A 57,671-nucleotide genomic window follows, 5' to 3' on the forward strand; every position below is an offset into this window, starting at 1 on the left:
GCTCGAGTACCCCGAAGGGCCTTTCCGCTCGACTTGCATGTGTTAAGCACGCCGCCAGCGTTCGTCCTGAGCCAGGATCAAACTCTCCAAACAATGTCTGAGAAAGTTCACCCCAGCTGAAAGCACCCACCCCTGCCGTTTCCGGCGCCGCAAATGGCGTCGGGAAGTCAGGGCGGATGTATCAACCAAAGGAATCCGTCCCCCACCCAGTGGGTGGGATGGACGGGGTTGTGCATCATGCACTGGCTTTTAACACACTGTTGAGTTCTCAAGAAACGGACGCGTACACCCTTTGCCGGACCCGCGGGCCTGCCATCAGGGGCGTTCGTTTTTGTTTTATTGTATTCTTTCGTTGTGCCCTTATTCTTTCAGACCCGCTTTTTCATGTCAAACCGGCCCATGTTCAACCATTTGACTCGATCTTGCTTGTCTTAGAGAAATTCGGGCCGCCCTGTTTCCAGGACAACCCCTCAAACTTACCAGCCCTTGAGCGGCTCTGCGAACCGATCTTTGAAACCGTTGGTTTGAAAGGATCATCGGCCAACACGACGCAGCCATACTGAAGTCACCGGAGTGAACTAAGTGGTTTGCGCCGGACCTTGCCGACTTCGAAAGATTAGCAGTCCCCCAAGACCGCTCGGGCCGTAACCGCGAAGCTCACGAGGCAACGGAGACACACGACGGACACCCGGCGGACGCGCAGAGGACACAGAGAGACGCAGAGGGACGCAGAGGGACGTGCCCGGAGGATGCGCGGAAGACTCAGAGGGACTCAGAGGGGACCAGGAACCGAGTCCGGCGGGAAACATAGACTCGGCGGGGTGAGCAGCCAGACGCCGCCTACGGCGAAGAAGGTTCCCAGCGAGCGCGTGCACCACGGGGACACCGTGGTCGATGACTACGCGTGGCTGACGGTCAAGGACGATCCGGAGACTGTTGCCTACCTGGAGGCGGAGAACGCCTACACGCAACAGGCGACCGCGCATCTCAAGCCCCTGCAGGAGAAGCTCTTCCAGGAGATCAAGGATCGCACCCTGGAGACGGACCTGTCGGTCCCCACCCGCAAACGCGGCTGGTGGTACTACTCCCGGACCGAGGAGGGCAAGCAGTACGGCATCCAGTGCCGGGTGGCGGCCGATGGAGAGACGCCCCCCGAGCTGAAGGCCGGCGAGGCCCTCCCCGGTGAGGAGATCATGCTCGACGGCAACGAGCTCGCCGGAGACAACGACTTCTTCTCCATCGGCACCAGCTCGATCAGCCCCGACGGCACCCTGCTCGCCTACTCCGTCAATTTCACCGGAGACGAGCGCTTCACCCTGAAGGTGAAGAACCTCACCACCGGTGAGACCCTCTCCGACGAGATCCCCGGCATCTTCTACGGCGGAGCATGGTCGGCCGACGGCACCACGTTCTTCTACACGACGGTCGACGACGCCTGGCGGCCCAACCAGGTCCACCGGCACACGATCGGCACCCCGGCCGAGGACGACGTGCTCGTCCACGAGGAGAGCGACGAGCGGTTCTGGGTCGGCATCGGTCTCAGCCGCAGTGAGCGCTATCTGGTGCTCTCCGCCGGAAGCAAGATCACCAGTGAGATCCGCATCCTTGAGGCGGACGATCCGGCGGGTGAGTTCCGCGTCGTACGGCCTCGGGAGACCGGTGTCGAGTACGGCGTCGACCACGCGGGCGACCACTTCCTGGTCCTGCACAACCAGAACGCGGAGAACTTCGAGCTGGCCACCGCGCCGCTCGACGATCCCGGTAGCTGGACGCCGCTGATCGAGCACCGCGCGGACACCCGTCTGCTCGACATCGACGCCTTCCAGAACCACACCGTGGTGCACTTCCGCCGCGACGGGCTCACCGGCATCCGCATCCTGCCCCGGGACGCCGAGCCCTACGAGATCTCCTTCCCCGAGCCGATCTACGATGTCGCACCTTCGGGCAACCCGGAGTTCGGCACCGGGCGGCTCCGGCTGGGCTACACCAGCATGGTCACCCCGCCCTCGGTCTACGACTACGACCTCCAGGCGCGTGAGCTGGTCCTGCTCAAGCAGAAGGTCGTGCTCGGCGGCTACGACCCGGCCGACTACGAGCAGTTCCGCGAGTGGGCGACCGCCGAGGACGGGACCCGCATCCCCATCTCGATCGTGGTCAGGAAGGGCACGGACCGGCCCGCGCCCACCGTGCTGTACGGCTACGGCAGCTACGAGATGTCGATCGACCCGTCGTTCTCCATCGCGAGGCTCAGCCTGCTCGACAGGGGCTTCGTGTTCGCCATCGCGCACATCAGGGGCGGCGGCGAGATGGGCCGCCACTGGTACGAGGACGGCAAGTTCCAGAAGAAGAAGAACACCTTCACCGACTTCGTCGCCGCCGCCCGGCATCTCAGGGACGAGAGCTGGTCGAGCGCGATCATCGCCAGGGGCGGTTCGGCCGGCGGACTGCTCATGGGAGCGGTCGCCAACCTCGCGCCGGAGGTCTTCGCGGGCGTGGTGGCCCAGGTGCCGTTCGTGGACGCTCTGAACACGATCCTTGACCCGTCGCTGCCGCTGACCGTGATCGAATGGGACGAGTGGGGCGATCCTCTACATAATGCGGACGTGTATGAATATATGAAGTCATACACGCCCTACGAGAACGTGGACGACCGGGTCTATCCGCCGATCCTGGCCATCACCAGCCTCAACGACACCCGGGTCTTCTACCACGAGCCCGCCAAGTGGATCGCGAAGCTCCGCGATGTCGCGAACGGCGGGCCGTTCCTGCTCAAGACGGAGATGGACGCCGGGCACGGCGGCCGAAGCGGCAGGTACGACTCCTGGCGCGAAGAGGCCTTCACCCTCTCCTGGATCCTCGACACAGCCAAGGTGACCCAATGACATATCTCGCAGCCGACGACCGCTACGACGAGCGGCAGCCGTACAACAGGGTTGGCAGAAGCGGGCTCAAGCTGCCCGCGGTCTCCCTGGGGCTCTGGCACAACTTCGGCGACGACAAGCCCTTCGAAATCCAGCGGGACATCCTCAGGAGGGCCTTCGACCTGGGAGTGACCCACTTCGACCTGGCCAACAACTACGGCCCGCCGGCCGGCTCCGCGGAGACCAACTTCGGGCGGCACTTCCGCGAGGACTTCGCCCCGTACCGCGACGAGCTGGTCATCTCCACGAAGGCCGGATACGACATGTGGCCCGGCCCCTACGGCGAGTGGGGGTCGCGGAAGTATCTGCTGTCGAGCCTGGACCAGTCGCTGGAGCGGATGGGACTCGACTACGTCGACATCTTCTACAGCCACCGGTACGACCCGGAGACGCCGCTGGAGGAGACGATGGGAGCGCTGGACCACGCGGTCCGGTCGGGCAAGGCGCTCTACGCCGGCATCTCGTCCTACTCCCCGGAGCACACGGTCGAAGCCGCGCGGATCCTGAGGGAGATGGGCACGCCGCTGCTGATCCACCAGCCCTCCTACTCGATGCTCAACCGGTGGATCGAGGGCGGGCTGCTCGACGTCCTGGAGGAGGAGGGCGTGGGCTGTATCGCGTTCTCCCCGCTGGCGCAGGGAATGCTGACCGATCGCTACCTCGACGGCGTCCCCGAGGGCTCACGGGCCTCCCTGGGGCGCTTCCTCACACCCGAGATGCTCACCGACGAGACGATGCGGCACATCCGCACCCTCAACGGGATCGCGAGCAAGCGGGACCAGTCGCTCGCGCAGATGGCACTGGCCTGGGCGCTGCGCGACAAGCGTGTCACCTCGGTGCTGATCGGCGCGAGCAGCGTCGGGCAGCTGGAGAACAGCCTCGCGGCGGTGGAGAACCTGTCGTTCGCCGCCTATGAGCTGGAGGCGATCGACCGGGACGCGGTCGAGGCGGGCGTCAACATCTGGGCCGCGTCCAGCCAGGCCTGACCCCACCGTCCCCACCCTTCGGAGAAAAACCCCCGCAGGACCCGTGAGGGTCTCGTCAAAGGGCCTCGTGTCGCTGCAGGTAGGTGAACGAGGCCCAGCCGGGGAGCACCGGCAGCCAGAAGGTGAGCAGCCGGAACAGCAGCACGGCCGAGGTGGCGACCTCGTAGGTGAGGCCCGAGAGCGTCAGGCCGAGCGAGAGGGCGCCCTCGACCGCGCCGAGGCCTCCGGGGGTGGGGGCGGCCGAGCCGATGGCGTTGCCCGCGAGGAAGACGATGGCCACGGCGGCGAAGCTCAGGGAGCCGCCGAAGGCGTGGACGCAGGCGTCGAGGCAGACCACAAAGAAGATCGTCAGCAGCAGGGTGCCGGTGAACCCCTGGATGATCTTGCGAGGTGACTGGATCACGTCCAGCAGCCTCGGGATGACGCCGGAGAACAGCGGGCGCAGGCGCGTGATGATCAGGCGGCGCAGCCGGGGGATGCCCATGATGACCACGATGAGCACGGCCGCGGCGAGCAGCGTGATCACCAGCGTGCGCGACGGGGTGAACGACGTGGCGGCGCTGGAGCCGGTGACGTAGGCGAACAGCAGGAGCAGCACGATGTGGAAGGCCAGGCCGATGAGCTGGGAGGCTCCGACACTGGCCACCGCCTGGCCCGGCGGGATGCCGCGCTTCTGCAGGTAGCGGGTGTTGATGGCGACGCCGCTCACCGCCGCGGGGGCGACCAGCTTCACGAACGATCCGGCGAACTGGACGAGCACGGTCCGGCCGAGCGGGAGTCTCTCGGGCACGAAGCCCATCAGCATCAGCGCGGCGGCGACGTAGCTCAGCATCGCGGCGCCCAGCGCCACGCCGGTCCAGCCCCACTTGGCCGACGTGATCATGTTCAGGTTGATCTGGGTCAGGTAGTAGACCAGGAAGTACGCGGCGAAGGCGCTGCCGATGATGGTGATCAGGGTCCGGGGGCGGAAGCGCTCCAGACGGACCCCTTCGACCTCGGCCTCGGCCTTGGGTTCGAGCTCGACGATCCGTTCGCGGATCGCGGTCAGCAGCCCCTTGTTCTTGGACAGCGCGGCCCTGGTCTCGCGGGTGAGCGCGATCCGCTGGAGCAGCGGGAGCGCGCCGGCCAGCGCGCTCGGGCCGGCCGCACGCGCGGCCGCGTCGACCGCGCGCTCGGCGCCGACGCGCAGGCTGAGATAGGTGAGCAGCTGAGCGATGTCGAGGCGGAGCAGCAGGTCTCCTGCGGCGATCTCACCGCTGCGGGCGTCCATGAGAATGACACGGCCGTCGTTGTCGACGTGGATGCTGTCGCCGGTCAGCCTCCGGTGGGCGAGCCTCTGGACCTGCAGGAGCAGGACCTGCTCCCAGATCTGGGCGAGCAGGTTGTCGTCGATCTCCTCGTCGGGGATCTCGTCGAGCGCGCGGGTGTCGGTGTGCTCGTAGGCGAGCAGCGCGGCCTCGGTGCCGATCTCGCTGGTGCCGACGAGCCGGGGTGTGCTCGCCCCGGCGGCCTGCGCGGCGTACGCCATGAGGGCTTCGCGCTCCAGCTCGGGACGGAGCGAGCGGATGGCCCTGCGACGGGTCTCGGTGTTGAGCCGGATACGCCGCCAGAGCCGGTAGAGCAGCCCGGCGACCTGACGGTCGCGGTCGAGCACGGTGACGTCGAGGCGGCTGCCGTCCTTGAGGCCGATGGCGTATCGGCGGCTGCTCTGGTGGTCGTCGTCCAGCCTGCGGGCCTTGACCGGCTTGAAACCCAGCTTGCGGATCGCCGCGACGATCGCGCTGCCCGGCGGCCGGGTGTTGGGGCTGCCGACGCCGTACAGGATCGCGTAGCCGACCGCCAGTCCGAGAAGGATGGAGACGACGATGCCGAGGATGGTGGCGGCCGTCGCGGCGAACAGGGCGACCGCGTTGAGGGCGACCGCGCTCCACAGGGCCGCCCGCCAGGTGGGACGGCGGGATATTCGTACGGCGGTGACGTAGGCGATGACCGGGGTGAGCAGGGTGTTGATCGGCTCGACCTCGCTCCGGCCACCGGTCAGCAGGAGCCGTAGATCCCCCGGGCCCGCGTGGAGGATCCATTCGCCGAGGGCGAAGGAGAGCACCATCCCGGCGATGGCCGCGAAGAGTCCCTCGGCCACCCGCAGGCCGTCGCGGTGGAGAACCCTCTCGATCGCGAAGGCGGCGGGGACGCCCAGCATGGCCGCTCCGCTCAGCACCCCGGCCAGGCCGCTCAGCAGGAACGGCGCCCGGTTCGTGCCGTCCGTGACGTCACCTTCGAGGCCGTTGAGAGTCTTCTGCGCGACGAGCGCGAGCAGCACCACGGCCGTCAGTCCCAGCACGGTGGCCAAAAACCGCAACAGGTCGGAGGCGCGGCGGATCCGCTGCGGGAGCAACGGCTCGACAACGAGCACGACGGAATCATCGCCCGTCGATCGCCCCGCGCCATCGATGGACGTCATCTCGTCCCATTGCTTGATTTCTGTCACCGCCAGCGATTCTGCCCGGTTCGTATTACAAGTGCGTCATCGATCATCATTACAAGTGCGTCACTGATCTTCTTCTCCAGTGTCCACAATTGAAATTATGCGTATCTCAGTGGCCTCCGACAGCCTCGACGGCGTGGCTTCCATCTTGATCTCTGAAATCGAAGAAAGAGGTCACACGGTGATACCCCACGGTGCCGTGACCGATGAACGAACCGACTGGGCATGGTGCTGTTCTCGTGCCGCCGAGGACGTCTCCTCAGGTGTGGCCGATCAGGCGATCGTGTGCTGCTGGACCGGGACCGGGGCGTCGATCGCCGCGAACAAGGTGCCGGGGGTCCGGGCGGCCCTCTGCTCGGACGCGGCGACCGCTGCCGGAGCCCGGCGATGGAACGACGCCAACGTGCTGGCGATCAGCCTCCGGTTGATCTCGGCGCCCCTGTTGGAGGAGATCCTGGATGCCTGGTTCGCCGCGAGTGCCAGCCTCGACGAGAACGATCAGGCGAACATAGCGTACCTGTCCGAGATCGAGAATTGACCCTCCGAACTGCGGCGATGCTGGATCAATGAGGCTAAGGCCTGAAAAGCTGATCATCATGCGCTGTCGTCCGTTCGCCACCGCCTATGCCCCCTGCGGGGTTCCGTCCAACGATCGCGATCGTTCTCGCCGCGTCGCGTCTCATCGTGAGCGCAGGAGGCCGCCCGCCCCGCTCTCGCCAGAGGAGTTCCGTGTGCGCGCCCGCAGAGGGCTGCTGGCCGCGATCACCGCGGCGTCGGTCCTGGCCCTGCCCGTCGTCGTCCCTCTCCCCGCCGTCGCGGAGGCGGCTCTCGGAATGTCCCGGTCCGCCGGGACGCCGGCCGCGGAACCGGACCTCGAAGCGTCCGGCACGGCGGTCGACGTAGCGGCGATCAAGCGTCATCTGGAACAGCTTCAGAAAATCGCCGACGCCAACGGCGGTACCCGCGCCTCGGGCACCCCCGGCCACGAGGCCTCCGTCACCTATGTCGCCGGCGTGTTACGTTCCGCCGGGTATCAGGTCACCCTGCAGGAGTTCGAGTTCCCGTTCTTCCGTGACATCACGGAGCCCACGCTCAAGCGGGTGTCACCCGAGGCCAAGACCTATGTGCGCAAGGTCGACTTCAGGACCATGACCTACTCCGGATCGGGGAACGTCACGGCTCCCGTGCAAGGAGTGGACCTGGTCCTGCCGCCGTCCCCCAGGCCGAGTTCCACCTCCGGCTGCGAGGCGAGCGACTTCGCCGGGTTCATCTCGGGGAACATCGCGTTGATCCAGCGCGGCACCTGTCCTTTCCAGGTCAAGGCCGAGCTCGCCCAGGCGGCCGGCGCCTCGGGCGTGATCCTCTTCAACGAGGGTCAGCCCGACCTGCTCCCCGACGACCGCAGGGGCCTGATGGGTGGCACGCTCGGCGCCCCCACCACGAACATCCCGGTCGTCGCCACCACCTTCGCCGCCGGCGAGGAGCTGGCCGCCGCCGGGACGACCGTGACGCTCGTCACGAACACCGAGGGCGATCCGCACCGCAGGACGCGCAACGTCCTGGCCGATAGCCGCTGGGGCGACCCGAACAAGATCGTCATGCTCGGCGCCCATCTGGACAGCGTCGCGGACGGGCCCGGCGTCAACGACAACGGCTCCGGCACCGCGGGCATTCTGGAGACGGCGCTGACCATGCGCGACACACAGACCAGGAACAGGCTCCGCTTCGCCTTCTGGGGGGCGGAGGAGCTGGGCCTGCTCGGTTCCAAGCACTACGTGGCGGGCCTCCCCGCCGCGGAGAAGGCGAAGATCAAGATGTACCTGAACTTCGACATGATCGCCTCGCCGAACCACATCATCGGGATCTACGACGGTGACAACTCCGACGCGACCGGCGCCCCCGCGGGTCCTCCGGGCTCGGACCAGATCGAGAAGTTCTTCGAGGACCACTTCACGAGGTCCGACCTGCCGTACGTCGGCACCGACTTCACCGGCCGCTCCGACTACGGTCCGTTCATCGGGGTGGGCATCCCCTCGGGGGGCCTGTTCACCGGCGCCGAGGGCCTCAAGACCGCCGCCGAGGCGGCCGCGTTCGGCGGCCAGGCCGGGGTCGCCTACGACGTGTGCTACCACAAGGCGTGCGACACCATCGCCAACATCAACGACAGGGCTCTGGCGGCGAACGCCGGTGCGATCACGGCGGCGGCGCTCGCCTACGCCCGCAGCCGCAAACTGCCCGGCGGTGACGTCGCCGTCGTCTCCGCCCCCGTTCTTCCTGTCCTTCCCGGCCTGGGAGGCGGTGCGGCCGGTCTCGAATCCGACCACGACCACACCGTCGTCTCCAGGTAGCGCCCGCACAGTGACGGATCACCCGTCACCTCGTGGGAAGCGCCTCGTGGGAAGCGCCTCAACCGTCGTCCCCGGTAGCGCCCGTACGGCGACGGGTCACCCGTCGCCGTACGGGAAGCGGCTCGACGCCTTGTGGAAGACGGCTCGTGGAAGGCGGGGAGGGCGCGGAAGCCGTACCCTCTCCTCCTCCCGTTTTGCGCGCGGCTACAGTCGAGGGCATGTCGTTGGGTGAATTGCGAGTGTTGGGGGCATGTCCGCTGGACTGCCCGGACACCTGTTCGTGGGTGGTGACCGTTCAAGACGGCAAGGCCGTCAAGATGCGTGGCAATCCCGACCACCCCTACACCCGCGGCGCGCTCTGCGTGAAGGTCAACCGCTATCTGGAGCACACCCAGGCGCCCGACCGCATCCTCCATCCGATGCGGCGGATCGGGCCCAAGGGATCCGGCAGGTTCGAGCGGATCAGCTGGGACGAGGCCCTGGAGGAGATCTCCGTACGGCTGCGCGGGATCGTCGACGAGCACGGCGGCGCGGCCATCTGGCCGTACGTGGGCACCGGCACGCTCGGCTACGTCCAGGGATCCGAGGGGGTGGCCGGTCGGCGCTTCTGGAACGTGCTCGGAGCCTCCCGGCACTTCCTGAACATCTGCTCGGCGGCCGGAAACACCGGGCTGTCGCGGATCAACGGCACGCCCGGCGGCATGGATCCGGAGACCTTCGCCCTGTCGAAGCTGATCCTGCTCTGGGGCACGAACACGCTGACCAGCGGACACCACCTCTGGAAGTTCATCCAGGACGCCCGCGCGGACGGGGCGCACGTGGTGGCGATCGACCCGATCCGCACCCGGACCGCCGAGCAGGCCGACGAGCACCTGCCGATCCGGCCCGGCACCGACGCCGCCCTCGCGCTCGGGCTGATGAACGTCGTCCTCTCCGAGGGGATGGAAGACCGGGACTACCTGGAGAACCACACGAACGGCTGGGAGAACCTCCGCGCGGAGATCCTGCGGTATCCCCCGGCGCGCGTGGCGGAGATCACCGGGCTGCCCGAGCCGGACATCCGGGCCCTGGGCGTACGGCTGGCGCACACCCGGCCCACCGGCATCCGGGCCACGATGGGCATCCAGCGGCACGCGGGCGGCGGCACCACGATGCGCACGATCGCCGCCATCCCGGGGGTGACCGGCGACTGGCGCCATCCCGGTGGGGGGATCGCGTACTCCACCAGCGGGCACATCCACCTGAACATCGACACCCGCGACGATCTGCTGGCCGAGCCGGTCCGCACGCTCACCATGACCCGGCTGGCCGACGAGCTGGACGAGTCGGTGAAGTGCCTGTGGGTGTACGCGGCCAACCCGATGAGCTCCACCGCCGACCAGAACCGCATCCGCGAGAAGCTGCTGCGCGAGGACCTGTTCACGGTCGTGATGGAGCAGTTCCCGACCGACACCGTGGACTACGCCGACATCGTGCTGCCCGCGACCATGCAGATCGAGCACACCGACCTGCACGCGGGCTACGGGCACATGTATCTGATGTGGAACGAGCCCGCCGTCGAGCCGCCGGGCGAGTGCCTGTCCACCGCGGAGACGTTCCGCCGCCTGGCCCGGCACATGGGCCTCACCGAGCCGTCCCTGTACGACTCCGACCTGGAGCTGGCCGAGCAGCTGCTCTCCTCCGGTCACCCGTCCCTGACGGGCATCACGGTGGACCGGCTACGCAAGGAGGGCTGGGTCCGGCTCAATGTGCCGCAGCCGTTCGTGCCCTTCACCGACGGCTTTCCGACGCCCTCGGGGAGGATGGAGTTCGGCTCGGAGCCCGCGTACGTCCCCTCGCACACGGCCTCGGCCACGCGCGGGGCGTATCCGCTGACGCTGATCACCCCCGCCTCCCACACGTTCCTCAACACCATTTTCGCCAACAACCCCGAGCTGCTGCGGCGCTCGAAGGGGCCTCGGATCCTGGTCAATCCGGCGGACGCCTCGCGACGGGATCTGAGCGACGGGCAGCGGGCCCGGGTGTTCAACGACAACGGCGAGTTCGAGGCCGTGGTGGAGGTCAGCGACAAGGTGCAGCCCGGCGTGGTGGCCTCCACGAAGGGGCACTGGCGCAAGTTGAGCCGGGGTGGCTCGACGGCGAACGCGGTCGTGGACGCACGCGACGCCGACATGGGCCGGGGCGCCGTCTACCACGACAACCTGGTCGAGCTCAGTCCCTGTACTTCTTGATGAAGGCCATGACGGTGTCGAGCACCTTCGATCCCTGATCGCCGGTGAAGAGCTGGCTGGCGTGATCCCTGCTGGGGAGGGTGACCAGCCGGCGGTCGGCCGACTTCACGGCCGCGTCGTGGGCGGCCTGGACCATGTCGAGCGGGGCGAGGCCGTCCTGATCTCCGCCGACCTGGAGGAAGGGCGCCTTGAGCCCGGCGACGTCCTCGGGCTGGACCACCCCGGAGACGCTGACGACCCCGGCCACCGGGAACGTCAGCGCGCCGGCCGCGAGGGCGGAGAGGCGTCCGCCCATCGACCCACCGACCAGGAACACCTTCGTGACGCCCTCCTTGCGCAGCCGCTCGGCCATCGCGACGGTGTCCTCCTCGGGCTCCACCATGTTGTTCCGTTTGAACAGCAGGACCCGATGTCCCGCGTCGACCAGCCGGTCGGCCAGCGGGAGCCAGTCGCAGACCTTGCCCCGGCGCTCGTAGGAGACGACCACTCCCGCGGATCCCTTGCCCATGATCACGCCCAGGGTGGTGTTGCCGTCCCGCGTGTACTCGAAGACCTTTCCTGTCTCCTCGGTGACGCAGCCGTCGATGTTCACCCCGGTGGGACTCGGAACGGCGGTCGGGCCGCGGGTCGATCCGGAGGCCGAAGGCGATGCGGGGCCCGCACCCTGGCTGCCGGCGGTGCCCCCGCAGGCCGCCAGTAACAGGAGCAGACCCATCAGGCCCACCGCTTGTCTTCTCATCGACCTCTCCTCAACTATGTCTAATCTGACATAGTTGAGGAGATCGCATCGACGGTCAAGCCGCATGAGAGGCTGACAGCGATGACCTCAACACTCGGATACGCGATCCTCGCGATACTCGCCCGTCACCCGAGATCGGGATATGAGCTGTCCACGGCCATGAGCCGTCCGCTCGGCTACTTCTGGACGGCGCGGCACAGCCAGATCCACCCGGAGCTGCAACGCCTGGTGGCCGCGCGACAGGTCAGCTTCGAGCAGGTCCCGGGCCCGGGACCGCAGGACAAGAAGATCTACTCCCTCACGGACGAGGGGTTGGCCGCGCTGAGGCAGTGGGTGGTCGAACCGCCGCAGATCCGCCCGGAGCGCGACGAGATGGTGCTCAAAACCTACGCCGCGTGGCTCGCCGACCCCGCCGAACTCATCAGGCTCTTCCGCGACCAGCTTGAGGCACACGAGCGGCGGCTGTCCTCCTACGAGGAGCAGCGGGCGTCGATGCCGGAGGCACCCGCCCACGGCAGCCCGGCGTTCGGCAACTACGCGACCCTGTGGTGCGGGATCAGCTACGAGAACCATCGCATCGCCTGGTGCCGCTGGATGATCGGTCAGCTCGGCACGGACCGCGACCTTCTCGAGAAAAACGATCAGCTCAGCGCGAGCTTGTATCCCTCGTGGGACGCGGTGAAGCCGAGCGAGTCGTAGAACCGGTGGGCGTCCTTGCGGGACTTGTCCGTGGTGAGCTGGACCAGGGCGCAGCCGCGGACCCGCCCGCGGTCGAGGGCCCACTCCATCATCTTCCTGCCCAGTCCCTGTCCGCGCAGATCGGAGGCGACGCGGACCGCCTCGATCTGCATCCGGAGCGCGCCCCGGCGGGAGATGCCGGGGATGTAGGTGAGCTGCATGGTGCCCACGACCTCGCCGTCCAGCTCCGCGACGATCAGCTCGTTGTTGGGGTCGGCGTCGATGACGTCGAAGGCGGCACGGTGCTCGTCGCCGAAGGTTCCCTGGCGGGCCGCGGCGACGACGTCGTCGGCGAGCATGGCCACGATGAGCGGGACGTCTTCGGCACGGGCGATACGGAAGTCCACTGGCATACCGACCAACCTATCCAGCGCGGAAACGGATCCCTTAACCCGGCAGAGCGGCCACAGCCGAAGAGGACTCCGAGACGCGGGCACGGATCCCTTGACCCGGCAGGCCGGCCACGGCCCAAGGGGGCTTCCAGACGCGAGCGCGGAGACCGGGACCGCCTGTCGATTCGACCAACTGCCACGGCCTCGGCTCGTTGGTTTCCGTACAGGTCCCGGATACGACAACCCTGGGAACAATCAGGGTTGCTCCCCGATGTGCACAAGGGACTCGAAAGGGCAACCTGAAGGCATGAAAGACGAACTGACTCGACAGGACGAGATGTCCCTCGCCGGAGCGGCCCTGCGCGGAGCTCCCTGGAAGGCCGCCACGGTGGCCGGTGGCGCGGTCGCGGCCACCAGTTTCGGCCTGGGCGCGATCTCTGGAAGCGCCGATCTGACCTGGGCGATGACGGTCGGCATCGGCCTCTTCGCTCTCATCGCGGCCATCGGCTCGGTCAGCAAGCCCAACGTCGGCGACCGGGTGACCCGGCAGGCCCGGCTCTGGGCGCAGCGCCACCCCTGGAAATTCTCCCTCTACCCCGCGCTCGGCGCCGCGGCGCTCATGTATCCGGTCCAGCTCATCGTCGACGGCGAGGGCGTGTTCGGCGCGGCGCTGGACGCGCTCCAGGGCGGGGTCCTGGTCTACCTGATCACGGCGATCGTGGCTCTGGCCTTCAGGGGACGGGGCCAGTCGTCCCTGCCTCCCGGCCGCTGAACGGCATTGGGACCTGCGCGCGTCAGTCTGATCGCGGCACCCGGCGGCCTCGACGTGTTCGCCCTCGCCGCCGCGCTGCCGCACTCCACCCCGGACGCAGGCCGGGCCCCGCGGCCCGGATCCTTCCGGTAAGGGCCCCCGCGCCCTACCGGCCGAACCCCCTACGACTTCTCGTACGCGGCACGGCAGACACAGAACTCGTTGCCCTCCGGGTCGAGCATGACCACCCAGCCCTTGTCGTCGGGGTCGCGCCGTTCCTCGTGGATCACGGCGCCCAGCCCCACCAGCCGCTCGACCTCCTGATCACGGGTTGTGCCATCGGATCCGGTGACGTCCAGGTGCAGGCGGTTCTTGGCCGACTTCCCCTCGGGAACCCTGATGAACAGCAGATTCGGCTTGCCCTGGAGAAGGACTTCGTCGTCCTCTTTCCCGTCGTCCGGGTGGATCTCCCAGCCGGTCGCCCTGCTCCAGAAGGTCGCCAGCTCGTACGGCTGGGCGCAGTCGAAAGTCACGAAGTGAACGTCAATCATGCGCCCACCCAACTCGACACCACCTAAGCTGTCAAGCAGGTTTTCGACACCGCCCATGCCGTAAAGCAGGTTACGGAATGCACCGCTCGGCATCAGCCGTCTTGACGTCCCGGCCGGCACCCGTTCAGCGCTCTCGCCCGTGCCAGGTCGGCGCCTCCGGCCGGCACTCCGGGGTACGGCGTCCCCGGTGTCAGTGCCCGCCACCGGCGAGGTTGAGACCGACGATGCCGGCGACGATGAGCAGGATCGAGGCGACCTTGAGAAACGACACGTCGTCACCCAGGAAGAGCATTCCGAGTGTGGCGGTGCCGACGGCGCCTATGCCGGTCCAGACGGCGTAGGCCGTACCGATCTCCAGGCTTCTGAGCCCCATCGCGAGCAGGGCGAAGCTGAGAAAGGCGAAGATCAAGAATCCGAAACTCGGCAACGGCACGGAGAATCCGTTGCTCATCTTGAGTGAATACGCCATTGCGACTTCGAACAGACCGGCGATGACGATGACGATCCAGGCCATGACGACTCCTCTATAAAGATCTATAAGGAGCGTCGTCTTTTCAGTCCGGGTACGGCGCGTCTCGTCCGGGAGGCCTCCCCGCTGGGGGCTCTGTTATGGGAACGGGGCAGATCTCACATTGATTCCCACCAGAGGGTGAACCACTGGTCGCGGGGCACCGGCCACATGTCCAATTCGATCACGGTCGCGATCACCTCGTCGGCCCGGTCCCGGCCGAGGCAGAGCCTCCGGCAGGCGCTCTCCGCCAGCTCGTCCAGATCGGCGAAACGGGTCAGCGGCGCCAGGCGCCGCTCGTGGCGGACCTCGTGGCCGAGTGCCTCCGCCGTGGCGATCACGTCGTGGACCGTGGGCCGCGCCGGGCGGGTGATGCCGTGGAAGTGCTGCCAGAGGGGGTTGAGCCAGCTCATCGGGTGCCGTTCGGTGAGCTCCAGGACGACTCGACGGCGAGCGTGGGCGGACAGCTCGGTGAGAAAGCCGGACAGGTCAGGCACGTTGTAGACGACGTGCGCGGCGACCGCGACGTCCGCCACCGGGGTCTCGGCCGCGACGTCGGGCCAGCGTCCGTTGACGATCCGGGTCGGGACGCCCAGCCTGGCCGCCCGGGACGTCAGCTCGGCCAGCATCGCGGCGGAGGGGTCCACCGCGATCAGCTCTCCCAGGTTCGCGGCCAGCGGAAGTGACGCCGCCCCGCTGCCCGCGCCCACGTCCAGCACGCTCCCGCCCCGCGGAAGCGCCTCGGCGACCCGTGTCAGGGTCGGCCCCTCGGGGTCGGCGAGGGCGCGATCGGTCCGCTCGGCGAAGCGCGCCGGTGAGTAGCCCCAGGGATCGACCGGGGCCTTCGCCGCGATCTCCTCCGGAATCCCCCACCCCGCGAGGTCGGCCCGCCACTGTTCGTCCATTCGAAGAGCCTAGAAGAGCCGGCCGGGCCGGTCGATCGACGCCTGGCCGTAGATACGTGGCGGATCGGTCGATCGGCGCCCGGCCGCAGGTGTGGCGAACGCCGCAATTAAACAGTTTTCTATGGGTTACTGGCGGGTAGCATTCCGGGTAAGGTTACTGGTGAGTACGTAAGAGTCCCGGTTCCCCCGGTTTCAAGGAGCAGACCCCATGGGCCACTACAAGAGCAACGTCCGTGACCTGGAGTTCAATCTCTTCGAGGTGCTTGGACGCCGGGACATCCTGGGCACCGGCCGCTACCCCGACCTGGACGAGGACGTCGTGCGGAGCCTCCTCGAAGAGGTCAACCGCCTGTCCACGGGCGTGCTCGCCGACTCCTTCGAGGAGGGCGACCGCAAGCCGCCGGTGTTCGACCCCGCCACCGGTTCGGTGACGATGCCGGAGGGCTTCAAGAAGTCCTTCGCCGCCTACCGCGAGGCCGGCTGGACCAACATCGGCCTTCCCGTCGAGATGGGCGGCCCCGGCCTGCCCAGCAGCGTGAACTGGGCGCTCGCGGAGATGATCCTCGGCTCGAACCCGGCCATCTGGATGTACTCCAGCGGACCGGCCTTCGCCCACGTGCTGCACACGATCGGCACCGAGGCCCAGAAGCGCTACGCCGAGCTGGCCATCGAGAACCAGTGGGGCGCCACCATGGTGCTCACCGAGCCGGACGCCGGTTCGGACGTGGGCGCGGGTCGTGCCAAGGCCGTACGGCAGGACGACGGCACCTGGCACATCGAGGGCGTCAAGCGCTTCATCACCAGCGCCGAGCACGACCTGACCGACAACATCTTCCACCTGGTGCTGGCCCGCCCCGAGGGACACGGCGGCGGCACCAAGGGCCTGTCGATGTTCCTGGTCTCGAAGTACCACGTGGACCTGGAGACCGGCGAGCTCGGCGAGCGCAACGGCGTCTACGTCACCAACGTCGAGAAGAAGATGGGCCTGAAGGTCTCCACGACCTGCGAGCTCACCTTCGGCGACAAGCACCCCGCCGTGGGCACGCTGATCGGCGAGGTTCACGAGGGCATCAAGCAGATGTTCATGATCATCGAGCACGCCCGGATGATGGTGGGCACCAAGGCGATCGCCACGCTCTCCACCGGCTATCTGAACGCGCTCTCCTACGCCAGGGAGCGGGTGCAGGGCGCCGACCTCACCCAGATGACCGACAAGTCGGCTCCCCGCGTGACCATCACCCACCACCCGGACGTGCGTCGTGAGCTGATGCTCCAGAAGTCGTACGTCGAGGGCATGCGGGCGCTGGTCCTGCTCACCGCCACCTACCAGGACGACGTGCTGATCGCCGAGCACGAGGGCCGCAGGGACGAGCACGCCGAGGCGATGAACGACCTGCTACTCCCCCTGGTCAAGGGTGTCGGCTCCGAACGCTCCTACGAGCTGCTGGCCCGCTCCCTGCAGACCCTGGGCGGTTCGGGTTACCTGCAGGAATACCCGATCGAGCAGTACATCAGGGACGCCAAGATCGACTCCCTCTACGAGGGAACCACCGCGATCCAGGGCCTGGACCTGTTCTTCCGCAAGATCCTGCGCAACCAGGGCGCCGCCCTCGGCTCGCTGTACGGCGACATCACGGCCTTCGCCGCCTCCGAGGCGGGCAACGGCCGCCTGAAGGAGGAGCGCAAGCTCCTCGCCGAGGCCGCCAACGAGGTCAAGGCCATGGCCGACGCCATGGCGGGCTGGGCCATCGGCTCGCTGGAGGCCCCGAAGGAGGTCTACAAGGTCGGCCTCAACACCACGAGGTTCCTGCTCGCCCTGGGCGACGTGGTGATCGGCTGGCTGCTCCTGCGCCAGGCCGAGGTGGCCCTGACCGCCCTGAGCTCCTCCGCCATCACACCGGAATCGGGCACGGGCCGGAGCGACAAGGCCTTCTACACCGGCAAGGTCGCGGCGGCCTCGTTCTTCGCCCAGACCGTCCTGCCCCGCATCGCCGCCGAGCGCCGCGTGCTGGACGCCACCAACCAGGACCTGATGGAACTGCCCGAAGAGGCCTTCTGATTTTTCCACCCGACCACCTGCTCCCGCGGCAGGCCGACGAGTGAGGGGCGATCCTGTTCGCAGGACCGCCCCTCACCCGTTTTTCCGGTCTTGTCTCGTGCCACAGTGATCATCTCGCCTTCTTGGTTCAATGGCCTGGTGGATGAGGTCGAGGCACGTGCGAGGTTCGGGGCGGCCAGGGTGGCCCGGCTCGCCACGGTCGACGAGTTCGGCAGGCCCCATCTGGTGCCCGTCACCTTCGCCGTGGACGGCGACACGGTCTCCTTCGCGATCGACCACAAGCCGAAGCGCACTACAAATCTCCGTCGCCTGCGCAACATCGCGGCCGATGACCGGGTGTGCCTTCTGGTGGATCACTACGACGACGACTGGTCACAGCTGTGGTGGGTCCGCGCCGACGGGAGAGCCCGGATCGTCGAGGACGATGACGTCAGCGACGCCCATGAAGCCCGTGAGCGAGCTCTCGCCCGCCTGGCCGAGCGCTACCGGCAGTACCGCGACCGGCCTCCGCAGGGGCCGGTGGTTCTCATCACCGTGGAATCCTGGACGGGATGGTCCTACGCGGGCCTGTAGTCGCCACATGCCTGGGCGCCCTATGCCCGGGCAACTCGGACCGAACTAAGGCGTTGACATTTGAGCGCCGTTATTCTCATACTGAGATTGTCTCAATCTGAGAAGGACATGCGATGGATGAATCCGAGTTCCTGGCCGGCTACGACCCGCGCGCCTACCCTGCGGTCGCGGTGACGGTCGACGTGGTGGCACTGACCATTCGCGGAGGGGCGTTGCACGTGCTGCTGGTCCAGCGGGGCGAGCAGCCCTATGCGGGGCTGTGGGCGTTGCCCGGCGGATTCATCCGGCCCGGGGAGGATCTGCCGGAGGCCGCAGCACGGGAGCTGGACGAGGAGACGGGTCTCACCGGGCGGGTGCACATCGAGCAGCTCGCCAGCTACGGAGCCCCCGAACGGGATCCGCGCATGCGGATCGTGTCGATCTCCTATCTGGCCTTCGCACCCGACCTGCCCGACCCCCGGGCGGGCTCGGACGCGGCGGACGCCGCCTGGCATCGGGTCGACCGGCTGCCGAAGCTCGCGTTCGACCACGAGCGCATCCTCGGACACGGCCTGGAGCGCGCACGCGACAAGCTGGAGTACACACCGCTGGCCACCGCGTTTGCCGGCGAGAGGTTCACGATCTCCGAGCTGCGCGCCGTCTACGAGACGGTCTGGGGCGTGCCGCTGCACGCGGGCAACTTCCACCGCAAGATCCTCTCGGTGCCCGGGTTCGTGGAGAGCACCGGGGAGACCACCGAGAGCGGCGGTGCCAGGGGCGGTCCCCGCGCCAAGCTCTACCGGGCCGGCGACGCCCGGCTTCTCCACCCCGCGCTGCTACGACCCTCGCGAGAGGAGGAGATCAGATGACCACGACCGCCGAGGCGATCGCCCTGGTGGCCGCCGCCCGCACGCCGGAGGACCTGTTCGGCGGCGACTCGCCGAGCCGGCGATATCGGCGGCTGGCACGGCTGCTCCATCCCGACCTCGCGCCGGGGCCGGACGCCGCCGCGGCCTTCGCCAGGCTGGCCGAACTGTGGGCGGCACACGGCCGGAAGACGAGAACCGTCCGAGACGACGGCCAGGGCAGCAAGGCGGGGCCTTTCCGAGACGGCAAGACGGGAAACGGTGAAACGGGAACCGATCAGAGCAACAAGGTGAGGACCGGCCAGGACCGTGAGACGGGGACCCGCCGAGGCGGCGAGACGGTGATCACTACCAGGCGGGGGACCTACCGGATCGGAGCCGTCTTCCGGCGGGGCGCGTCGGCCGTGCTGTACGAGACCGGCACGGACACCTTGCTCAAGCTTCCGCACAGCCACGCGGACAACGACCTCATGCGACGCGAGGCCGACGCGCTCAGGACGATCGCGAGGGACGGCGACCCGCTGTTCCTGCCGTACGTGCCCCGGCTGGTGGAGTCGTTCCGGCACCGCTCGAACGGGGTCGAACGGCAGGCGAACGTGATCAGCCGGGTGCCGGACGGGTTCGTGAGTCTCGCGGAGATCGCGCGCCGGCGGCCGGTGCTCGACCCGAGGGACGCGGCGTGGATCTGGCGGCGGCTGCTGGTGGCGATCGGGCTGGCCCACAGGGCGGGGGTCGTGCATGGTGCGGTGTTCGGACACCACGTGCTGGTCCACCCGGTCGACCACGGCCTGGTGCTCGTCGACTGGGGCCAGTCGGTCCCGCTCGGCACCCCGCTCACCGCCCTCGTGGCCAGACATCGCGACGACTACCCGGCCGAGGCCCTCGCCGGGAAGCCCGCCACCCAGGCCGTCGACATCCACCTCGCCACCCGCTGCGTGGCCGCCCTCATGGGCAACCGCGTCCCGGCTCCTGTCCGCCACTTCGTCCGGGGAAGCCTGGTGAGCCCGCCGGGCGACGCCTGGCGGCTTCTCGGTGAGCTCGACGACCTCCTCGACGACCTGTACGGCCCCAGGAAGCACCGGCCGCTCCACCTCTGACCGGGCCCCCAGGAAACATCGATCTCTCCACCGCCGAACGGCCCCACAGCCGGCGGGCGGCCCCGGAAGCACGGGCACCTCCGTCTCCGGCCGACGATGGCGCCCGCTACGCCCGACAAAAGCCTCAAAAAGTACGAGCCCCCACCCCTGACCTCAGGAGACATCCCCCATGGGAAGCGGAATCTGGTCCACCGACGTCTACTCCGCCGCCGAGAGCTACCGCGCGGCCACGGGCGGCAGCGCCTTCGCCTACAGCGACAGCGGCGCCCGTACCGTTCATGACGATCTCGATCCGCTCGGCGTGGCGATCCGCGAGAGCCGCGACTCCGCCGAGCACCCCAACACGCTGGCCGTCGCCGTCCTCTTCGACGTGACCGGCTCGATGGGCGGGGTGCCCCGCACGCTCCAGACCAAGCTGCCCGACCTGCTCGGCCTGCTGCTCCGCAAGGGCTACGCCACCGATCCGCAGATCCTCTTCGGCGCGATCGGCGACGCCACCTGCGACCGCGCCCCGCTACAGGTCGGGCAGTTCGAGTCCGACAACCGGATGGACGAGCATCTCGGGAAGATCCTGCTTGAGGGCGGGGGCGGCGGTCAGAAGAGCGAGTCGTACGAGCTGGCGATGTACTTCATGGCCAGGCACACCGCGATCGACTGCTTCGAGAAGCGGGGACGCCGGGGCTACCTGTTCATCATCGGCGACGAGCTGCCCTATCCGAAGGTCAAGCGCCGCGAGGTCGGCAAGGTCGTCGGCGACAGGCTCCGGCAGGACATCCCGACCAGGGACCTTGTCGCCGAGCTGACCAGGATCTACGACGTCTACTACATCCTTCCCGCCGGAACGAGCTACGCGGGGGACGATCAGGTGCTGGCCGCCTGGCGCGAGCTGCTCGGCCAGAACGTGCTGGAGCTGGACGACCTGGACGCGGTCTGCGAGATCATCGCGCTCACCGTCGGCCTCGGCGAGGACGCCATCGGCCTGCAGGAGGGGCTGGACGACCTCGACGAGCTCGGCTCGTCCGCCGGGGCGGCCGTGGGCAGGGCCCTCGCCAGGCTCGACCGGGGCACGCTCGTGGTGGCCGACGACCTCGGCCTCGGCGGAGAGAGCGGCGTGATCAGGCTGTGAGCACCGTGAGCGACCCACCCTCGATGCCGAGAGCGACGTGGCCGGACCGCGATCGGCGGACGCCCCCGAGCACCGCCACCCGGCCCGGACCGAGAACGGAGGCGTCGTATGCGTGAGCACGTGATCGTGGCCGACCTCGGGTACGGCGACGCGGGCAAGGGCACCGTCGTGGACTGGCTCTGCGCGCAGGAGCCCGTCCAGGCGGTCGTCAGGTTCAACGGGGGCGGGCAGGCGGCGCACAACGTCGTCCTGCCCGACGGGCGGCACCACACGTTCGCGCAGTTCGGATCGGGGACGCTCAGGGGCGTGCCGACCCACCTGTCCCGGTTCATGGTCGTGGATCCGCCGGCGCTGGCGGCGGAGGCCGCCCACCTGGGTGAGCTGGGGGTTCCGGATCCGTTCGGGCTGCTCACCGTGGACAGGGACGCGCTGCTCGCCACGCCGTATCACGTGGCGGCCGGGCGGGCCCGGGAGCTGGCACGGGCCGCGGACCGGCACGGGTCGTGCGGGATGGGCATCGGCGAGACCATGGCGTATGCCCTGGCCTGGCCCGGTCTCGCCCCGACGGTCGGCGACTGTGAGAACCCCGCCCGGCTCACCCGCAAGCTGCACGCGCTCCGCGAGACGCTGGACGTGACGGGGCCGCCCGTGGAGGACTGCGTCGCGGCCTACCGGGCGTTCGCCGAACGGGTGATCCTCGTGGACTCCTCGTTCATGACCGCGCTGCTGCGCAGGCGGCCGGTGATCTTCGAGGGGGCGCAGGGCGTGCTGCTCGACGAGTGGCACGGCTTCCACCCCCACACCACCTGGAGCACGACGACCTTCGCCAACGCGCTGGCCCTGCTCGACGGGTCGGGTGCCGTACGGCTCGGCGTGCTGCGCACCTACACCCCCCGGCACGGGCCCGGTCCGCTGGTCACCGAGGATCCCACGATCGAGGTGGCCGAGGCCCACAACGGGACCGGCCCCTGGCAGGGTCCGTTCCGCGTGGGTCACTTCGACGCGGTGGCCCACCGCTACGCCCTGGCGGTCGCCGGCGGGGCCGACGCGCTCGCGCTCACCCACCTGGACGCGCCGGTGTCACAGATGTGTGTCTCCTACGACATCGGCGAGCTTCCCGTGGGCGCGGCCGGCGACCTCGACGGGCAGGCCAGGCTGACCGATCGGCTGCGGACGGCCCGGCCCCGCTATGCCGGTGGCGTCGTCGACTGGCCCGCGGCCGTGACCGAGGCCCTGGGAGTCCCGGTGTTCCTGGGCTCCTCGGGACCGACCGCCTCGGACAAGGTCGTATTCAGTAGTGTGATCACGCACGAGAGGGTATGACCATTCTCGTACGCTCCCTTTACCTGATCGCTAACTTTTACCCGGAGGAACCGATGGGTGTCGGGGTCAGCATCTTTTTTCTCACGATTGGCGCCATCCTCCGATTCGCCATCGAACCCGACGTTCTCGGTAGGAACGTGCACATCGACGTCATCGGCCTGATTTTCATGATCGTCGGTGCCATCGGGGTCGTGTTGAGCCTCGTGATGGCGCCCAGGCGCGGACGGGTGTCCGATGACCGCCTGCTGCACCGTGAGAACAACCCGCCGGAAGTCTAGGCCTGGAAGACGAACTGCGCGGCAGCCCGGGATGCCGCGATCGGCTTGATGTGTTCGGCGATCGCGGCCTGGTGCACGGGGTGGTCGCGGTAGACCAGGAAGTCTTCGACGTTGTCGAAGTCCGCGACGATCGCGAACTCCTGGTTGCCGGGGTTCACGCCCGCGTCGGGGCCGAAGGTGAAGGCGCGGATCTCCGGGATGGCCCCCGGGAGCTTGGCGAGTTCGGCCGCGAGCGTGGCCTTCTGCTCGTCGGTGGTCTCTTCGGTCCATGTGAACAGCACGACATGCCTGAACATGATCTTCCCTTCGTTCGGATGCCCGGCCAGCGTACGGCCAGGCAAGGGAAGCATCGACGGCGGGGACCGCCCTCGGGCCGCCTTCCTCAACCGGGTTCCGCGCCGCGCTCGGCGACCTCGACCCCTCCGTCTTCCCCGGGTCCCCCCGGACCCGGCACGGTTTCGCGCCACCCTTGAAGGGCTCGCTTGTGAAGGGCTCGCTTGACGGGCTCGATCCTTCCGTCTCCCCCGGGCTCTCCTCAGACCCGGCGCGGTGTCGCGCCGTTGCGCTTGACGGGCTCGATCCTTATCGAATCGGGCCCCTGAGCGGGACCGAGCACGATCGTGCGCGCCGTTTCGGGGATGAGGCGGAGGTCGTGCGTGATGAGGATGGTCGTGCGGCCGGACATGAGCCGCCTGAGGGGTTCCATGATCCGCGCCGCGGTGGGTGAGTCGAGCCCGGTCATCGGCTCGTCGAGGACGAGCACCGGGGAGTCGCGCAGGATGGCCCGGGCGAAGGCGATTCGCTGGCGCTGGCCGCCGGAGACGAGCCGGCCGCGTTGCCCGAGGGGTGTGTCGTACTGCTGGGGCAGCGTGCCGATGAAGTCGTGCACGTCGGCCGTGACCGCGGCCCGGACGATGTCGTCCATGCCGGCGTCCGGGCGGCCGTAGGCGATGTTGTCGCGCACCGTCCCGGAGAAGAGCAGGCTCTCCTGCTGGAGGATGGTGATGTTCTCGCGGAGCGCCTGGCGTGACATGTCGCGAATATCCACTCCGTCGAGAAGGATCTGCCCGGCGGAGGGATCGTAGAACCGCAGCAGGAGCTTGGCGAGGGTGGACTTGCCCACGCCGCTCGGCCCGGTGCACACGATGAGCTCGCCCGGATCGGCGCTGAAGGACAGGTGCCGCAGCGTGGGCCTGGACCTGTTGGGATAGGTGAAATCGACGTCGACGAACTCGACCCGGCCGTGACTTCGCGTCGCCGGCTGAGCGGTCGCGTCGCGGTCGGTGGCGGCAGGCGCGTCGCGGTCGGTGACGGCAGACCGGATCTGGAGGATCTCCATGACGCGGTCGGAGCCCGCCGCCGCTTCTGAGACGGTGAGCGCGATCTGGCCGAGATTCTGGACCGCCGGGTAGAGATAGGCGACGTAGGCGGCGAAGGCGAGCAGCCCGCCGATGGTCAGACGCCCCTCCACGATCTCCCACGCGCCGACTCCGAGGATGACGAGCAGACAGATGGTCTGGATGACCTGGGCGACCGGTCCGTACAGTGCGGACAGCCGGGCCTGAGTCACGTTGGCCTGCAACCAGGTGCTTCCCTCGTCGTGCAGCCTCTTGGCCTCGGCCTTCTGGCGGTTGTAGGCCTGGACCAGGGACTGGTTGGCCAGGCTCTCCTCGATGACGCTGTTCATCGTGCCGTTGCTGAGCCGCTCGCGTGCGGCGGCGTTCCTGAACTTCGCCGCGAAGTACTTGGAGACCAGCAGGAACGCCGGGACCATCACGAACGTCACCAGCGCCAGATCCCACCGGATGTAGAAGGCCGCCCCGGCGAAGAAGATCACGCTGGCGATCGTCATGAAGAGCCGTACCAGGCCGGAGCCGACCAGTTCCTCGATGGCCTCGACGTCGTCGGTGAGCCTGGCCATCAGGTCGCCCAGTCGGCGATTTTCAAAGAAGTCGGGGGTGAGCGTCTGAATGTGGGCGAACACCTTGTCGCGCAGCCGCAGCAGAAAGCGCTCCCCGCCCACGGCCGTGGCATAGGCGCCGACGAAGGAGGCGATCCCCGCGACAATCGCGAGCCCCAGCCAGGCGAGCGCGGGAACCCAGAACGCCTCCAGTGCCTGACGGCTGAGCACCTCGTCCGTGATGAATCCGAACAGCCCAATTGAGGCGACCTCGCAGACGGCCGCCACGATCGCGAACAGAACGCCGATCACAAAAAATCTGCGAACACCATGGGTATAGGGCCAGAACTGCTGGAAGGCTTTCCGGATGGAAACCGTCGGCGCGACTGGAGGTGGCTGCGCCATTGGCTTTAGTTCCTCCTCGCTTGGTTCTTCCTGATTGACGGGCCTCTCAGCCGGACCTCTCATCTCAATCGGGCCTCTCAGAAGATCGGGCCTTCCAGAAGAGTGAGAGCCGACGGTTTCACCGTCGGCTCTCAGGTGGAGCTGGTTACCACCAACCGCCCCAGCGGCGGCGACGGCATCCACAGCCACCACCACAGCCACCGCGGCGGCGCCAGCCCCAGCCTCCGCCCCAGCCCCAGTCGCGGGTCGGGAAGACCTTGTTGAAAGTCATTGCGTTCTCCCCTCGAACTGATCTTTCGTGCCTTACCAACCATGACATTAGCACTCATACCCGGACAAACAGGCGAATACAGCTCGTATTGAAGATGTTTTAACCACCCATTCCAATAAGCTCCCAATGTTGACCTAGGTAAACTCTCCCAAAATTACAACCCGACATTCCCTCAAAGACTTTACCTAAGAAGTTGAACCTTAAAGAAAGATTCAGGTAAGCCCCAAGGGGCGATTTCCATAATTTGCAGAGACGCCTCCTCGCGTACGGCCTACCGACCTCTCAGAAGGGCTTCTGACTTTCATCACAAGAATTGACGCGCCAGGTCAGTAAATGAACGGCGGCGGAGAGTGGCATATCGAAGTGCCGCCGGAGGAGAGTTCCGAGCGGAGCCCGGAGGGCAGAGGTCTCCGGACGAACCCGGTCATCCGGTACCCGGTGGCATCCACGCGTGACGGGAAGGGTCGCCGGGAAGGCATCCGCGGAGACGCCGAGAGCCCGCCCCCTCGGCGGGGACGGGCTCTCGGTCTCACGTGTCGGCTCCGGACAGGCGGAGCGTCCTATGTGCCTGCCTCGGATCGGCCTCGGACAGGCAGGTCCTCCTGTGTGCCGGAGCACCGGGAGAACGGGACCTGTCGCAGGTCAGCCCCAGGCGAGCATGCGGAGCGGATCCTGGAGCATGGCGCCGATGTCGCGCAGGAAGAGCGAACCGAGCTCGCCGTCCACGACCCGGTGGTCGAAGGAGAGAGCGAGCGTGCAGACCTTGCGCGGCACGATCTGCCCGTCCACCACCCACGGCATGTCCCTGACCTGGCCGAAGGCCAGGATGGCAGACTCGCCCGGGTTGAGGATCGGGGTGCCGGCGTCCACCCCGAACACGCCCACATTGGTGATCGTGATCGTGCCCCCCGCCATCTCCGCGGGCTGGGTACGGCCGGCCCTGGCGGTTTCCGCGAGGGCGCCCAGGGCTCTGGCCAGATCCGGGAGGGACAGGGCGTGAGCGTCCTTGACGTTGGGAACGAGCAGGCCACGCGGGGTGGCGGCGGCGATGCCGAGGTTCACGTAGTGCTTGACCACGATCTCCTGAGCGGCCTCGTCCCACGCCGCGTTGATCATCGGATACCGGCGTGCGGCGACGAGCACCGCCTTGGCCACCAGGAGCAACGGCGAGACCTTGACCTCGGCGAAGTCGGGCAGCTGCCGTAGCCGCCTGACCGCGTCCATGGTCTCGGTCACGTCCACCTGGAGGAACTCGGTGACGTGTGGCGCGGTGAACGCGGAGGTCACCATCGCCTGCGCGGTCGCCTTCCGCACCCCCTTGACCGGGATCCGCTCCTCGTCCGCACCGGCCCGTACGGCTCGCGCCGTCGCCGGGGCGGGCGGGGCGTCGATCGCCGAGTGGACGTCGTCCCGCGTGATCGAGCCCTGCGGGCCTGTCCCGGTGAGTGCGGTCAGGTCGACCCCGAGGTCCCTGGCCAGCTTCCGCACCGGAGGCTTGGCCAGGATCGCGCCCCGGCCCGGCGACGCGATCGTCTCCACGGCGGCCTCGGTCCCGGTGAGGACCGGCTCGCTCTTCCAGGCCGATGACCGGGTCGGCGGCTCGGCGGACGGGCGGGCGACCGGCTCGGCGGACGGGCGGGCGACCGGCTCGGCATATGAGCGGGCGGACGGCTCGCCGGACGGTTCGGTGGACGGGCGGGCGGGCGGTTCGGCGGAACCCGTGGGGGACGGCTTGCGGGGACGGCGTTTGGCCGTGCCCATCTTGACGCCGTATCCCACCAGGACCGGCTGACGCTCCTCCTTGGGAAGCGACGGCACCATGTCGTCGTTCAGAGCCGCTCCGCGTTCGGAGTCGGAACCGGATACACCGGAGACGGGGCCGGGACCGGCGTCCGTGCCGTCGTCCACGGAGATGATCGGCCTGCCGACGTCCACGGTCTCGCCCTCGTCGGCCATCAGCGCGGCCACCACACCCTCGAACGGGCAGGGCAGCTCGACGACGGCCTTGGCGGTCTCTATCTCCACGATGATCTGGTTGACCTTGACCAGGTCTCCGACCTTCACATGCCAGCGGACGATCTCAGCCTCGGTCAGGCCCTCACCCACGTCGGGGAGCTTGAACTCCTTCATCGTCACCCCCTTCTCAGAACGCGAACACGCGGTCGACGGCGTGCAGGACCCGGTCCAGGTCAGGCAGGTAGTGATCCTCCAGCCTGGAAGGCGGGTAAGGCGTGGACGGCCCGCCCACGCGCAGTACCGGGGCCTCCAGGTTGTAGAAGCACTCCTCGGTGATCCGGGCGGCGAGCTCGGCTCCGAAGCCGTTGAAGACCGCGGCCTCGTGCACCACGACGCACCGTCCGGTCTTCCGTACCGACTCTACGACCAGCTCGACGTCCAGGGGGTTGAGTGAGCGCAGGTCCACGACCTCCAGTGACCGGCCGTCGTCCTCGGCCGCCTTCGCGGCCTCCAGGCAGGTCTTCACCATCGGCCCGTAGGCGAGCATGGTGACATCCGTGCCCGGCCGTACCACCTTGCCCTGGTCGAAGGGCAGCCACGCGGCGGAGCCGGCCGAGGAGGTGGGGATGTCCACCTCCGCCTTCTCCCAGTAGCGCCGCTTGGGCTCGAAGAAGACGACGGGGTCGTCACACCGGATCGCCTGCTGGATCATCTCGTAGGCGTCGGAGGGGTTGGAGCAGGCGACGACGCGCAGGCCCGCGGTGTGGGTGAAGTAGGCCTCGGGCGACTCGCTGTGGTGCTCGACGGCGCCGATGCCGCCGCCGCAGGGGATCCGGACCACGACGGGCAGCTTCAGCTTGCCCAGCGATCGCAGCGGCATCTTGGCCAGCTGCGTGATGATCTGGTCGGCCGCGGGGAAGACGAACCCGTCGAACTGGATCTCGCAGACCGGGCGGTATCCGCGCAGCGCGAGACCGATGGCCGTCCCGATGATGCCCGACTCCGCCAGCGGGGTGTCGATGACCCGCTGCTCGCCGAAGTCCTTCTGCAGTCCGTCGGTCACCCGGAAGACTCCGCCGAGCTTGCCCACGTCCTCGCCCATGACGAGGACCTTGGGGTCGTCCTCCATCGCCTTGCGCATGCCCTCGTTGAGCGCCTTGGCCAGCGTCAGGATGGTCATCCCTCGAACCCCTCCAGGTAGGCGCCGAACTGGGCGCGCTCTTCGTCCATCAGCCTGTGCGGCTCCGCGTAGACGTGATCGAAGATGGCGAGCGGTTCGGGGTCGGGCAGCGCCAGACAGCGTTTGCGCACGTCACGTCCCAGGTCGTCGGCCTCGGCGTCGATCGCGTCGAAGAACTCCTGGTCGGCGATCTGGTTTTTGAACATGTAGGACCGGACCCGCTCGATCGGGTCCTTGAGCTTCCACGCCTCCAGCTCGGCGGCCACCCGGTAGCGGGTCGGGTCGTCGGAGGTGGTGTGGGCGCCCATCCGGTAGGTGAAGGCCTCGATGAGCATCGGGCCCTGTCCGGACCTGGCATCGGCCAGCGCCTTGCGGGTCACGGCGAGGCAGGCGAAGACGTCGTTGCCGTCGACCCGGACGCCCGGGAAACCGAACCCGCTCGCCCGGCGGTACAGCGGGATGCGGGACTGCTTCTCCAGGGGCTCGGAGATGGCCCACTGGTTGTTCTGGCAGAAGAACACCACCGGCGCGTTGAACACCGAGGCCCAGATGAACGACTCGTTCACGTCGCCCTGGGAGGTCGCGCCGTCACCGAAGTAGACGATCGTGGCGGCGTCGGCGCCGTCGCGCTGGATGCCCATGGCGTAACCGACCGCGTGCAGGGTCTGGCTGCCGATCACGATCGTGTACAGGTGGAAGTTGTGCTCCGCGGGGTCCCAGCCACCGTGGTTGACGCCGCGGAACAGGCCGAGCAGGTTCACCGGGTCCACCCCCCGGCACCAGGCCACGCCGTGCTCCCGGTAGGTCGGGAAGGCCATGTCCGCTTCGGTCAGCGCCCGGCCCGAACCGATCTGCGCGGCTTCCTGGCCGAGCAGGGAGGCCCAGATGCCCAGCTCGCCCTGGCGCTGCAGGGCGACGGCCTCCAGGTCGACGCGGCGGACCAGGACCAGGTCCCGGTACAGGCCGCGGATCTCCTCCGGCGTCAGATCGATGTCGTAGTCGGGATGCTGGACCCGTTCTCCTTCGGGGGTCAGCAACTGAACGAACTCTGGGGGTGCTTCTCCGTGAGAGGCGTCGGCTGTCACGTGCCGCTCCTGTGTGCTCGGGGCCGTCTGGATGGGTTCGCCACCCCTGTCCGGCCGATCAGCGTCGCATTCGACCCGTTTGGTGGTGGTTCGTCCGCGTCTGAGGACATCGTGGCAGAGGTCACATACCTATGCGCAAGACCCATCTCGACGTCCATGAGATCCCCGTTCCCCTCGTACTTCCTTTCACCCTCGCACGATAGGACTCTGGGCCCTGCGTCGAAGTGCCGGGCAGGCCCGTTACTCTTGAGACGCCGGACCGGCTCCGCTACAACCAGGAGGAACACCGTGGCGCGCGTCATCGTCGACGTCATGCTGAAGCCCGAGATTCTCGACGCGCAGGGGCAGGCCATCGCGCGAGCGCTGCCGCGGCTCGGCTTCTCCGGTGTCTCAGCGGTACGGCAGGGCAAGCGGTTCGAGGTGGAGCTCGACGGGCCCGCCGACGAGGCCGCACTTGCGGACGTCCGAAAGATGGCGGAGACCCTGCTCGCCAACACGGTGATCGAGGACTACACGGTCACCCTCGACGCGTAGGCCGTCACATATCACACATCAGATTTCCTCGAATCCGGTTAAATCCCACTTCGGGTGCCACAGAATCCCACGGCTTGACCACCACTAAATAACATTAAGGTTATTTTGCGGTTAGCCCGGATTCTGTAGGGAAGCCTTCACTGGGTGACATCACACCCGGGAGGGAAACCGGTGAACATGGAGTTCTCGCTGGCTTTACCGAGAGAGGCCATCGGCATTCCGATGGTCCGCCGGGCGCTGGGTGACTCCCTGCGTTCGCTCGGCGTCACCGAGGATTGCATCGCCGACATCCTCCTCGCGGTGACCGAGGCCTGTGCCAATGCCGTACGCCACGGCGGCCCGGCCAACCGCTACGAGGTGGAGACGGCGATCGGCTACGGCCGCTGCGACGTCCGCATCATCGACAGGGGCCAGGGGCTCATCCGGGTGCCGGAGCGCTACCCGGCGACGGACGTCGAGAACGGCAGGGGCATCCTCATCATGCAGGCCGTGGTGGACGAGATCTCCTTCGACATCGCGCCCGGCAGGGGCACCATCGTGCATCTGCGCAAGCACCTCGACTGGGACGAGGACGCCATGTTCCTCAACGATCGCGTGCTCGCCGCCGTCTGAGCCGTCCGAACAGTTCGAACCGTCTGCGTCATCCGGGTCACCCGAGCCGCCTGAGTCGCCTGAGCTGTTGGGACCCTTCGAGATCGCCCGAACCGTACAGCGGTGCACACCGCCGTACGCGCCGGTGCTCGCCGTACGATCCTCCGTCTCCCGAGCCGATCCCGGCGCGATGAGCTGTGCGATCGGACACGTCCGCGCGTGACCTCCCCTCGGGAGCGGATAGCCTGGGAGCACCGCCGCAGACCGACGTCCGATGTGTGAGACGTCGGCGCGGTGCTCGTTTGTGGAGGGGAACGCTGCCATGAGTGCTGCCCGCGTGGGCGTCGTCACTTTTCCCGGAACTCTTGACGATCAGGACGCGGCTCGCGCCGTACGTCACGCGGGCGGCGAAGCCGTCCCGTTGTGGCACGCGGACCCCGATCTCAAGGGTGTGGACGCGGTCTTCCTGCCGGGTGGGTTCTCCTACGGGGACTACCTGCGCTGCGGGGCGATCTCCAGGTTCGCACCGTTGATGGGAGAGCTGATCCCCGCCGCCAAGGCCGGTCTGCCGGTTCTGGGCACCTGCAACGGCTTCCAGATCCTCTGTGAGGCCCACCTGCTGCCCGGTGCGCTGATGCGCAACGCCGGGTTGCACTACGTCTGCCGCGACCAAGGCATCCGGGTGGAGAGCAACACCACCCCCTGGACCTCGGACTTCACCGAGGGCCAGGAGATCGTCCTGCCGATCAAGCACGGTGAGGGCCGCTACGTCGCCGACGAGGCGACCCTGAGCGCCCTGGAGGCGGGCGACCAGGTCGTCTTCCGCTACACGGGGGGCAACCCCAACGGCTCCCTCAACGACATCGCGGGCATCCGCAACGAGGCGGGAAACATCGTCGGGCTCATGCCGCACCCCGAGCACGCCGTCGAGGACCTCACCGGCGCCCCGAGCACCGACGGACGCGGATTCTTCTCCTCCATCCTGAAGAGCTGGGTGAACGCATGAGTCTCGACACCGTCAAACGGGCCGAGGACACCCCCGACGAGCCGCAGCCGTACGCCGCGCTGGGCATGAAGATCGACGAGTACGAGCGGGTCCGCGCGATCCTCGGCCGTCGGCCCACGGGCTCCGAGCTGGCCATCTACAGCGTCATGTGGAGCGAGCACTGCTCCTACAAGTCCTCCAAGGTGCACCTGCGCCAGTTCGCCACCAAGGCCCCGAAGTCGGAGGCCCTGCTCGTCGGCATGGGTGAGAACGCCGGCGTCGTGGACATCGGTGACGGCTGGGCCGCCACCTTCAAGATCGAGTCACACAACCACCCCTCCTACGTCGAGCCGCACCAGGGCGCGGCGACCGGCGTCGGCGGCATCGTCCGCGACATCATGTCGATGGGCGCACGGCCGATCGCGGTGATGGACGCGCTGCGCTTCGGCGCGGCGGACGCCCCCGACACCAGGCGGGTGCTGCCCGGCGTGGTCGAGGGCATCAGCCACTACGGCAACTGCCTCGGCCTGCCCAACATCGGCGGCGAGGTCGTCTTCGACCCCTGTTACATCGGCAACCCCCTCGTCAACGCGCTCTGCGTGGGTCTGCTCCGCAAGGACCAGATCAAGCTGGCCGTCGCCCCGGGGCCGGGTAACAAGGTCGTCCTGTTCGGGGCGCTGACCGGCCCCGACGGCATCGGCGGCGCGTCCGTGCTGGCCTCGGCCACGTTCGAGGACGAGTCGCAGGCCAAGCGCCCCAGCGTCCAGGTGGGCGACCCGTTCATGGAGAAGCTCCTGATCGAGTGCTGCCTGGAGCTCTACCAGGCGGACATCGTCGTCGGCATCCAGGACCTCGGCGCCGCGGGCGTCTCCTGCGCGACGACCGAGCTCGCGGCCAAGGGCACCGGAGGCATGGACGTCAGGCTGGACCTCGTCCCCCTGCGCGACCCGTCGCTGCGGCCAGAAGAGATCCTGATGAGCGAGTCTCAGGAACGCATGATGGCGATCGTCACTCCCGACAACATCGATGCCTTCATGGCGATCTGCGCGAAGTGGGACATCCCATCGACCGTGATCGGGGAGGTCACCGACGGGGGCCGCCTGGTGATGACCTGGCACGGCGAGACCATCGTGGACATCCCGCCGGGCACCGCGGTCGACGAGGGCCCGGTCTACGAGCGCCCGTTCCACGAGCCCGCCGGTCAGGTCGCGCTGAACGGCGACGACCCGAACCTCCTCGGCCGCTCCTCCGACCTGCGCGCGACGCTGCTGGAGCTGCTCGGCTCGCCCAACCTCGCCTCGAAGGAGTGGGTGACCTCCCAGTACGACCGGTACGTCCGGGGCAACACCGTGCTGGCTCAGCCCGCCGACGCCGGAGTGCTGCGGATCAGCGAGGTCATGCCGGGCGCCGAGGAGACGACCAGGGGCATCGCGCTGGCCACCGACGGCAACGGCCGCTACGCCCGCCTCGACCCCTACGCCGGGGCCCAGCTCGCGCTCTCCGAGGCGTACCGGAACGTGGCCGTGACCGGCTCCACGCCGCTCGCCGTGACCAACTGCCTCAACTTCGGCTCCCCCGAGGACCCCGAGGTCATGTGGCAGTTCTCCGAGGCCGTACGCGGCCTGGCCGACGCCTGCAAGATCCTCGGCGTCCCGGTGACCGGCGGCAACGTGTCGTTCTACAACCAGACCGGATCGACCCCGATCCACCCGACCCCGGTGGTGGGCGTGCTGGGCGTGATCGACAACGTGGCCACGCGGGTGCGGACGGGCTTCACCGGCGACGGCGACAAGGTCATCCTGCTCGGCGACACCGACGAGGAGTTCGGCGGCTCCGAGTGGGCTCACGTGACCCACGGCCACCTCGGCGGCCTGCCTCCCCAGGCCAAGCTGGAGTCCGAGCGCGACCTGGCGCTCGTCCTGACCGAGGCCGCTTCGCGGGGTCTGCTGACCGGCTCCCACGATCTGTCCGACGGCGGTCTGGCGATCGCCCTGGCCGAGGCCTGCCTCGCCCAGGGCATCGGCTGCACGGTCTCCCTGACGGGCGACGACGCGTTCGTGGACCTGTTCAGCGAGTCGTCGGCCCGCGCGCTGGTGACCGTGAGGCCGGAGTCGTTCGACGCCTTCGCGGAGCTCTGCGCCACCCACGAGGTGCCCTGCTACGGCCTGGGCGCCACCGGCGGCACCACGCTGACGATCGAGAACGTTCTGGAGGTTCCGATCACCGAACTCCGGGAGACCCACACTGCCACCCTGCCGGGCATCTTCGGCTGATCCACCACACCTACGACGGGGGTACGGCTCACGCGAGCCGTACCCCCGTCGTCGATCAGAAGCCGAATGCGGCGTCCGGTGCGCAGTAGGCGTGGACGCCTGGCGGCTACTCCTCCGGGCTGTAGAAGACGAGAGACATGTGGACGGGTACGCCGTCCTCGTCGTCGCTTCCGTCGAAGTACTCAGCGATCAAGGCGGCGAGGCGGCCGCGCAGCTGCATGGCCCGCTGGGGAGATAGCCGAGCTCCGACCACCGCACTGATCGGGTCGCGGTACGGCGCTTCAGGGGACGCCTGCTGATCGAGGCGGACCCTGCCCGATGTCACGGCTACCGCATAGTCCTGGAGGAAGCCCTCGCAGCTCGCCATGTCGATGGCCAGCAGGTCGGACGGGTCGGCGGCCTGGCCGAGCAGCGCGCTGTCCCAGCGCAGGCCGAGCTGGCCTGTTCGGTAGCGATATTCGACGATTCCCGACACCAGCCGGGTTTCGGCAACCACGATGAGGCCGCACGCCTCCAGCTGCTTGACGTGCCGGTACAGCTTGGTGGGCGGCTCCTCCAGCTCCGCGGCCATCTCCTTGACGGACAGTATCGGCGGAGCGTGGCTCACACTGCGCATCAGCAGCCGGAGGATGGCCAACCGGAGCGGGTCCGACAGCACCCGCAGCGTCTCGACGTCGTTGACCAGGCGGACCGGAGCAGGGTCACCGACCGCTGCCGTTGGAAGCACCATGCCGACCATCCTGCCATTGATTCTTCCTCGCGACACCATTAACGTCAGCGTGAATGATTTCTCTTACGATAACATTTACGGGAGGCTGAACGTGATGTCGTCCGCCGAAGGTACCGAGGCTGCCCCGGTGGCAGGGGAACCGCCTCCCCCGCTACGGCGCAACCGGCGCTTCCAGTTGTTGTGGATCGGGTCGACGGTCGGTTTCCTGGGCGGCGAGGCTGCGGAGGTCACCTACCCGCTGGTGATCCTCGCGGTGACAGGATCACCCGCCCAGGCCGGCCTGTTCGCGTTCGTGCAGCTGCTCGCAGGGGTGGTGCTGGCGCTGCCCGCAGGTGAGGTGGTCGATCGCCGGGACTGTCGGCACGTTCTCCTCTTCGCCGACGGGGGTCGCGCGCTCGCCGCCGGCAGTGTCGCGGTGGCCCTGATGGCCGGTCATCTGACGATGGTTCACCTCCTGGTGACCGCCGCCGTGCTGGGCGCCGGCTCGGCGTTCGGGGGACCGGCCCGCATGCTCGTGGTGCGTGCCGTAGTGCCGGGCAGCCAGCTGACCGCGGCCCTGACCCAGGAGGAGGTCCGTAACAGTGCCGCGGGCCTCGCCGGCCCTCCCCTGGGCGGGCTGCTGTACGGCGTGAGGCAGCTACTGCCCTTCCTCTTCTGTTCCGTGAGCTTTGCGGTGTCCTGGTTCTGCGTCCTCATCGTCCGCATCCCTGCGCGGATCACCTCGTCGACGGCCGATCCGGCACCGGAGAAGGGGGCCGGTGGCATGCTGATGGGGGTCAGGACGCTGTGGGACGACCCCGTGCTGCGCACCGCCACCCTGGCCGTCACCGTACTCAACGCCGCGGGCGCCCCGCTCGTCCTGATCGCCACGATCATCCTGCAACGGCAGCACACCCCCTCGTGGATCATCGGAACGGTGATGGCCGGCATGGCGCTCGGCGGCTTGGCGGGCGCCGCTCTCGTCGGTCCGCTCCACCGCCGGTTGCGTCCTGGCGTACTGCTGGTCGGTGTTGTGGTCATGCAGGTACCGGTGTTCGCGGCGCTCGTGCTGCCGTTCGGGCCATGGTGGGTGATGGCGGTGCTGGGCTTCGCGATGCTCGGCGTGCCGGCCCTCGGCGTCCTCATCGACGTGCTGGTGTTTCGCGGGGTCCCGGCCGACAGGCTGGGCAGGGTCATCGCGGCCGCGAGCATGCTTTTCGGCCTGGGCGGACCGCTTGGAGCGGTCGGCGCCGGCCTCATGCTGCAATATCTGAGCGTCTCTACGACGATGCTGGTGTTCGCCGCGATGCTCGCCATCACGGGTGGATACGCCGCGTCCCGCAAACATCTCCGGGAAGCCCCGTGGCCGATTGCCACAGATCAATCACCGCTCAGATGATGCGGCCGGGGACAACGAAGCATTACCGCCGACCTCCACGCGGCTGTTCCTCAACCCCCGGATCCGGCTCGTTGTTCTCCGGGGAGTGCGATCGCGGCAACGACGTCTCCTCCCGTTCCTGCTGCCGCCGCTCCGTCCGGGTCGGGGCGAGTGGCCGGTCCCTCGCGGTCGGTGCTGACACCTCACTCAAGTTGATCCCAAGTTGATTCCAAGCACGATCTTCTAAATCTGGGGGTGTGAATGAGATCCACTCGCAGCAGCACGTAAGGAAACAGAAAAGATGAGGACGTACAGCAAGGCCGTATCCGCCGCGATGGCGGCCGCCGCTCTGACGGCGGTGACCACGGCCTTTCCCGCCTCTGCGGCATCGGCCTCAGTGGCGTCGGCCACGGCGGTGACGATCAGGGTCGAACGCGCCTCCTCCGAGGAAGTACCGGAGTGGAGGTCGCAGTTCACCTGCCCGACGAACCAGGTGCTCACCGGTCGCACGCACGTCGGCGACGAGAACAGCCCGACCACTTACCACTGCAGCTGGATTTTCATCAACGACGAGCAGGTCCGGGTGAACATCCTCGACTGGACCCCGGGCGTGAAGGAGAGCAAGTCCACCTATGTCGCCCCGGCGAACTGGGCGCTCGTCGGCAGGTCGCACAGCGGCGACGAGAACGGCCTCACGAGATACCGTCCCGCCACGCTGTTCTGGCAGGGGCGGCAGGTGTCGCTGACCGGCGCGACCTGGACCGGCGAGTACAGGGAAAGCAACCACACCACGCACGCGCCGTACAACCAGGTCATGACCGGCCGCCTGCACACCGGGGACGAGAACGGCAAGACCCAGTACCAGTACGCCACCGTGACCTTCGCGGGCTGATCGCTTCTGTGGACGCAACGGCACCAAGGAAGAGAGCAGAAAAGATGAAGACGTACAGCAAGGCCGTATCCGCCGCGGTGGCGGCCGCCGCCCTGGCGGCCGTGACCATGGCCTTTCCCGCCTCGGCGGCCGCCGAGGTGACGATCAAGGTTGAGGTCACCAGCTCCGAGACGATGTCCACCGAGGTCGACTCCCAGTTCACCTGCCCGGCGAACCAGGTGCTCACCGGTCGGACGCACGTCGGCGACGAGAACCGCCCGACCACTTACCAGTGCAGCACGATCTTCATCAACGGCGAGCGGGTCTATGTGCATTCCGGCGACTGGACCGCCTCCCAGAAGGAGAGCAGGTCCAGCTACGTCGCCCCGCTGGACCAGGCACTCGTCGGCAGGTGGCACAGCGGCGATGAGAACGGCCCCACGAGGTACCGCACCGGCGCGCTGTACTGGCAGAACCGGCAGGTGCGGCTGACCGGCGCGACCTGGACCGGTCAGTACAAGGAAAGCAGCCACACCACGAACGCGCCGTACAACCAGGTCATGACCGGCCGCCTGCACACCGGGGACGAGAACGGCAAGACCCAATATCAGTACGCCACCGTGACCTTCGCGGGCTGATCCCGCCCGTAGTCAGGGCGGCCCGCCGGCGGAACAACCCTGGCAAAAGCAGCAGGCCCCTCCCGGCGAGCGGGAGGGGCCTGGCCGGTCATGCGGGTGGCGTGGGCCGGAAGAGATCAGCTCTTCTTGGCGCAGACCACGTAGACGCTGCCCTTGGAGCCGCCGCCGCTGTTGACGCTGTTGCGGTTGTTGTCGCCGCCCGAGGAGAGCTTGTTGATCTTCACGCTCCAGCCGTTCCCGCTGGGCATGGAGGCCGAGGCGACGTAGTCGTCGTCGCTGATGAAGAAGCCACCGCCGGTCGCGACCTCATCAGAGTCACAGGTCGCCGTGCCGCCGCTGCTGCCGAGCGACGCGGTCTCGGTGTGCACGCTGAGCGTTCCGCCCTTGCCGGATCCGGGCTCGCCCTTCGGTCCCTGCGCGCCGGTGTCACCCTTCGGGCCCTGCAGTCCGCGAGGACCCTGCTCGCCATTGGCGCCCTTGGTACCCGGAGCGCCGTCCTTGCCGTCCTTACCATCGGTGCCGTTGGCGCCCTTCGGACCGGCGGGACCCTCGGGGCCGATCTTGCCATCCGTGCCCTCCGCGCCCTTCGGGCCGGCAGGACCCTCGGGGCCGAGCTTGCCGTCGGCGCCGTCCGCGCCCTTCGGGCCGACGGGGCCCTGGACGCCGTCCTTGCCGTCGGCGCCCTTCGGGCCGATGGGGCCGGCCGGACCCTGGATGCCGTTCTTGCCCCTGAAGCCCGTCCTGCCCTGCGAGCCGGTGGGACCGGTGGGTCCGGTGGCACCGGTCCTGCCCGCGGGACCCTGGGGGCCCTGCGGGCCGGCGGTCGCGAAGCTCTGGGAACTACCGCCGGCGCTCTGGGCCCACTTCACCCGGATCTCGGTCGGCTTGCACACGGTCGTGACATTGACGATCCGTGCGTAGCGCGTCTTCTTGTGCACACACGCGTGAATCTCGGCGCCTGCCGCCGACGACGACGCGACGGCGCTGCCGCCCATCGTGAGCAGGGATCCGGCCAGCACACCGACGGCCACGACGGCAAGCGGGCGCATGCCCGGCAACTTGAAAGCCACGAGGCTTCCTTTCTGGGACACCAGAGCCTGGTGTGATTGGGGAGTTACAGGTAGTACACGCTTCAATCGTTCCAATGGTTGTCGCATGAAATGTCACGCTTTGGATTCGAAGAGAAACCCAGAGTTTGACCACTCGTCCGAACTGACGGCACCTGGAACGATCAGAACGCCGGGGGAAACCTCGCCCATCAGGCGCGAAACGGCGAATCATGAGTCAGCGACGAGGCTCCGATCGCCGCCCGCCGCTCGACCTATCCGATGCGTACGCTCCGAACCCCCGCTCGGACGATCACCGCAGGGCCGGGCTGAAGATCGGCACGAGCGATTCGTCGCCGTCCGGGTCCTTACTCACATCTCGCGGCCAGACCACCGACGCCGAGTGCCGCTTCCTGTCCAGCTCCAAGTCGACCCTGATCGTGTACGGGGCCTGCCCCACGGCACGCAGCACACTCTCGTTGGGCACCTCGGCTCGGAACCAGACCTCTCCCCTCGGCCGGTTCGTATTCGGACCCCGGCGGTGCGGTGGGACGTACCGGCACGAGCCGTACTCCCGTCATAGACCAGGGCGGGCCCAGCGGAGGTCGGAAAACCGATGAGCCCATCCGAACGCCCGGAGGAGCCACCGGAGTCCGGAGAACGACCGGCCCGCGCCGTGCGGACGACGATCGGCCCGAGTTCACATGTTGATCATGTGACCTGCCAGGCCGTGGATCGCCTCCTTGACCGCTTCGCCGAGCGTGGGGTGAGCGTGCACGTTCCGCGCCACCTCGTGAACCGTCAGGTCCCACCGCTGGGCCAGCGTCAGTTCGGGCAGCAACTCGGTGACCTCGGGCCCGATCAGGTGGGCGCCGATCAGCTCCCCGTGCTCGCCGTCGCTGAGGATCTTGACAAACCCCACCGCGTCCCCCAGGCCGTGAGCCTTGGCGTTGGCGCTGAACGGGAACTTGGCCACCTTCACGTCAAAGCCCAGCTCGCGGGCCTGCGCCTCGGTGAAGCCGAAGCTCGCGATCTGGGGCTGGCAGTACGTCGCCCGCGGGATCATCACATAGTCGAGCTCCATCGTCTCCGCACCCGCGATGGTCTCCGCCGCGACGATCCCCATGGCCTCGGCGGCGTGCGCGAGCATCAGCTTGGCCGTCACGTCGCCGACGGCGAAGATGTGCGGCACGTTCGTACGGCCCCGGCTGTCGATGTCGATGGCGCCACGCTCGGTGAGGGCCACCCCGGTGCGGTCGAGCCCGTACCCCTCGACACGCGGCTGGAAGCCGATCGCCTGCAGCACCTTGTCCGCCTCGAGGACCTGCTGCCGCCCGTCGCGTGAGACCGTCACGCGCACCTTGTCGCCGGAGTCGTCGATGGACTCCACGCGCGTCGAGGTCAGCACCTCGACGCCGAGCCGCTTGTAGCGCCGGGCGAGCTCCGCCGAGACCTCCTCGTCCTCCAGGGGGACAAGGCGATCGAGGAACTCCACGATCGTCACCTTGACACCGTAGTTGTGCAGCACGTAGGCGAACTCGACGCCGATCGCGCCCGCACCCGCGATCACGATGCTCTCGGGAAGCGTCTCGCTGAGGATCTGCTCCTCGTAGGTCACCACCCGCTCCGTCACCGACGTCCCCGGCAGCAGCCTCGTGGTCGCGCCCGTCGCGATGATGCAGTGGTCGAACGTGAGCGTCTCGGTGCCGCCGCCGTTGCGGGCCACCTCCAGCGTGTTGGCGTCGGTGAACGTGCCGCTGCCGTCGTACTCGGTGATGCCGTTCTTCTTCATCAGGTAGTGCACGCCCTTGACGCGCCCGTCGGAGACCTTACGGCTGCGCTTGAAGGCCTCGCCGTAGTCGAAGGTGACCGTGCCCTCGACGTGGATGCCGAACGTACCGGCCTCGCGCGTGAACAAGTAGGCGAGTTCGGCGTTGCGCAGCAGCGCCTTGGAGGGAATGCATCCCACGTTGAGGCAGACGCCGCCCCAATAACGCTTCTCGACGACTGCGACGCTGAGCCCCAGCTGGGCGGCTCGGATCGCGGCCACGTATCCTCCGGAGCCCGCCCCGAGGATCACGACGTCATAGTGAATGCTCATGGTTCGGAGACTATTCAACGCGGGGTCACCGGGTTCACAAAGGGGGGTGTCACACACCCGCTATCCGTACTGGCGGCATACGGGATAATTAGATCGTTCGGGGGGAACCTCGCCCGTAGGGCGTGGGCCGGCAAATCGGGGGTCTTCCAAGGGCTCCCCAAGACACGGAGGCCACCGTGCCGACCATTGAGCCGACGAGCACGTCCATCGAGGAGCGCACCAAACAGGAACCGTACCTGCCACCGGCGACGCAGCCGGTCCGCACGGTTGTCTGGGTGATGCATCTGGCGTTACCGATGGCCGGGCTCTGGCTGCTGCTGGCCAACCCCGAGAGACTCGACATCATGTGGCAGGACAATCCCAGCCACTTCTGGTTGATCATCGCCGTGGCGGGGATCAACGTGGTCCTGGGCGCCATGATCAATCAGGCGTCGACCCGGCGAGCCGACGCCCGTCTGTTCCTTGTCTCGCTGGTGTTCCTGGGCACCGCGGGATTCTTCCTGATGCACGGCCTGGCCACGCCGAAGATAATCCTGGACGGACCGAACTACGGGTTCGACCTGGCCCATCCGGTCGGTCTGCTCGTCGCCTCGATACTCGCGTTCGTCTCGGCGCTGCCGCTGAACGAGCGGGCGGCCCGGGCCGTGCTGAGGTCGCAGGCGTGGCTGAGCGTCGGGCTCGTCCTCCTGCTCGCCGCCTGGGGATTCGCCTCCCTCGTGTCGGGCCTGACCCCGCTGAGCAGCAAGTCTCCGCCCCAGGGCGCCGGCCTCGGCGGATTCGAGCTGATCGGGGTCGCCCTGTACGTGGCCGCGGCCATCATGATGTTCCAGCTCCACCGCAAGCGCCCGGCGGCCATGCTGATCAGCCTGGTCACCGCCTACGCGCTGCTCGCCGAGGCGATGATCGCCGGAATGTCCCACCACAACTGGCACCTGTCGTGGTGGCTGTGGCACATCCTGCTGACCCTGGCCTTCGGCTTCGTCGCCTACAGCGCCTACATGCAGTTCCGACGAGAGGGCACGAGCGCGGGACTGTTCGACTCGGTGGCGCTGTCCGCGACGGTCAAAAAGATCAGAGCCGACTACGAGGCGGCCCTGGAGGAGCTCGTCGGCCACCTCAGGAACAGCGAGGAGAGCAAGGTCCCGATCGCGAACAGGCTGGCGGGCAAGTTCGGGCTCACCGAGGCGCAGGCCGCGGTGCTCGACCGGGCCGGCGAGGCGCTCGCCAACGAGCGGGAGCTGTCGGAACGGCTCGCCGCACTGGTCGACACGGGCAACCAGGCCCGCGTCGGCCTGCCCGAGGGCGAGATGCTGGCCCAGGGCCTTGAGCGCGTACGGCAGGCGTATGGGGACGTGCGCATCGAGCTGGTCGCGGACGGGCGGTTCACCGTCGGCGAGGAGGAATATTCCAAGCAGGACTTCCCGGACAACCAGCCGCTCCGGCGTGAGGGAAAGGTCATCCACCCGCTCACCGTCAAGGGCGTGCTCGCCGGCGCGCTGGAGGTGCCGGTGGGCAGGACCCCGCAGGACGAGGCACTCGCCGCCACGCTGGCCAGCCAGATGTCCATCTCCCTGGAGAACGCCCGGCTCTATCAGGAGCTGTCGACCCTGTTCCGGCAGTACATGTCCCCGGACGTGGCGAACTCCCTGCTGGCCGATCCGCAGACCGCGGCGCTCGGCGGCAAGCTGGTCGAGCTGACCGCGCTCTTCGCCGACCTCAAGGGCTTCACCAGCTTCTCCGAGCAGGCGGCGCCCGGCGAGATCGTCGAGATGCTGAACCGGTACCACACGGCGGCCGTGCCCATCGTGCTCGGCAACGGCGGCACGATCGTGCAGTTCGTGGGTGACGCGATGCTGGCGCTGTTCAACGCGCCCGCCGAGCAGCCCGATCACGCCCTGGCCGCGGCGAGGGCCGCCCTGGCCATGCAGGAGGCGGCCGAGGCGATCGCCGAGGGGATGCCGGGCTATCCTCGGTTCCGGATCGGGGTCAACACCGGGCTCGCGCTGGTCGGCAACATCGGCAGTCCCGAGCTGCGCGGATTCAACGCGATGGGCGACTGCGTGAACGTGGCGGCCCGGCTGGAAGGCGTCGCCGATCCCGGTACGGTCGTGATAGGCCAGAGCACCCTCGACCAGATCGGCCCCGGGGCCACGACCCAGGCACTGGGCTGGCTCAACCTCAAGGGCAAGGAACAATCTGTCAACGCCTATGTACTTTCTGCGTTGCCGTAGAAATGCCTTTTGGCGCGTGAGCCGTACGAAGATAATCGAGATCGCCAGGAGGTGCTCATGAGTTCCACCCCCGAACCGGGCGAATTTGTCACTCGCCTCACCGAAGACGAAATCACCGCTCTGTACGCGGCCGGGCGGCCCCGGAAGTGGGAGAGGGGGGCGACGATATGCACCGAGGGCGACGTGTCCGACTGGGTGCTCGTCCTCACCTCGGGCCGCGTCAAGGTCTCCTCGCACACCGAGGGCGGGAGCGAGGTCGTCCTCGCGGTGCGCGGGCCCGGCGCGCTGCTCGGCGAGTTCGCGGCCATCGACGGCCTGCCGCGATCGGCCACGGTCACCGCGCTGGAGCCGGTCGAGGGCGTCACCATCCGCGACTTCTCCGGCTACCTGCATGATCATGGCCGGGTCGCGGTGATGTTGATGCAGATGGTGACCGGCAAGTTGCGCGACGCCGACCGCAAGCGGATCGAGTACGGCGCGTTCGACACCACGGGCCGGGTGGCGACCCGGCTGCTCGAACTCGCCGAGCGGTACGGAGAGATGTCCAACGGCGCGGTCCGGGTGGCGCTGCCACTTTCTCAGGACGAGCTGGCCGGCTGGACCGGAGCCTCCCGCGAGGCGGTCAGCAAGGCCCTGCGCTCGCTGCGGGACCGCGGCCTGATCGAGACCGGCCGCCGTCGAGTGATCGTCCACGACATGGAGGGCCTGCGCAAACGAGCTCGCTGACCCCGGTTGCACGACCGTCCCGGGTGACGGAGGTGACCGGCTTGCACGAGCGTGACCACGTAACGGAGGTGACCGGCTTGCACGAGCGTGACCACGTAACGGAGGTGACCGGCTTGTACGAGCGTGACCAGGTGATGGAGATGGCCGGCGAGAAATGCGCGTCGCGGGCCGGAGGAAACGCACGCGATCTCCCTGAGGTTTAACGTGCGTCTCCCCGAGGATTAACGTACGGCGTACATCAGACTGGGATCCATGGTCGCAATAGCCCAAGACCTACCTGGATCCCCCGAATACATATCCAAACTCCGCTACGCGTGGCGGGTCTGCTCGGTCACCAGCCTTGGCCTGGTGATGATCGGCATATCCGGAAGCACACTCAACGTGGCCCTTCCCACCGTGGTCAGGCACTTCCACGCGGACGCCTTCGCCGCCGGATGGGTCCTGCTGGCGTTTTTGCTCGTCAACACCGCCACGCTGGTGTTCTTCGGCCGGGTGGCCGACCTGCTCGGACGCAGAGAGATCTACCTGGCCGGATTTGTCCTCTTCACGCTGGGTTCGCTGCTGGCCGGGCTGTCGCCCGGCATCTGGTTCCTGATCGGGATGCGGGCGGTTCAGGCCGTCGGGGCGGCGATGGTCCTGGCGAACGGGACCGTGATCATCACTGACGCCTTCCCGCCCGACCGGCTCAGCCAGGGCATGGGCGTCTACATCGGCACACTCTCGGTCGCCCAGCTCGCCGGCCCCACCCTGGGCGGGCTCGTCGCCGAGACAGCGGGCTGGCAGTGGATCTTCTGGGTGAACGTGCCCGCCGGACTGATCGCCCTCATCTGGGGCGCGTTCACCCTCCGCCGGGTCCACAGGGGGCCGCGCCGGCCGGTGGACGCGCTGGGCAACCTGATCGTGTTCGCCGCCCTCTCCTCCGCTCTCGTCGCGCTGTCCGAGGCGGGGTCGCGAGGCCTGTCCAGCCCGGTCGTGATCGTCGGCGCGTCCATCGCGGTGCTCCTCGTCCCGGTTCTGATCGTCGTGGAACGCCGGGCGTCCCACCCCGTGCTGGACGTGCGGCTGTTCGGCGAACGCATGCTGGCCTTCGCCAACCTCGCCTCCTTCTGCAACGCGCTGGCCCGCGCGGCGCTGATCCTGCTGGTCGCCCTCTACTTCCAGACGGCCATGGGCGTCGACGCCGTCACGGCCGCCCTGGGTGTGCTGCCGGTCCCGATCGGCATGGCCCTCGCCTCCCCGATCACGGGCGCCCTCGGACGCCGGGTCCCTCCCTACGCCCTGTCCGTCGGGGGGTCCCTGCTGAGCGCGACCGGGCTGGGGGTGCTGCTGGTCAGCACCGATCCCGGCACGCCGTACTGGATCATCGGGGCGGGCCTGTTCCTCTGCGGTTGCGGCAGCGGCACCTTCCTCACCGGCAACACCACGCAGGTCATGACCGCCCTGCCCGCCGGGAGCCTCGGCGTGGTGAACGGCTTCCGCATCATGATCATGAATGTCGGGGCCGTGCTCAGCGTCGCCCTCACCCTGAGCGTCCTCACCGGCTCGGTCAGCGCCGAACTGCGCGGGCAGGTCTACGCGGGCACGCTGTCCCGCGTGTCACCCGTCGCCGTGGATCAGCTCATGACGGGCTTCCAGAAAACCTACTCCGTCCTGTTCGCCGTCGCCCTCTGCGGAGCCCTCTTCGCGAGCCTGGCCCGCTCACGGACCGCTGTCCGAAAGGTGGGTAATGGTGAGTAATAAATTGGAATCAACGAGATGGCGACCATGAAGCGGGTATGACTGGCCGCGCGGCGGAAAATCACTAATTGGCACTCGACGAACAGCGGGCGCCCTTTTTCGGGGGAATTGGAATGCGTAGTCGAGTGCTGGTCATTCTTGCCTTCTGTACGGCCGTGCCCGCGCTGAGTGTTTCCAGCGCCCTGGCACACGCGGACGGCGTTCTCGCGGCCGTCTCGTCCGGGCCCGACGACAAGGACGCCCAGCAGCCGGGCAGGCACGATTTTTCCACCGGCATTTCGGTACGCGTGCTCGCTCCCACACCCACACCCACGCCCTCCCCGACCTATTCCGGCTACTCCGGGTCCGGCAACTCGAACTCCGTGAACGTCCAGTCCGGTGGATCGGACTCGACGGGCTCCGGATCCGACGGTTCGTGCTCGGTCGGCTCCGGACGCGGCGGCCCCTGCTCCGTGAACTCCGGGACCGGCGAGGGTCCCGCCCTGCCGTTCACCGGGGTCGACGGCCGGCAGCTGATGATCCGGGTCCTGACGGGGATGGGAGCCGTCCTGTTCGGCGCCGCCCTGGTCTGGCTGTCCATCCGGCGCCGCCGCTTCCACGGCAGAGCCTGACCTCTCCACCGCATCGCCCGTCCACACGGCGTTACGGCTCAATCCTCGCCATGGGCGCCGCCGTCTCCACCCGTCCCCCGTCCACCCGGCGTCACGGCGTCAACCGTCACCGCGGCGGAGGGACAGGCTCTCGATGCCTGCCACGAGGAGGTCGACGCCGAAGGTGTCGTACAGATCGGCGCTGCCACCCTCGACGAGGGGAACGGCCATCTCCACGATGTGCGGGTAGACGTCCGGGGGCAGTGACTGGAAGTTGACGCGCCTGAGACGCAGGTTCTCGGCCCTCTCCTGGTCCGACAGACCGGGACTGCGACGGCTCATCGGACCGGCGGCCAGGGCTATCGCTCCCTGGAGCAGGTATTTGGAGATCAGGCAGCTCTCCTCGTAGGAGAACCGGGCCTGTATGGCCAGGCCGAGGCTGGTGTCCCACACCCGCAGAAAATTGGGCACCGCCATGTGGTCCACCTCGCTCAGCACCTCCGCCGCGCAGGGGTGACGCCGGAGCACCCTGACGAGACCGCTGACGAGCTCGCGAAGCTGATCCTGCCAGGGACTGGCGTAGTCCTCCTCGATCACGAACCCTTCGACCAGGTGGTCGGCCATGCCGATGGCCAGTAGTTCCTTGTTCTTGAAGTGCCAGTACAGCGCCATCGGGGTGACCCCCAGCTCCTGGGCGAGCCGCCGGATGGTCACCGCCTGCAGCCCCTCGGCGTCGCCGATCTCCAGCGCCTGCTCGACGACCACCTCGCGCGTCAGTTTTCCCATCACATTTGACAACTATACGTCGTACGGGTTCCACTATGCGATGTACATGTACGTCGTACAAGTACGTCGTAGAGGAGTGGGAGTGACGGACAACCGCAGATGGTGGGCGCTGGGCGCGGTAGCGCTGGCCACCTTCATGACCTATCTCGACAACAACGTGGTCAATGTGGCCCTGCCGACCATCCAGCGAGACCTCGGGCTGAGCATCTCGGGGCTCGAATGGATCGTGAGCGGCTACATCCTGGTCTTCGCCGGGCTGATGCTGGCCGGCGGACGCCTGGCCGACGTCTTCGGGCGGCGGCGGATCTTCATGATCGGCCTTGTCGTGTTCACCGTGGCATCGTTCGCCGCCGGGATGTCCACGGACGGCACCATGCTGGTCGCCGCCCGGGCGGTGCAGGGCGTGGGGGCCGCGTTCCTCACGCCCACCGCGCTCGCGTTGCTCACCTCGACCTTCCCCGACGCGAAAGAGCGCGCGACGGCGGTCGGCCTGTGGAGCGCGGTCGGCGCGCTGGCCCTCGCCCTCGGGCCGCTGACCGGCGGGTTGATCAGCGAGCGCTGGCACTGGGGCTGGATCTATCTGATCAACGTGCCGATCGGGATCGTGACCTTCGGGCTCGGGCTGTGGGCGATCAGGGTGCCCCCGCAGGATCGGGTACGGCGCAGCCTGGACGTTCCCGGCCTGGTGACATCGAGCCTGACGCTGTTCGCGCTGACCTACGGGCTGATCGAGGGCTCGGGGGCGGGATGGACCTCGCCGGAGATTCTGGGCGCGTTCGGGATCGCGGCGGCATCGGCGCTGGCGTTCGTGGTGACCGAGATCAGGAGCCGGGAGCCGATGATCGACCTGTCGCTGTTCAGGTCCCGGGTGTTCAGCGGGGGCACCCTGTCGATGGGGCTGTGGTCCTTCGGGGTGTTCGGAATCTACTTCTTCACCGCGCTGTACCTGCAGAACGCGCTGGGCTTCTCACCCCTGGAGGCCGGAGTCGCCTTCGTGCCGATGGCGCTGGTGATGGCCGTGACCGCCGTCTTCGCTCCCAGGATCAGCCGGATCGCGGGAACCGCGCGGACCGTGGCGGCCGGGCTGCTGCTGATGGCCGTGGCGGTGTTCGGGATCTCGTTCATCGGGGAGGGCGGGTCGCTCGGCGACCTTCTGCCGTGGTTCCTGGTCTACGGACTGGGCGGCGGGCTGCTGGTGCCGCTCACCACCGCCATCCTGGGCACGCTTCCCGCGGGCCGGGCCGGGGTCGCCTCGGGTGTGCTGAACGTCTCACGGGAGATCTTCGGCCTGCTCGGGATCACGATCCTCGGGGCGATTCTCAGCGCCCGGCAGACCTCGCTCGTGGCGGACGGCGCCAAGCCGCTGACGGCCTTCCTGGAGGCCTACCAGTCCACACTGGTCATCGCGGCGGCCATCGTGCTGGTGGGCGTGCCGGTCAGCCTGTTCGCCCTGCGCACCCCGCAGCCGGCGGACCCGGAGACGACCGCCGCCGAGCGCCCCGCCGTACCCGTGGCGTAGGAGGCGCGACGCGGAGAAAGCCGGGCGCCCGCCCACCGGTGGCGTGGGAGGCGCGGTGCGGAGAAAGCCGAGCGTCCGCCTGCCGGTGGCGTGGGAGGCGCGGAGAAGGCGGACGGCACCGTCCCCTGTCCCCTGTGTCCGCCCGCGGAACGGCTCGCGCCCTCCTTCTCGCAGGAGGACGCGAGCCGATGCCGTGATGCGGAGCGGCTCGCGCTCCCCGATTCTCACCGGAGAGCGCGAGCCGGTGCCGGGATCAGGAGCCGATCTTCTTGCCCTGCTTGTGCCAGACGACCGCGACGGACGGGCGGGGCTGGCTGGTACCACCGTCGGGCCAGTGGCTGGTGGGGGCCTCGGGGGTGGCACCGGTGGACTCGCCCGGGTGCTGGACCGCCACGAAGACGCTGCGCTGGTCGCTGCTGATCAGCGGGCCGCAGGTCTCGGCGAAGGCCGGCACGCTCAGGAACTGACGCAGATACCCCTTCTCGGAGCCGCGGACCGGCATGACGAACAGACCGTCGTGGGCGCCGAGCTGGTTGCCGTCGGTGGAGATCCAGAGGTTGCCGTCGGCGTCGAAGGCGACGTTGTCCGGACAGGAGATCGGCGAGACCTTGGCCTTGTCGAACCCGCCGAAGTAGGTCGAGGGATCGGCGGGGTCGCCGCACACCAGCGGCAGGGACCAGGCGAAGGTCGTGGCACCGGCGTCGTTGCGACGCTCGGTGATCTCCAGGATGTGACCGTGCTTGTTGGCCGGACGCGGGTTGGCCTCGTCCACCTGGGCCGGGGTTCGGTTGGTGTTGTTGGTCAGGGCCACGTAGACGCCGCCGGTGACGGGATTGCGCTCCACGTCCTCGGGACGGTCCATCTTGGTCGCGCCGACCTTGTCGGCCGCCGTACGGGTGTAGACGAGAACTTCCTGCGCGGTCATCCCCGGCACGTGCGAGACGTTGCCGCTGACCAGGGGGATCCACGTGCCGGAACCGTCGAACAGCTTGTCCGAGGGGAGCTTCCCGGTGCCGTCGATCTCCGTGGCCGGGCTGTCGCCGGTGAACTGGGCCACGTACAGGGTGCCCTCGTCCAGCAGCGACCGGTTGTGCCGGTCGAAGCCGCGGATGTAGCGATTCTTCGAGACGAACTTGTAGACGTACTCGAAGCGGGAGTCGTCGCCCATGTAGGCCACGACCCGGCCGTCCTCGGCCAGGGAGGTGGTGGCGCCCTCGTGGGCCAGCCGGCCGAGAGCGGTGCGCTTGATCGGGACGGAGTCCGGATCGAACGGGTCGATCTCCACGATCCAGCCGGTCCGGTTGATCTCGTTCGGGTGCTTGGCCAGGTCGAAACGCTCCTCGACCCGGTCGAACCGGCGGTTACCGCTCGGAATCCCGGTCGTGGCGCTCACGCCGTACCTGGTCAGATAGGGCTTCTGCGCCTCGGGCACGCCGTTGCCGTTGACGAAGTACTGGTTGAAGTTCTCCTCACCGCTCAGCACCGTGCCCCACGGGGTGGTGCCGCCGGCGCAGTTGTTCAGCATGCCGAGCGGCTTGACGCCCGCCGGATCCGCGGCGGTCCTCAGCAGGGCGCTGCCCGCCGCCGGGCCGGTGAACCTCATCGGGGTGTGCACGGTGACGCGCCGGTTGTAACGACGCCGGCCCCGCGTGACCAGCTTCCACTGGCCCGACTGGCCGACCCGCTCGATCTCGACCACCGAGCCGCCGTGCGCGGCCATCGCGATCTTGATCTGCTCCGGTGTCGCCGTGTCGCCGCCGGTGTAACCGCGGAACATCAGATTCTCGTCGGTGTACTCGTGGTTCACCCAGAGCAGGCCGCGCTGCTCGCCCATCGGGAAGAGCGTCACATAGTCGCAGTTGTAGCCGAACTGCGCGGCCTGGGCCGCGGCGGTCTGGTGCTCGAAGTCGAACGCCGGGGCCCCGGGCAGGACCGGGTCGCCCCAGCGCACCACGGCCGCCGACGCGTAACCCACGGGAACGGTCAGTTTGTCGTCGGTGTTCGGAGGGACCGCGGCGAACCGGATCTTGCCCTCGTCGCCGTGGCCGTGGCCACCGCCGAAGGTCCTCGCCTCGGCATCGGGGTCGGCCGCGGCCGGGAGCGCCGTGGTGGCCCCCACGCCGACCACGAGCGCGCCCAGGGCGCCCGCGCGCAACACTCCGCGGCGGGACATGGCATCGGCGACCACGTCGCCGAAGTAAGTGTTGTCACTGGTGTTCAGCACGTCGTGGGCGCACTGGTTACCGCAGCGGAACTGGCAGGTGAGCGCGGTGCGTCCGCCCTTGTGCGAGCTTCCGAGCAGCGGGAGCAGTCGGCGCGGCGAAGGGTTGGCCACAGGTTCCTCCGGGGGGTGGTGTGTGGTCGTTCCGGCCCGGACACTATGAGTGCCCGCCTAATCCTGGATGAACGATGCCTGTCCGGACGATGAACCATTCCCCCGAATCAGCTGATCCGGCGGGCGGGCATGATGGAGACGTGCCGCCTTACAAGCCTGACACCACCAAGGTCCGCGCCGCTCTGGACGCCCAGCTGACCGCTCTCGACGAGCCCTCCTACGACGGGCCCGGGGGGCTTACGGCCCTGCTGGACGCCTGCGTGAGCGTGGTACTGCGGGCATACGAGCGGCAGGTGCGCCCGGAGCGGGAGATCGCACGCTTCGCCGTACGGCATCTGCTGGACCGGCTGGCGACGGCGGCTCCCGGGCGGACCGTCGAAGTACGGGTTCCGCCCTATGCGGCGGTGCAGTGCGTGGAGGGTCCCCGGCACACCCGGGGCACCCCGCCGAACGTGGTGGAGACCGACGCCCGCACCTGGCTGGAGCTGGCCACCGGACGGCTGACCTGGGCCGAGGCGATGTCAGCCGGGAAGGTCGCGGCGAGCGGGGCCCGGGCCGACCTGTCGGAGCACCTTCCGGTGCGGTAGGCGCCTTCCGATGGGATAACCGCCTTGCCCACGTGGTGACCGTCCATCCAAACGGAGGCACCGCCAACACGGTGACCGCCTATCCAAACGGAGGCACCGCCAACATGGTGACCGTCCATCCCAACGGAGGCACCGCCAACATGGTGAGCTCCTGTCCGAACGGGTATCCGCCAACACGGTGGGTGCCCATGGACGCGGTAACCGCCTCTCGGACAGAGATGCCCGGGACCTGACGGTCCCGGGCGCCCACTCCACCGGTCAGGGCGTGGTGTTGATCTGCACGCCGAACTTGTCCTCGATACAGCGCTGCTGAAGCTCTGGGGGCAGGCCGACGCAGTCGCCCACCTTGTTGTAGATCCACCCCACCAGCACCGCGGCGATGATCATCGTGAGGACGCTCAGGGCGATGCCCACCCAGGCACGGCCGCGGTGGGAGTTCTTGACGACCGCCACGATGCCGATGATCAGTCCGACGACCGCCGTCACCAGGCCGAGACCGCAGACGACGAGCAACAGGATGCTGACGATTCCGAGCACGAGCGCGGCGGTGCCGAGGCCTCCGCCCTGCCCTCGTCCGGGCTTATAACCCGGTCCCGCCGGGTAGGGCGTGCCGCCCGGATACATGGGGCCCCCGGGCGAGGACGGCACCTGATACGGCGGCGGAGCCCCCTGTGGCGGGTAGGAGGGATAGGCCGGATCACCCCCGCCCATGGGCGGGGGCTGCTGGGAGGGGCCTCCGTAGGGCTCTCCGGGCCGAGCGCCCTGGCCCTGACCCTGGGAGCCTTCGCCCTGGCCCTGGGAGCCTTCGCCCTGGCCCTGGAAGCCTTGGCCGCCTTGAGAGCCCTGGCCCTGGGAGCCCTGGCCCTGGGAGCCCTGGCCATAGGGCTCGCTTCCCTGGGCGCTCTCGTGAGCGTCCCCGGCATTGGCGCCTCCTCCGTAGGAGGCGCTGCCCTGGAAACCCCCGCGAACCTCCCCGGTGCGAGCACCTCCCACCGGGGACTCACCTCCCCGCGAGCCGCCCTGAGCATCTCCGGCGTGAGCGCCGCCTCGGTGAGGCTCGCTCCCCTGAGAGCCCTCGTCATGAACACCCCCGGCGTGAGCGCCTACCGGGAACTCGCCTCCTTGCAAGCCGCCGTGGGCGTCCCCGGCGTGAGCGCCTCCCGAGTGAAGATCCCCGCCAGGGGAGCCGGCGCCGGAAGGCATCGCCGGCGTGTCCGCCGCGGACATGTCGTACGGGCTGCCCTGCGTCAGCGGCGACTCCGCGTGGAAACCGCCGGCGGGCTCGTCGAACCGTGGCGGGACCGAGGAGAAGCCCTCGGAGGCCGTGGGCGGGTCGTAACGCGAGGGCCGGGAACCGGCCAGTGGTGCCTCCGGTCCGTTCGAGCTCTCCGAGATGGACGGCTCCGAGTCGCTCTCCCAGCCGGGATACGCCGGCGGTGTGGCGCCCGGCATGGAATAGGAGGTCCGTTGCTCGGCGGGCGGGGAACTCTGCAGTCCGTACTGTCGCGTGGCGTCCGGGTCGGCCTGGTCCGGCAGGGGAATCTCAGGCGCGGCCGGCACGTCCCGGTGCCGCGGCAGCGAAGGATCCTCGGGCACGGGAGACCGTGTCCACCTCGGAGCCGCGCTGGGATCGAGTGGCTCAAGCGGCTCGACGGGCTCCCATTCCGGGGTCTGGCGCCGCGGGGAAGGCTCCCCCGAGGGAGATCCGGACGAGGCTGCAGGCTCCGGGGACCAGGTGTAGGGCTCGGCGGGCTCCGAAGGGGCCGGCGCCGACGGCCAGACGGGAGTGTCGGCGGGGTGGTCGGACTCCCCGCGCGTGGTCCCGGCCGGATCGGCGGACCCCTGCTGCCAGGTGTACGGCTCGGCCGAAGGCTCCGCGGGCGGTTCGGCCGAGGAAGGCGCGGCCCACGGGGCTGACTCGTCGCGGTGAGGCGGGGTTCGGGCAGGGTCGGGGGATCCCGGTTCGCCCGGGACAGCCGCCTCTTCTTCGGAGGTGCCCGACGGCTCCTCCGAGCCGGACCCTTCATGCTCTGGTCGCCGATCCCGCCGGGGATCGGGCTGACTCGGGTCCATGGGTGTTGTCACGTCTGCTCTCCCGACGCATCGTCATGCCGGATACCTCACACTCCCCTGTTCACCGGCGATGAAACAGCCCGACACGGCAAAACGCCGACGATCATTCGGTAATGGTGCGCCCCACCCCAGAGGTGGACCCGGGGCGCGAGCAGGGAAGAGTCCGACCTAGAATGAAGCATGTGCTGAAAGGCGACGGCCATCTGAGCCATGACCTTGATCCCCACGACCAACCCCCGAAGGACGCATGTGGCGTCTTCGGCGTTTGGGCCCCTGGGGAAGAAGTCTCCAAACTCACCTACTACGGGCTGTATGCGCTACAGCACCGCGGGCAGGAATCCGCGGGCATAGCGGTCAGCGAGGGAAGCCGCATCCTCGTCTACAAGGACATGGGTCTGGTGGCCCAGGTCTTCGACGAGTCTGTGCTCGGGACCCTCCGCGGTCACCTGGCCATCGGTCACTGCCGATACTCGACCACCGGGTCGAGCGTCTGGGAGAACGCCCAGCCGACGCTGAGTTCGACCGAGGACGGCGGGCTCGCGCTCGCCCACAACGGCAACCTGATCAACACTCCGGAGCTGGCCCGGCGCCTGACTCCCGGATCGATCAGGGCGACCACGGACACCGAGGTCCTGACGTCGCTGCTCGCCCAGGACCGCAGCCAGCCCATCGATGATGCCGCCGCCGAGCTTCTTCCGCAGGTCAGGGGCGCCTACTCGCTCGTCTTCATGGACGAGAAGACGCTCTACGCCGCTCGCGACCCGCAGGGCGTCCGCCCGCTGGTCCTGGGCCGGCTGGAGCGCGGCTGGGTGGTCGCCTCCGAGACCGCCGCGCTGGACATCGTGGGCGCCACGTTCGTCCGCGAGATCGAGCCGGGCGAGTTGATCACCATCGACGAGCGCGGCGTGCGCTCCCGCAGGTTCGCGCTGGCCGAGCCCAAGGGATGCCTGTTCGAATACGTCTACCTGGCCCGCCCCGACACGACGATCGCCGGACGCGGCGTGCAGACCACCCGCGTCGAGGTCGGCCGCGTGCTGGCCCGCGAGCACCCGGTCGAGGCCGACCTGGTCATCCCCACGCCCGAGTCGGGCACCCCCGCCGCCGTCGGCTACGCCGAGGAGAGCGGGATCCCGTACGGCCAGGGCCTGGTCAAGAACTCCTACGTCGGCCGGACCTTCATCCAGCCGTCCCAGACGATTCGCCAGCTCGGCATCCGGCTCAAGCTCAACCCGCTGAAGGAAGTGGTGGCGGGCAAGCGCCTGGTCGTCGTGGACGACTCGATCGTGCGGGGCAACACCCAGCGGGCGATCGTCAAGATGCTGCGCGAGGCGGGCGCCAAGGAGGTCCACGTCCGGATCTCCTCGCCTCCGGTCTCCTGGCCGTGCTTCTACGGCATCGACTTCGCCACGCGGGCCGAGCTGATCGCGGGCTCGCTCACCGTGGAGGAGATCCGCGCCTCTCTCGGTGCCGACTCGCTCGGATACATCTCGCTGGAGGGCCTGACCGAGGCCACCACGATCCCCGCCGATCGGCTCTGCCGCGCCTGCTTCGACGGCGTGTACCCGATCCCCATCGATCAGGACAACGTGGGCAAATACGTCCTAGAGGCCAAGCGGTGAGCGGACGAGCCGACGGGTACAACGGCGTGTCCACGAAGACGGGCTCCGAGCCGCCGCGCGGGGAGACCGTATGAGCGAGCCCAGCGAGTTCGACAAGCACAGCGAGCCCGGTACGTGCGGCAAGCACGGTGAGCGGGCCGACAGGCACGACACGATGGTCGTACGACCGACGAAGGGGGTCGCATGACCAGCTATGCCGCTGCCGGCGTGGACATCGACGCGGGCGAGCGCGCCGTCGAGCTGATGAAGTCGAAGGTCGCGCGGTCACGCCGGCCCGAGGTGGTGGACGACGCCAGCGGTTTCGCCGGTCTCTTCGACGCCTCCGCGCTCCTGAGCTACAGGCGACCGCTGCTCACCACCTCGACCGACGGCGTCGGCACCAAGGTCATGCTGGCCCAGAAGCTCGGCAAACACGACACGATCGGCATCGACCTGGTCGGCATGGTCGTGGACGACCTGGTGGTCTGCGGCGCCGAACCGCTGTTCATGACCGACTACATCGCCTGTGGCAAGGTCGTCCCCGAGCGGATCGCCGACATCGTGGGCGGCGTCGCCGAGGGCTGCCGCCTAGCGGGCTGCGCCCTCATCGGCGGTGAGACGGCCGAGCACCCCGGTGCCATGGGCGCGGACGAATACGACCTCGCGGGTGCCGCCACGGGCGTGGTGGAGGCCGAGAAGATGCTCGGCCAGGACCGGGTTCGCGCGGGCGACGTGGTCCTGGCTCTGGCCTCCTCCGGCGTGCACTCCAACGGCTACTCGCTGGTCCGGCACATCATCAAGCTCGCCGACCTGTCCCTGGAGGCCGAGCTCCCCGAGCTGGGCCGGACCCTCGGCGAGGAGCTGCTCGAACCCACCAGGATCTACTCCCTGGACTGCCTGGAACTGGCCCGCGTCGTCGACGTCCACGCGTACGCCCACATCACCGGCGGCGGCCTGGAGGGCAACCTCTCCCGCTCCCTCCCCGCGACCCTGGACGCGCTGCTGGACCGCTCGTCCTGGACCCCGCCCGCCGTCTTCGACGTGCTCGCGGGGCATGGCAAGGTGGCACAGGCCGACATGGACCGGACCTTCAACCTGGGGGTGGGCATGACGGCGATCGTTCCCGCCGACGCGGTGGAGCCGGCCCTGGCCCTGCTCAAGGAGCGGAATCTCCCGGCCTGGGTGCTCGGCGAGATCGTCCCCGGCAGCGGGCAGGCGCGTTTCCGCTGAACCCGCCTCACGACTTCCCGTGATCCGTTGGGATCGGCCGCTTCCAGCCCGGCCCATCCCAACGGATCATGAAAAAGCCCCGTTCGCAGGCCTCGTACGACCCGCCGGCCGCGCCGTCCCCGTGAAGGCGGCCGCGGCTCACACCGATACGGCCGACAGCCGCCCGGTATGACCTAAAAAGATCTGGTGCGGCCGAAAGATATGCGGCACGCCCAAAAAGATACGGTCTGGCCCGAGACGCGCCAGAAGGCGCTTCGGGTCAACGAAGCGCTGCCACAGTCCGACTCACAGTGAGCAGAACACCCGGCGGCTTCTCAGCCACCGGGTGTTCTGTTGACACTTAATGTGAAGCTCGCCTAGCGGCGGCCGGATGTCCCGTCGTCGCGGTCGTCTCCGGAGCCGGAGTCCTCGGCATAATCGGCATACCGAGCAGCCAGCTCATCGTAGGCGTCGTTGGAGTCGTCATTGTGGTTGGAGTCATCTCTGACCCCTAGCTCGTCGCGAAGACGCTCAAGATCAGTGCCACCGCTGTTGTACTTCAGCTGGCGAGCAACCTTGACCTGCTTGGCCTTTGCTCGGCCGCGCCCCATTGGCTCGACCCCCTCGTGTGGGGTCGTGCCCGACCCCTCGTCGCTAACGCACCACGCACTGACGCCACCTGACTTGAGGCGTCGGCTCTCGTTCGACTACAACCGTACATGTTTTACGCCCGGCTCGGTACGCCGTATGGGCGCGAGGGGCTAGTGGCCCAGCCAAATGCCCCTAATTCGCCCGACTTCCGACATTCTGCGCTCGGCTAGCCTATCGGCTGCGACGGCCGGGGGGACGCCATCCTTCGCCGCGCTGGCAAAGATCTTGAGAGTCGTGTCGTAGATCTGGGTGGCCTTTGCCTTCGCCCGGTCCATGTTGAATCCCTGGATCTCGTCGGCGACCTGGATAACGCCGCCGGAGTTGACGACGTAGTCGGGCGCGTAGAGGATGCCGCGATCGGCGAGTTGCTTCTCGACTCCGGGGTGGGCCAGCTGGTTGTTGGCCCCGCCGCAGACGATCGTGGCGCGCAGACGGGCGACCGTGTCGTCGTCCAGCGCCCCGCCGAGCGCGCACGGCGCGTAGACGTCGATGTCGGCGTCGGTGAGCTCCCGCCGTCCGGCGACGACCTCCACTCCCGGATGAAGCCGGCGGACCCGCTCGACGGCCTGCTCGCTCACATCGCAGATCACGACCTCGGCGCCGTCCTCGATGAGTCGGTCCACCAGGCGGTGACCCACCTTGCCCACGCCCTCGACGCCGACTCGCCTGCCACGGAGCGTCGGCGCGCCGTAGACGTGCTCGGCGGCGGCGCGCATGCCCTGGAACACGCCGTAGGCGGTCAGGACCGACGAGTCGCCGGCTCCTCCGTTGGCCAGCGTGCGACCGGTCACGTAGGAGCTCTCACGGGCCACGATGTCCATGTCCTCGCTGTAGGTGCCCACGTCACACGCGGTGAAGTAGCGACCTCCCAGGGACTGGACGAACCGGCCGTAGGCGCGCAGCAGCGCCT

49 protein-coding genes, 1 rRNA gene and 1 riboswitch (1 of these 51 running past the window's edge) are annotated in these 57,671 nt (G+C 68.3%); of the genes, 29 read left to right on the plus strand and 21 right to left on the minus strand.

What is annotated here, in order from left to right; genetic code table 11:
- Positions 1-93, minus strand: a 16S ribosomal RNA gene (locus CHC08_RS31905); the annotation flags it as partial.
- 728 nt (positions 94-821) lie between these two features.
- On the opposite strand from CHC08_RS31905, the gene CHC08_RS31910 reads away from it, so the two are divergent.
- The gene (locus CHC08_RS31910) at positions 822-2,882 is read left to right on the plus strand and encodes a S9 family peptidase (protein ID WP_089211096.1); all 2,061 of its coding nucleotides are present in this window, start codon (positions 822-824) and stop codon (positions 2,880-2,882) included.
- Positions 2,879-3,907: an L-glyceraldehyde 3-phosphate reductase gene (mgrA, locus tag CHC08_RS31915; protein WP_089211097.1), complete on the plus strand. Its 1,029-nt coding sequence runs from the start codon at positions 2,879-2,881 to the stop codon at positions 3,905-3,907. Before CHC08_RS31910 ends, mgrA begins: the two co-directional genes overlap by 4 nt.
- Positions 3,908-3,962: 55 nt before the next feature.
- On the opposite strand, the gene CHC08_RS31920 is transcribed toward mgrA, so the two are convergent.
- On the minus strand, positions 3,963-6,320 hold the full coding sequence (locus CHC08_RS31920; protein WP_245878686.1) for a lysylphosphatidylglycerol synthase transmembrane domain-containing protein: 2,358 nt from the start codon (positions 6,318-6,320) through the stop codon (positions 3,963-3,965).
- A 154-nt stretch (positions 6,321-6,474) separates the two neighbouring features.
- On the opposite strand from CHC08_RS31920, the gene CHC08_RS31925 reads away from it, so the two are divergent.
- The 3 genes from CHC08_RS31925 to CHC08_RS31935 all read left to right on the plus strand — a co-directional run bounded on the left by CHC08_RS31925 (position 6,475) and on the right by CHC08_RS31935 (position 10,971).
- Positions 6,475-6,930, plus strand: a complete 456-nt coding sequence (locus CHC08_RS31925) for an RpiB/LacA/LacB family sugar-phosphate isomerase (protein ID WP_275937221.1) — start codon at positions 6,475-6,477, stop codon at positions 6,928-6,930.
- Positions 6,931-7,123: 193 nt separating this feature from the next.
- Positions 7,124-8,740: a M28 family metallopeptidase gene (locus CHC08_RS31930; protein ID WP_245878687.1), complete on the plus strand. Its 1,617-nt coding sequence runs from the start codon at positions 7,124-7,126 to the stop codon at positions 8,738-8,740.
- 218 nt (positions 8,741-8,958) lie between these two features.
- Complete coding sequence (locus CHC08_RS31935; RefSeq protein WP_089211101.1) at positions 8,959-10,971, plus strand: molybdopterin-containing oxidoreductase family protein; 2,013 nt, start codon at positions 8,959-8,961, stop codon at positions 10,969-10,971.
- On the opposite strand, the gene CHC08_RS31940 is transcribed toward CHC08_RS31935, so the two are convergent.
- Positions 10,952-11,710 (minus strand): alpha/beta hydrolase, encoded by a 759-nt coding sequence (locus CHC08_RS31940; RefSeq protein ID WP_143653414.1) that lies wholly within the window; start codon positions 11,708-11,710, stop codon positions 10,952-10,954. The two genes, CHC08_RS31935 and CHC08_RS31940, sit on opposite strands and share 20 nt — an antisense overlap.
- Before the next feature lie 81 nt (positions 11,711-11,791).
- Here CHC08_RS31940 and CHC08_RS31945 point away from each other — a divergent pair, with 81 nt between their 5' ends.
- A complete protein-coding gene (locus CHC08_RS31945; RefSeq protein ID WP_089211103.1) occupies positions 11,792-12,409 on the plus strand; it encodes a PadR family transcriptional regulator in 618 nt (205 codons plus the stop codon).
- Here the strand turns inward: CHC08_RS31945 and CHC08_RS31950 are convergent.
- Positions 12,352-12,801, minus strand: a complete 450-nt coding sequence (locus tag CHC08_RS31950; RefSeq protein ID WP_089211104.1) for a GNAT family N-acetyltransferase — start codon at positions 12,799-12,801, stop codon at positions 12,352-12,354. The two genes, CHC08_RS31945 and CHC08_RS31950, sit on opposite strands and share 58 nt — an antisense overlap.
- Positions 12,802-13,087: 286 nt before the next feature.
- Between CHC08_RS31950 and CHC08_RS31955 the strand changes: the two genes are divergently transcribed.
- Positions 13,088-13,552, plus strand: a complete 465-nt coding sequence (locus CHC08_RS31955; protein WP_089211105.1) for a hypothetical protein — start codon at positions 13,088-13,090, stop codon at positions 13,550-13,552.
- Between the two features lie 161 nt (positions 13,553-13,713).
- Here CHC08_RS31955 and CHC08_RS31960 read toward each other — a convergent pair whose 3' ends face one another.
- The 3 genes from CHC08_RS31960 to CHC08_RS31970 form a co-directional block, all read right to left on the minus strand.
- Positions 13,714-14,082: a VOC family protein gene (locus CHC08_RS31960; protein ID WP_089211106.1), complete on the minus strand. Its 369-nt coding sequence runs from the start codon at positions 14,080-14,082 to the stop codon at positions 13,714-13,716.
- Positions 14,083-14,272: 190 nt separating this feature from the next.
- Positions 14,273-14,596: a DMT family transporter gene (locus CHC08_RS31965; RefSeq protein ID WP_089211107.1), complete on the minus strand. Its 324-nt coding sequence runs from the start codon at positions 14,594-14,596 to the stop codon at positions 14,273-14,275.
- A gap of 26 nt (positions 14,597-14,622) precedes the next feature.
- Positions 14,623-14,690, minus strand: a riboswitch (guanidine-III (ykkC-III) riboswitch).
- A gap of 19 nt (positions 14,691-14,709) precedes the next feature.
- Entirely contained in the window at positions 14,710-15,495 is a 786-nt protein-coding gene (locus tag CHC08_RS31970) for a class I SAM-dependent methyltransferase (protein ID WP_089211108.1), read from the minus strand.
- Between the two features lie 208 nt (positions 15,496-15,703).
- Between CHC08_RS31970 and CHC08_RS31975 the strand changes: the two genes are divergently transcribed.
- From CHC08_RS31975 to CHC08_RS32005, 7 genes are all read left to right on the plus strand, one after another.
- Positions 15,704-17,554 (plus strand): acyl-CoA dehydrogenase, encoded by a 1,851-nt coding sequence (locus tag CHC08_RS31975; protein ID WP_089211109.1) that lies wholly within the window; start codon positions 15,704-15,706, stop codon positions 17,552-17,554.
- 138 nt (positions 17,555-17,692) lie between these two features.
- Complete coding sequence (locus CHC08_RS31980) at positions 17,693-18,127, plus strand: TIGR03668 family PPOX class F420-dependent oxidoreductase (RefSeq protein WP_089211110.1); 435 nt, start codon at positions 17,693-17,695, stop codon at positions 18,125-18,127.
- Positions 18,128-18,240: 113 nt separating this feature from the next.
- Positions 18,241-18,975, plus strand: a complete 735-nt coding sequence (locus tag CHC08_RS31985; RefSeq protein WP_089211111.1) for an NUDIX hydrolase — start codon at positions 18,241-18,243, stop codon at positions 18,973-18,975.
- Positions 18,972-20,069, plus strand: a complete 1,098-nt coding sequence (locus CHC08_RS31990; RefSeq protein WP_089211112.1) for a lipopolysaccharide kinase InaA family protein — start codon at positions 18,972-18,974, stop codon at positions 20,067-20,069. Before CHC08_RS31985 ends, CHC08_RS31990 begins: the two co-directional genes overlap by 4 nt.
- A 169-nt stretch (positions 20,070-20,238) precedes the next feature.
- Positions 20,239-21,195 carry a hypothetical protein gene (locus CHC08_RS31995; RefSeq protein ID WP_089211113.1) on the plus strand — a complete coding sequence of 319 codons (957 nt, stop codon included), beginning with the start codon at positions 20,239-20,241 and terminating at the stop codon, positions 21,193-21,195.
- A 108-nt stretch (positions 21,196-21,303) separates the two neighbouring features.
- On the plus strand, positions 21,304-22,518 hold the full coding sequence (locus CHC08_RS32000; protein ID WP_089211114.1) for an adenylosuccinate synthetase: 1,215 nt from the start codon (positions 21,304-21,306) through the stop codon (positions 22,516-22,518).
- On the plus strand, positions 22,515-22,796 hold the full coding sequence (locus tag CHC08_RS32005; RefSeq protein ID WP_245878688.1) for a hypothetical protein: 282 nt from the start codon (positions 22,515-22,517) through the stop codon (positions 22,794-22,796). Before CHC08_RS32000 ends, CHC08_RS32005 begins: the two co-directional genes overlap by 4 nt.
- Here CHC08_RS32005 and CHC08_RS32010 read toward each other — a convergent pair.
- From CHC08_RS32010 to pdhA, 5 genes are all read right to left on the minus strand, one after another.
- Positions 22,793-23,092, minus strand: coding sequence for a Dabb family protein (locus CHC08_RS32010; RefSeq protein WP_089211169.1), 300 nt, complete (start codon positions 23,090-23,092; stop codon positions 22,793-22,795). The two genes, CHC08_RS32005 and CHC08_RS32010, sit on opposite strands and share 4 nt — an antisense overlap.
- A 239-nt stretch (positions 23,093-23,331) precedes the next feature.
- A complete protein-coding gene (locus CHC08_RS32015) occupies positions 23,332-25,008 on the minus strand; it encodes an ABC transporter ATP-binding protein (RefSeq protein ID WP_245878689.1) in 1,677 nt (558 codons plus the stop codon).
- 1,006 nt (positions 25,009-26,014) lie between these two features.
- Positions 26,015-27,502, minus strand: a complete 1,488-nt coding sequence (locus tag CHC08_RS32020; RefSeq protein ID WP_089211170.1) for a dihydrolipoamide acetyltransferase family protein — start codon at positions 27,500-27,502, stop codon at positions 26,015-26,017.
- Between the two features lie 13 nt (positions 27,503-27,515).
- Positions 27,516-28,508, minus strand: a complete 993-nt coding sequence (locus CHC08_RS32025) for an alpha-ketoacid dehydrogenase subunit beta (protein ID WP_089211116.1) — start codon at positions 28,506-28,508, stop codon at positions 27,516-27,518.
- Complete coding sequence (gene pdhA / locus CHC08_RS32030; RefSeq protein WP_089211117.1) at positions 28,505-29,593, minus strand: pyruvate dehydrogenase (acetyl-transferring) E1 component subunit alpha; 1,089 nt, start codon at positions 29,591-29,593, stop codon at positions 28,505-28,507. The genes CHC08_RS32025 and pdhA overlap by 4 nt, the downstream gene beginning before the upstream one ends.
- Positions 29,594-29,881: 288 nt before the next feature.
- Here pdhA and purS point away from each other — a divergent pair, with 288 nt between their 5' ends.
- From purS to purL, 4 genes are all read left to right on the plus strand, one after another.
- Entirely contained in the window at positions 29,882-30,127 is a 246-nt protein-coding gene (gene purS, locus CHC08_RS32035; RefSeq protein ID WP_089211118.1) for a phosphoribosylformylglycinamidine synthase subunit PurS, read from the plus strand.
- A gap of 177 nt (positions 30,128-30,304) precedes the next feature.
- Positions 30,305-30,739 (plus strand): ATP-binding protein, encoded by a 435-nt coding sequence (locus CHC08_RS32040; RefSeq protein ID WP_245878690.1) that lies wholly within the window; start codon positions 30,305-30,307, stop codon positions 30,737-30,739.
- Between the two features lie 301 nt (positions 30,740-31,040).
- Positions 31,041-31,724 carry a phosphoribosylformylglycinamidine synthase subunit PurQ gene (gene purQ / locus CHC08_RS32045; RefSeq protein WP_089211120.1) on the plus strand — a complete coding sequence of 228 codons (684 nt, stop codon included), beginning with the start codon at positions 31,041-31,043 and terminating at the stop codon, positions 31,722-31,724.
- Complete coding sequence (gene purL / locus CHC08_RS32050) at positions 31,709-33,976, plus strand: phosphoribosylformylglycinamidine synthase subunit PurL (RefSeq protein WP_420823593.1); 2,268 nt, start codon at positions 31,709-31,711, stop codon at positions 33,974-33,976. The genes purQ and purL overlap by 16 nt, the downstream gene beginning before the upstream one ends.
- A 106-nt stretch (positions 33,977-34,082) precedes the next feature.
- Here the strand turns inward: purL and CHC08_RS32055 are convergent, their stop codons facing one another.
- A complete protein-coding gene (locus CHC08_RS32055; protein WP_179282327.1) occupies positions 34,083-34,706 on the minus strand; it encodes a winged helix-turn-helix domain-containing protein in 624 nt (207 codons plus the stop codon).
- Between CHC08_RS32055 and CHC08_RS32060 the strand changes: the two genes are divergently transcribed.
- The 3 genes from CHC08_RS32060 to CHC08_RS32070 all read left to right on the plus strand — a co-directional run bounded on the left by CHC08_RS32060 (position 34,705) and on the right by CHC08_RS32070 (position 37,572).
- Positions 34,705-36,084, plus strand: a complete 1,380-nt coding sequence (locus CHC08_RS32060; RefSeq protein ID WP_179282328.1) for an MFS transporter — start codon at positions 34,705-34,707, stop codon at positions 36,082-36,084. The genes CHC08_RS32055 and CHC08_RS32060 overlap by 2 nt on opposite strands.
- A 280-nt stretch (positions 36,085-36,364) precedes the next feature.
- Positions 36,365-36,955: a hypothetical protein gene (locus CHC08_RS32065; protein WP_089211124.1), complete on the plus strand. Its 591-nt coding sequence runs from the start codon at positions 36,365-36,367 to the stop codon at positions 36,953-36,955.
- Positions 36,956-36,999: 44 nt separating this feature from the next.
- Positions 37,000-37,572 (plus strand): hypothetical protein, encoded by a 573-nt coding sequence (locus CHC08_RS32070; protein WP_089211125.1) that lies wholly within the window; start codon positions 37,000-37,002, stop codon positions 37,570-37,572.
- Positions 37,573-37,688: 116 nt separating this feature from the next.
- Here CHC08_RS32070 and CHC08_RS32075 read toward each other — a convergent pair whose 3' ends face one another.
- The 3 genes from CHC08_RS32075 to lpdA form a co-directional block, all read right to left on the minus strand.
- Positions 37,689-38,642 carry a collagen-like domain-containing protein gene (locus CHC08_RS32075; RefSeq protein ID WP_218825593.1) on the minus strand — a complete coding sequence of 318 codons (954 nt, stop codon included), beginning with the start codon at positions 38,640-38,642 and terminating at the stop codon, positions 37,689-37,691.
- A 289-nt stretch (positions 38,643-38,931) separates the two neighbouring features.
- A complete protein-coding gene (locus CHC08_RS49910; RefSeq protein WP_179282329.1) occupies positions 38,932-39,105 on the minus strand; it encodes a hypothetical protein in 174 nt (57 codons plus the stop codon).
- Positions 39,106-39,318: 213 nt separating this feature from the next.
- Positions 39,319-40,719 carry a dihydrolipoyl dehydrogenase gene (lpdA, locus tag CHC08_RS32080; protein WP_089211127.1) on the minus strand — a complete coding sequence of 467 codons (1,401 nt, stop codon included), beginning with the start codon at positions 40,717-40,719 and terminating at the stop codon, positions 39,319-39,321.
- 176 nt (positions 40,720-40,895) lie between these two features.
- Here lpdA and CHC08_RS32085 point away from each other — a divergent pair, with 176 nt between their 5' ends.
- The 4 genes from CHC08_RS32085 to CHC08_RS32105 all read left to right on the plus strand — a co-directional run bounded on the left by CHC08_RS32085 (position 40,896) and on the right by CHC08_RS32105 (position 46,024).
- Positions 40,896-42,950, plus strand: a complete 2,055-nt coding sequence (locus CHC08_RS32085) for an adenylate/guanylate cyclase domain-containing protein (RefSeq protein ID WP_089211128.1) — start codon at positions 40,896-40,898, stop codon at positions 42,948-42,950.
- Between the two features lie 57 nt (positions 42,951-43,007).
- Positions 43,008-43,676, plus strand: a complete 669-nt coding sequence (locus tag CHC08_RS32090; protein ID WP_089211129.1) for a Crp/Fnr family transcriptional regulator — start codon at positions 43,008-43,010, stop codon at positions 43,674-43,676.
- Between the two features lie 252 nt (positions 43,677-43,928).
- Positions 43,929-45,413: an MFS transporter gene (locus tag CHC08_RS32100; protein WP_089211131.1), complete on the plus strand. Its 1,485-nt coding sequence runs from the start codon at positions 43,929-43,931 to the stop codon at positions 45,411-45,413.
- A 113-nt stretch (positions 45,414-45,526) separates the two neighbouring features.
- Positions 45,527-46,024: a hypothetical protein gene (locus tag CHC08_RS32105; protein ID WP_143653416.1), complete on the plus strand. Its 498-nt coding sequence runs from the start codon at positions 45,527-45,529 to the stop codon at positions 46,022-46,024.
- A gap of 99 nt (positions 46,025-46,123) precedes the next feature.
- Here the strand turns inward: CHC08_RS32105 and CHC08_RS32110 are convergent, their stop codons facing one another.
- Positions 46,124-46,789 carry a TetR family transcriptional regulator gene (locus CHC08_RS32110; protein WP_089211133.1) on the minus strand — a complete coding sequence of 222 codons (666 nt, stop codon included), beginning with the start codon at positions 46,787-46,789 and terminating at the stop codon, positions 46,124-46,126.
- An 82-nt stretch (positions 46,790-46,871) separates the two neighbouring features.
- On the opposite strand from CHC08_RS32110, the gene CHC08_RS32115 reads away from it, so the two are divergent.
- Complete coding sequence (locus CHC08_RS32115; RefSeq protein ID WP_089211134.1) at positions 46,872-48,308, plus strand: MFS transporter; 1,437 nt, start codon at positions 46,872-46,874, stop codon at positions 48,306-48,308.
- A gap of 253 nt (positions 48,309-48,561) precedes the next feature.
- Here the strand turns inward: CHC08_RS32115 and CHC08_RS32120 are convergent, their stop codons facing one another.
- Entirely contained in the window at positions 48,562-50,643 is a 2,082-nt protein-coding gene (locus CHC08_RS32120) for a PhoX family protein (RefSeq protein WP_089211135.1), read from the minus strand.
- A gap of 140 nt (positions 50,644-50,783) precedes the next feature.
- Here CHC08_RS32120 and CHC08_RS32125 point away from each other — a divergent pair, with 140 nt between their 5' ends.
- Positions 50,784-51,230: a sterol carrier family protein gene (locus tag CHC08_RS32125; RefSeq protein ID WP_089211136.1), complete on the plus strand. Its 447-nt coding sequence runs from the start codon at positions 50,784-50,786 to the stop codon at positions 51,228-51,230.
- A 258-nt stretch (positions 51,231-51,488) separates the two neighbouring features.
- On the opposite strand, the gene CHC08_RS32135 is transcribed toward CHC08_RS32125, so the two are convergent.
- Complete coding sequence (locus tag CHC08_RS32135) at positions 51,489-52,826, minus strand: DUF4190 domain-containing protein (RefSeq protein WP_143653418.1); 1,338 nt, start codon at positions 52,824-52,826, stop codon at positions 51,489-51,491.
- 650 nt (positions 52,827-53,476) lie between these two features.
- Between CHC08_RS32135 and purF the strand changes: the two genes are divergently transcribed.
- Complete coding sequence (gene purF, locus CHC08_RS32140) at positions 53,477-54,922, plus strand: amidophosphoribosyltransferase (RefSeq protein ID WP_089211139.1); 1,446 nt, start codon at positions 53,477-53,479, stop codon at positions 54,920-54,922.
- Positions 54,923-55,105: 183 nt separating this feature from the next.
- On the plus strand, positions 55,106-56,131 hold the full coding sequence (gene purM / locus CHC08_RS32145; RefSeq protein WP_089211140.1) for a phosphoribosylformylglycinamidine cyclo-ligase: 1,026 nt from the start codon (positions 55,106-55,108) through the stop codon (positions 56,129-56,131).
- Positions 56,132-56,487: 356 nt separating this feature from the next.
- Here purM and CHC08_RS32150 read toward each other — a convergent pair whose 3' ends face one another.
- Positions 56,488-56,721 carry a DUF3073 domain-containing protein gene (locus CHC08_RS32150; protein ID WP_089211141.1) on the minus strand — a complete coding sequence of 78 codons (234 nt, stop codon included), beginning with the start codon at positions 56,719-56,721 and terminating at the stop codon, positions 56,488-56,490.
- 150 nt (positions 56,722-56,871) lie between these two features.
- Positions 56,872-57,671 carry the 3' portion of a Leu/Phe/Val dehydrogenase gene (locus tag CHC08_RS32155; RefSeq protein WP_179282331.1) on the minus strand. Its footprint extends 304 nt past the window's final position, so only the last 800 of its 1,104 coding nucleotides appear in the window; the start codon falls outside the window, past its right edge; the stop codon is at positions 56,872-56,874.

It is taken from the genome of Streptosporangium subroseum (genome assembly GCF_900188345.1).
GTDB lineage: Bacteria > Actinomycetota > Actinomycetes > Streptosporangiales > Streptosporangiaceae > Streptosporangium > Streptosporangium subroseum.

Excerpts from the sequence above, each read along its gene's own strand:
- CHC08_RS31970 (WP_089211108.1), bottom strand. The coding sequence starts at position 15,495 with ATGGACGAACAGTGGCGGGCCGACCTCGCGGGGTGGGGGATTCCGGAG.
- purF (WP_089211139.1), top strand. The coding sequence starts at position 53,477 with ATGAAGCATGTGCTGAAAGGCGACGGCCATCTGAGCCATGACCTTGAT.
- CHC08_RS31965 (WP_089211107.1), bottom strand. The coding sequence starts at position 14,596 with ATGGCCTGGATCGTCATCGTCATCGCCGGTCTGTTCGAAGTCGCAATG.
- CHC08_RS31985 (WP_089211111.1), top strand. The coding sequence starts at position 18,241 with ATGGATGAATCCGAGTTCCTGGCCGGCTACGACCCGCGCGCCTACCCT.
- CHC08_RS31975 (WP_089211109.1), top strand. The coding sequence starts at position 15,704 with ATGGGCCACTACAAGAGCAACGTCCGTGACCTGGAGTTCAATCTCTTC.
- CHC08_RS32070 (WP_089211125.1), top strand. The coding sequence starts at position 37,000 with ATGAAGACGTACAGCAAGGCCGTATCCGCCGCGGTGGCGGCCGCCGCC.
- CHC08_RS32040 (WP_245878690.1), top strand. The coding sequence starts at position 30,305 with ATGGAGTTCTCGCTGGCTTTACCGAGAGAGGCCATCGGCATTCCGATG.
- CHC08_RS31950 (WP_089211104.1), bottom strand. The coding sequence starts at position 12,801 with ATGCCAGTGGACTTCCGTATCGCCCGTGCCGAAGACGTCCCGCTCATC.
- CHC08_RS32065 (WP_089211124.1), top strand. The coding sequence starts at position 36,365 with ATGAGGACGTACAGCAAGGCCGTATCCGCCGCGATGGCGGCCGCCGCT.
- CHC08_RS32100 (WP_089211131.1), top strand. The coding sequence starts at position 43,929 with ATGGTCGCAATAGCCCAAGACCTACCTGGATCCCCCGAATACATATCC.
- CHC08_RS32020 (WP_089211170.1), bottom strand. The coding sequence starts at position 27,502 with ATGAAGGAGTTCAAGCTCCCCGACGTGGGTGAGGGCCTGACCGAGGCT.
- CHC08_RS31955 (WP_089211105.1), top strand. The coding sequence starts at position 13,088 with ATGAAAGACGAACTGACTCGACAGGACGAGATGTCCCTCGCCGGAGCG.
- CHC08_RS32105 (WP_143653416.1), top strand. The coding sequence starts at position 45,527 with ATGCGTAGTCGAGTGCTGGTCATTCTTGCCTTCTGTACGGCCGTGCCC.
- purQ (WP_089211120.1), top strand. The coding sequence starts at position 31,041 with ATGAGTGCTGCCCGCGTGGGCGTCGTCACTTTTCCCGGAACTCTTGAC.
- CHC08_RS32000 (WP_089211114.1), top strand. The coding sequence starts at position 21,304 with ATGCGTGAGCACGTGATCGTGGCCGACCTCGGGTACGGCGACGCGGGC.
- CHC08_RS32010 (WP_089211169.1), bottom strand. The coding sequence starts at position 23,092 with ATGTTCAGGCATGTCGTGCTGTTCACATGGACCGAAGAGACCACCGAC.
- CHC08_RS31990 (WP_089211112.1), top strand. The coding sequence starts at position 18,972 with ATGACCACGACCGCCGAGGCGATCGCCCTGGTGGCCGCCGCCCGCACG.
- mgrA (WP_089211097.1), top strand. The coding sequence starts at position 2,879 with ATGACATATCTCGCAGCCGACGACCGCTACGACGAGCGGCAGCCGTAC.
- CHC08_RS31960 (WP_089211106.1), bottom strand. The coding sequence starts at position 14,082 with ATGATTGACGTTCACTTCGTGACTTTCGACTGCGCCCAGCCGTACGAG.
- CHC08_RS32025 (WP_089211116.1), bottom strand. The coding sequence starts at position 28,508 with ATGACCATCCTGACGCTGGCCAAGGCGCTCAACGAGGGCATGCGCAAG.
- CHC08_RS32110 (WP_089211133.1), bottom strand. The coding sequence starts at position 46,789 with ATGGGAAAACTGACGCGCGAGGTGGTCGTCGAGCAGGCGCTGGAGATC.
- CHC08_RS31935 (WP_089211101.1), top strand. The coding sequence starts at position 8,959 with ATGTCGTTGGGTGAATTGCGAGTGTTGGGGGCATGTCCGCTGGACTGC.
- CHC08_RS31940 (WP_143653414.1), bottom strand. The coding sequence starts at position 11,710 with ATGAGAAGACAAGCGGTGGGCCTGATGGGTCTGCTCCTGTTACTGGCG.
- CHC08_RS31995 (WP_089211113.1), top strand. The coding sequence starts at position 20,239 with ATGGGAAGCGGAATCTGGTCCACCGACGTCTACTCCGCCGCCGAGAGC.
- CHC08_RS32055 (WP_179282327.1), bottom strand. The coding sequence starts at position 34,706 with ATGGTGCTTCCAACGGCAGCGGTCGGTGACCCTGCTCCGGTCCGCCTG.
- lpdA (WP_089211127.1), bottom strand. The coding sequence starts at position 40,719 with ATGAGCATTCACTATGACGTCGTGATCCTCGGGGCGGGCTCCGGAGGA.
- CHC08_RS32060 (WP_179282328.1), top strand. The coding sequence starts at position 34,705 with ATGCCGACCATCCTGCCATTGATTCTTCCTCGCGACACCATTAACGTC.
- CHC08_RS32150 (WP_089211141.1), bottom strand. The coding sequence starts at position 56,721 with ATGGGGCGCGGCCGAGCAAAGGCCAAGCAGGTCAAGGTTGCTCGCCAG.
- CHC08_RS32090 (WP_089211129.1), top strand. The coding sequence starts at position 43,008 with ATGAGTTCCACCCCCGAACCGGGCGAATTTGTCACTCGCCTCACCGAA.
- purM (WP_089211140.1), top strand. The coding sequence starts at position 55,106 with ATGACCAGCTATGCCGCTGCCGGCGTGGACATCGACGCGGGCGAGCGC.
- CHC08_RS32005 (WP_245878688.1), top strand. The coding sequence starts at position 22,515 with ATGACCATTCTCGTACGCTCCCTTTACCTGATCGCTAACTTTTACCCG.
- CHC08_RS31945 (WP_089211103.1), top strand. The coding sequence starts at position 11,792 with ATGACCTCAACACTCGGATACGCGATCCTCGCGATACTCGCCCGTCAC.